The 54,681-nt window shown below is 61.2% G+C and carries 58 protein-coding genes and 1 tRNA gene (1 of these 59 running past the window's edge); 17 read left to right on the top strand and 42 right to left on the bottom strand.

Annotation, left to right across the window (positions count from 1 at the left end):
• The 6 genes from BLW66_RS03395 to BLW66_RS03370 form a co-directional block, all read left to right on the top strand.
• Positions 1–757, top strand: partial view of an SDR family NAD(P)-dependent oxidoreductase gene (locus BLW66_RS03395; RefSeq protein ID WP_089945009.1) — the 3' portion only. The gene continues 14 nt to the left of window position 1, outside the view; only the last 757 of its 771 coding nucleotides appear in the window; its start codon lies beyond the left edge, outside the window; its stop codon occupies positions 755–757.
• A 93-nt stretch (positions 758–850) separates the two neighbouring features.
• Positions 851–1,744, top strand: coding sequence for a fructose bisphosphate aldolase (locus BLW66_RS03390; protein WP_089945006.1), 894 nt, complete (start codon positions 851–853; stop codon positions 1,742–1,744).
• Positions 1,745–1,860: 116 nt separating this feature from the next.
• On the top strand, positions 1,861–2,166 hold the full coding sequence (locus BLW66_RS03385) for an FtsB family cell division protein (RefSeq protein WP_089945003.1): 306 nt from the start codon (positions 1,861–1,863) through the stop codon (positions 2,164–2,166).
• Positions 2,167–2,329: 163 nt separating this feature from the next.
• Positions 2,330–3,331: a pyruvate dehydrogenase (acetyl-transferring) E1 component subunit alpha gene (gene pdhA / locus BLW66_RS03380; RefSeq protein WP_089944999.1), complete on the top strand. Its 1,002-nt coding sequence runs from the start codon at positions 2,330–2,332 to the stop codon at positions 3,329–3,331.
• A gap of 3 nt (positions 3,332–3,334) precedes the next feature.
• Positions 3,335–4,708, top strand: coding sequence for a pyruvate dehydrogenase complex E1 component subunit beta (locus BLW66_RS03375; protein ID WP_089944996.1), 1,374 nt, complete (start codon positions 3,335–3,337; stop codon positions 4,706–4,708).
• 12 nt (positions 4,709–4,720) lie between these two features.
• Positions 4,721–6,016 carry a pyruvate dehydrogenase complex dihydrolipoamide acetyltransferase gene (locus BLW66_RS03370; RefSeq protein WP_089944993.1) on the top strand — a complete coding sequence of 432 codons (1,296 nt, stop codon included), beginning with the start codon at positions 4,721–4,723 and terminating at the stop codon, positions 6,014–6,016.
• A gap of 68 nt (positions 6,017–6,084) precedes the next feature.
• Here BLW66_RS03370 and cysE read toward each other — a convergent pair whose 3' ends face one another.
• From cysE to fabF, 20 genes are all read right to left on the bottom strand, one after another.
• The gene (gene cysE / locus BLW66_RS03365; protein WP_089944990.1) at positions 6,085–6,894 is read right to left on the bottom strand and encodes a serine O-acetyltransferase; all 810 of its coding nucleotides are present in this window, start codon (positions 6,892–6,894) and stop codon (positions 6,085–6,087) included.
• A gap of 104 nt (positions 6,895–6,998) precedes the next feature.
• Complete coding sequence (locus tag BLW66_RS03360) at positions 6,999–7,712, bottom strand: DUF2793 domain-containing protein (protein ID WP_170833378.1); 714 nt, start codon at positions 7,710–7,712, stop codon at positions 6,999–7,001.
• Positions 7,705–11,658: a baseplate multidomain protein megatron gene (locus BLW66_RS03355; protein WP_089944988.1), complete on the bottom strand. Its 3,954-nt coding sequence runs from the start codon at positions 11,656–11,658 to the stop codon at positions 7,705–7,707. Before BLW66_RS03355 ends, BLW66_RS03360 begins: the two co-directional genes overlap by 8 nt.
• Complete coding sequence (locus tag BLW66_RS03350) at positions 11,658–12,104, bottom strand: NlpC/P60 family protein (RefSeq protein WP_089944985.1); 447 nt, start codon at positions 12,102–12,104, stop codon at positions 11,658–11,660. The genes BLW66_RS03355 and BLW66_RS03350 overlap by 1 nt, the downstream gene beginning before the upstream one ends.
• A complete protein-coding gene (locus tag BLW66_RS03345) occupies positions 12,101–12,976 on the bottom strand; it encodes a DUF2163 domain-containing protein (RefSeq protein ID WP_089944982.1) in 876 nt (291 codons plus the stop codon). The genes BLW66_RS03350 and BLW66_RS03345 overlap by 4 nt, the downstream gene beginning before the upstream one ends.
• The gene (locus BLW66_RS03340) at positions 12,973–13,605 is read right to left on the bottom strand and encodes a DUF2460 domain-containing protein (RefSeq protein ID WP_089944979.1); all 633 of its coding nucleotides are present in this window, start codon (positions 13,603–13,605) and stop codon (positions 12,973–12,975) included. The genes BLW66_RS03345 and BLW66_RS03340 overlap by 4 nt, the downstream gene beginning before the upstream one ends.
• 19 nt (positions 13,606–13,624) lie before the next feature.
• Positions 13,625–14,287: a phage tail tape measure protein gene (locus BLW66_RS03335; RefSeq protein WP_089944976.1), complete on the bottom strand. Its 663-nt coding sequence runs from the start codon at positions 14,285–14,287 to the stop codon at positions 13,625–13,627.
• Entirely contained in the window at positions 14,287–14,478 is a 192-nt protein-coding gene (locus BLW66_RS03330) for a phage tail assembly chaperone (RefSeq protein WP_089944973.1), read from the bottom strand. The genes BLW66_RS03335 and BLW66_RS03330 overlap by 1 nt, the downstream gene beginning before the upstream one ends.
• Positions 14,475–14,792 carry a gene transfer agent family protein gene (locus BLW66_RS03325; protein ID WP_089944970.1) on the bottom strand — a complete coding sequence of 106 codons (318 nt, stop codon included), beginning with the start codon at positions 14,790–14,792 and terminating at the stop codon, positions 14,475–14,477. Before BLW66_RS03325 ends, BLW66_RS03330 begins: the two co-directional genes overlap by 4 nt.
• Complete coding sequence (locus BLW66_RS03320; RefSeq protein ID WP_089945665.1) at positions 14,792–15,226, bottom strand: phage major tail protein, TP901-1 family; 435 nt, start codon at positions 15,224–15,226, stop codon at positions 14,792–14,794. Before BLW66_RS03320 ends, BLW66_RS03325 begins: the two co-directional genes overlap by 1 nt.
• A gap of 125 nt (positions 15,227–15,351) precedes the next feature.
• A complete protein-coding gene (locus tag BLW66_RS03315; RefSeq protein WP_089944967.1) occupies positions 15,352–15,762 on the bottom strand; it encodes a DUF3168 domain-containing protein in 411 nt (136 codons plus the stop codon).
• On the bottom strand, positions 15,759–16,094 hold the full coding sequence (locus BLW66_RS03310) for a phage head closure protein (protein WP_089944964.1): 336 nt from the start codon (positions 16,092–16,094) through the stop codon (positions 15,759–15,761). Before BLW66_RS03310 ends, BLW66_RS03315 begins: the two co-directional genes overlap by 4 nt.
• Positions 16,091–16,687 carry a head-tail connector protein gene (locus BLW66_RS03305; RefSeq protein WP_089944961.1) on the bottom strand — a complete coding sequence of 199 codons (597 nt, stop codon included), beginning with the start codon at positions 16,685–16,687 and terminating at the stop codon, positions 16,091–16,093. Before BLW66_RS03305 ends, BLW66_RS03310 begins: the two co-directional genes overlap by 4 nt.
• Positions 16,688–16,767: 80 nt before the next feature.
• Positions 16,768–17,970 (bottom strand): phage major capsid protein, encoded by a 1,203-nt coding sequence (locus BLW66_RS03300; RefSeq protein ID WP_089944958.1) that lies wholly within the window; start codon positions 17,968–17,970, stop codon positions 16,768–16,770.
• Positions 17,971–18,004: 34 nt separating this feature from the next.
• Positions 18,005–18,565 (bottom strand): HK97 family phage prohead protease, encoded by a 561-nt coding sequence (locus BLW66_RS03295; protein ID WP_089945663.1) that lies wholly within the window; start codon positions 18,563–18,565, stop codon positions 18,005–18,007.
• A gap of 21 nt (positions 18,566–18,586) precedes the next feature.
• Entirely contained in the window at positions 18,587–18,847 is a 261-nt protein-coding gene (locus BLW66_RS03290) for a GTA head formation protein, RCAP_rcc01685 family (protein WP_089944956.1), read from the bottom strand.
• Positions 18,847–20,013 (bottom strand): phage portal protein, encoded by a 1,167-nt coding sequence (locus tag BLW66_RS03285; protein ID WP_089945662.1) that lies wholly within the window; start codon positions 20,011–20,013, stop codon positions 18,847–18,849. The genes BLW66_RS03290 and BLW66_RS03285 overlap by 1 nt, the downstream gene beginning before the upstream one ends.
• 157 nt (positions 20,014–20,170) lie before the next feature.
• A complete protein-coding gene (locus tag BLW66_RS03280; protein WP_089945660.1) occupies positions 20,171–21,499 on the bottom strand; it encodes a DNA-packaging protein in 1,329 nt (442 codons plus the stop codon).
• Positions 21,500–22,000: 501 nt separating this feature from the next.
• Complete coding sequence (gene mltG / locus BLW66_RS03275) at positions 22,001–23,158, bottom strand: endolytic transglycosylase MltG (protein WP_089944953.1); 1,158 nt, start codon at positions 23,156–23,158, stop codon at positions 22,001–22,003.
• A gap of 7 nt (positions 23,159–23,165) precedes the next feature.
• On the bottom strand, positions 23,166–24,419 hold the full coding sequence (gene fabF / locus BLW66_RS03270) for a beta-ketoacyl-ACP synthase II (RefSeq protein ID WP_089944951.1): 1,254 nt from the start codon (positions 24,417–24,419) through the stop codon (positions 23,166–23,168).
• Positions 24,420–24,524: 105 nt separating this feature from the next.
• Between fabF and BLW66_RS03265 the strand changes: the two genes are divergently transcribed.
• From BLW66_RS03265 to BLW66_RS03255, 3 genes are read left to right on the top strand one after another with little or no spacing between them, the layout of a single operon-like run.
• Positions 24,525–25,220, top strand: coding sequence for a glutathione S-transferase family protein (locus BLW66_RS03265; RefSeq protein WP_089944948.1), 696 nt, complete (start codon positions 24,525–24,527; stop codon positions 25,218–25,220).
• 42 nt (positions 25,221–25,262) lie between these two features.
• Entirely contained in the window at positions 25,263–25,460 is a 198-nt protein-coding gene (locus BLW66_RS03260) for a hypothetical protein (protein ID WP_170833376.1), read from the top strand.
• On the top strand, positions 25,432–26,217 hold the full coding sequence (locus BLW66_RS03255; protein ID WP_089944942.1) for a hypothetical protein: 786 nt from the start codon (positions 25,432–25,434) through the stop codon (positions 26,215–26,217). The genes BLW66_RS03260 and BLW66_RS03255 overlap by 29 nt, the downstream gene beginning before the upstream one ends.
• A 12-nt stretch (positions 26,218–26,229) precedes the next feature.
• Here BLW66_RS03255 and mnhG read toward each other — a convergent pair whose 3' ends face one another.
• The 9 genes from mnhG to fabD all read right to left on the bottom strand — a co-directional run bounded on the left by mnhG (position 26,230) and on the right by fabD (position 34,582).
• The gene (mnhG, locus tag BLW66_RS03250) at positions 26,230–26,619 is read right to left on the bottom strand and encodes a monovalent cation/H(+) antiporter subunit G (RefSeq protein ID WP_089944939.1); all 390 of its coding nucleotides are present in this window, start codon (positions 26,617–26,619) and stop codon (positions 26,230–26,232) included.
• On the bottom strand, positions 26,616–26,903 hold the full coding sequence (locus tag BLW66_RS03245; RefSeq protein WP_089944936.1) for a K+/H+ antiporter subunit F: 288 nt from the start codon (positions 26,901–26,903) through the stop codon (positions 26,616–26,618). The genes mnhG and BLW66_RS03245 overlap by 4 nt, the downstream gene beginning before the upstream one ends.
• Positions 26,900–27,400, bottom strand: a complete 501-nt coding sequence (locus tag BLW66_RS03240) for a Na+/H+ antiporter subunit E (RefSeq protein ID WP_089944933.1) — start codon at positions 27,398–27,400, stop codon at positions 26,900–26,902. Before BLW66_RS03240 ends, BLW66_RS03245 begins: the two co-directional genes overlap by 4 nt.
• Positions 27,401–27,402: 2 nt before the next feature.
• On the bottom strand, positions 27,403–28,950 hold the full coding sequence (locus BLW66_RS03235) for a monovalent cation/H+ antiporter subunit D (RefSeq protein WP_089944930.1): 1,548 nt from the start codon (positions 28,948–28,950) through the stop codon (positions 27,403–27,405).
• The gene (locus BLW66_RS03230) at positions 28,947–29,309 is read right to left on the bottom strand and encodes a Na+/H+ antiporter subunit C (RefSeq protein WP_089944927.1); all 363 of its coding nucleotides are present in this window, start codon (positions 29,307–29,309) and stop codon (positions 28,947–28,949) included. The genes BLW66_RS03235 and BLW66_RS03230 overlap by 4 nt, the downstream gene beginning before the upstream one ends.
• A gap of 1 nt (position 29,310) precedes the next feature.
• Positions 29,311–32,190 (bottom strand): monovalent cation/H+ antiporter subunit A, encoded by a 2,880-nt coding sequence (locus BLW66_RS03225; protein ID WP_089944924.1) that lies wholly within the window; start codon positions 32,188–32,190, stop codon positions 29,311–29,313.
• Between the two features lie 215 nt (positions 32,191–32,405).
• Positions 32,406–32,639 carry an acyl carrier protein gene (locus tag BLW66_RS03220; protein WP_089944922.1) on the bottom strand — a complete coding sequence of 78 codons (234 nt, stop codon included), beginning with the start codon at positions 32,637–32,639 and terminating at the stop codon, positions 32,406–32,408.
• Between the two features lie 219 nt (positions 32,640–32,858).
• Positions 32,859–33,596, bottom strand: a complete 738-nt coding sequence (fabG, locus tag BLW66_RS03215; RefSeq protein ID WP_089944920.1) for a 3-oxoacyl-[acyl-carrier-protein] reductase — start codon at positions 33,594–33,596, stop codon at positions 32,859–32,861.
• A 47-nt stretch (positions 33,597–33,643) separates the two neighbouring features.
• Positions 33,644–34,582: an ACP S-malonyltransferase gene (fabD, locus tag BLW66_RS03210; RefSeq protein ID WP_089944917.1), complete on the bottom strand. Its 939-nt coding sequence runs from the start codon at positions 34,580–34,582 to the stop codon at positions 33,644–33,646.
• Between the two features lie 169 nt (positions 34,583–34,751).
• Between fabD and BLW66_RS03205 the strand changes: the two genes are divergently transcribed.
• Positions 34,752–35,951, top strand: a complete 1,200-nt coding sequence (locus BLW66_RS03205; protein WP_089944914.1) for a cytochrome b/b6 domain-containing protein — start codon at positions 34,752–34,754, stop codon at positions 35,949–35,951.
• On the opposite strand, the gene otnK is transcribed toward BLW66_RS03205, so the two are convergent.
• The 3 genes from otnK to BLW66_RS03190 all read right to left on the bottom strand — a co-directional run bounded on the left by otnK (position 35,948) and on the right by BLW66_RS03190 (position 38,848).
• On the bottom strand, positions 35,948–37,204 hold the full coding sequence (gene otnK, locus BLW66_RS03200) for a 3-oxo-tetronate kinase (protein ID WP_089944910.1): 1,257 nt from the start codon (positions 37,202–37,204) through the stop codon (positions 35,948–35,950). The genes BLW66_RS03205 and otnK overlap by 4 nt on opposite strands.
• Positions 37,201–38,100: an L-threonate dehydrogenase gene (gene ltnD / locus BLW66_RS03195; RefSeq protein ID WP_089944907.1), complete on the bottom strand. Its 900-nt coding sequence runs from the start codon at positions 38,098–38,100 to the stop codon at positions 37,201–37,203. Before ltnD ends, otnK begins: the two co-directional genes overlap by 4 nt.
• Positions 38,101–38,278: 178 nt before the next feature.
• Positions 38,279–38,848 (bottom strand): YceI family protein, encoded by a 570-nt coding sequence (locus BLW66_RS03190; RefSeq protein ID WP_089944904.1) that lies wholly within the window; start codon positions 38,846–38,848, stop codon positions 38,279–38,281.
• 287 nt (positions 38,849–39,135) lie between these two features.
• Here BLW66_RS03190 and rpsF point away from each other — a divergent pair, with 287 nt between their 5' ends.
• Genes rpsF through rplI form a run of 3 tightly spaced genes read left to right on the top strand, consistent with a single transcriptional unit; the run spans position 39,136 to position 40,384 of the window.
• Positions 39,136–39,486: a 30S ribosomal protein S6 gene (gene rpsF, locus BLW66_RS03185; RefSeq protein WP_073139127.1), complete on the top strand. Its 351-nt coding sequence runs from the start codon at positions 39,136–39,138 to the stop codon at positions 39,484–39,486.
• 31 nt (positions 39,487–39,517) lie between these two features.
• Positions 39,518–39,745, top strand: a complete 228-nt coding sequence (rpsR, locus tag BLW66_RS03180; protein ID WP_073139131.1) for a 30S ribosomal protein S18 — start codon at positions 39,518–39,520, stop codon at positions 39,743–39,745.
• 12 nt (positions 39,746–39,757) lie between these two features.
• Positions 39,758–40,384: a 50S ribosomal protein L9 gene (gene rplI / locus BLW66_RS03175; RefSeq protein WP_089944901.1), complete on the top strand. Its 627-nt coding sequence runs from the start codon at positions 39,758–39,760 to the stop codon at positions 40,382–40,384.
• A 138-nt stretch (positions 40,385–40,522) separates the two neighbouring features.
• Here the strand turns inward: rplI and BLW66_RS03170 are convergent, their stop codons facing one another.
• The 3 genes from BLW66_RS03170 to BLW66_RS03160 all read right to left on the bottom strand — a co-directional run bounded on the left by BLW66_RS03170 (position 40,523) and on the right by BLW66_RS03160 (position 42,705).
• Complete coding sequence (locus BLW66_RS03170; protein WP_089944897.1) at positions 40,523–41,101, bottom strand: hypothetical protein; 579 nt, start codon at positions 41,099–41,101, stop codon at positions 40,523–40,525.
• Positions 41,102–41,263: 162 nt separating this feature from the next.
• A complete protein-coding gene (gene tig, locus BLW66_RS03165) occupies positions 41,264–42,601 on the bottom strand; it encodes a trigger factor (RefSeq protein WP_089944894.1) in 1,338 nt (445 codons plus the stop codon).
• 20 nt (positions 42,602–42,621) lie between these two features.
• Positions 42,622–42,705: transfer RNA gene (locus BLW66_RS03160), tRNA-Leu, on the bottom strand.
• Between the two features lie 255 nt (positions 42,706–42,960).
• Between BLW66_RS03160 and BLW66_RS03155 the strand changes: the two genes are divergently transcribed.
• On the top strand, positions 42,961–43,464 hold the full coding sequence (locus tag BLW66_RS03155) for a Hint domain-containing protein (RefSeq protein ID WP_089944891.1): 504 nt from the start codon (positions 42,961–42,963) through the stop codon (positions 43,462–43,464).
• 77 nt (positions 43,465–43,541) lie between these two features.
• On the opposite strand, the gene BLW66_RS18250 is transcribed toward BLW66_RS03155, so the two are convergent.
• Together BLW66_RS18250 and BLW66_RS18245 are read right to left on the bottom strand one after the other, a co-directional pair.
• Positions 43,542–44,399 carry an NAD(P)H-hydrate dehydratase gene (locus BLW66_RS18250; protein ID WP_342027812.1) on the bottom strand — a complete coding sequence of 286 codons (858 nt, stop codon included), beginning with the start codon at positions 44,397–44,399 and terminating at the stop codon, positions 43,542–43,544.
• The gene (locus BLW66_RS18245) at positions 44,396–45,091 is read right to left on the bottom strand and encodes an NAD(P)H-hydrate epimerase (protein ID WP_342027811.1); all 696 of its coding nucleotides are present in this window, start codon (positions 45,089–45,091) and stop codon (positions 44,396–44,398) included. The genes BLW66_RS18250 and BLW66_RS18245 overlap by 4 nt, the downstream gene beginning before the upstream one ends.
• Before the next feature lie 149 nt (positions 45,092–45,240).
• Between BLW66_RS18245 and BLW66_RS03145 the strand changes: the two genes are divergently transcribed.
• On the top strand, positions 45,241–45,579 hold the full coding sequence (locus BLW66_RS03145; RefSeq protein ID WP_089944888.1) for a P-II family nitrogen regulator: 339 nt from the start codon (positions 45,241–45,243) through the stop codon (positions 45,577–45,579).
• A 38-nt stretch (positions 45,580–45,617) separates the two neighbouring features.
• Entirely contained in the window at positions 45,618–47,024 is a 1,407-nt protein-coding gene (gene glnA, locus BLW66_RS03140; RefSeq protein WP_089944885.1) for a type I glutamate--ammonia ligase, read from the top strand.
• A 64-nt stretch (positions 47,025–47,088) separates the two neighbouring features.
• On the opposite strand, the gene BLW66_RS03135 is transcribed toward glnA, so the two are convergent.
• The 5 genes from BLW66_RS03135 to BLW66_RS03115 form a co-directional block, all read right to left on the bottom strand.
• Positions 47,089–48,072 (bottom strand): FliM/FliN family flagellar motor switch protein, encoded by a 984-nt coding sequence (locus BLW66_RS03135; RefSeq protein ID WP_139254515.1) that lies wholly within the window; start codon positions 48,070–48,072, stop codon positions 47,089–47,091.
• Between the two features lie 108 nt (positions 48,073–48,180).
• Positions 48,181–50,844: an ATP-binding protein gene (locus BLW66_RS03130; protein ID WP_089944876.1), complete on the bottom strand. Its 2,664-nt coding sequence runs from the start codon at positions 50,842–50,844 to the stop codon at positions 48,181–48,183.
• Positions 50,844–51,194, bottom strand: a complete 351-nt coding sequence (locus tag BLW66_RS03125) for a hypothetical protein (RefSeq protein WP_244508538.1) — start codon at positions 51,192–51,194, stop codon at positions 50,844–50,846. Before BLW66_RS03125 ends, BLW66_RS03130 begins: the two co-directional genes overlap by 1 nt.
• An 8-nt stretch (positions 51,195–51,202) precedes the next feature.
• On the bottom strand, positions 51,203–51,586 hold the full coding sequence (locus tag BLW66_RS03120) for a response regulator transcription factor (RefSeq protein ID WP_089944873.1): 384 nt from the start codon (positions 51,584–51,586) through the stop codon (positions 51,203–51,205).
• A 76-nt stretch (positions 51,587–51,662) separates the two neighbouring features.
• A complete protein-coding gene (locus BLW66_RS03115; RefSeq protein ID WP_089944871.1) occupies positions 51,663–52,952 on the bottom strand; it encodes a short-chain fatty acyl-CoA regulator family protein in 1,290 nt (429 codons plus the stop codon).
• Positions 52,953–53,205: 253 nt separating this feature from the next.
• Here BLW66_RS03115 and BLW66_RS03110 point away from each other — a divergent pair, with 253 nt between their 5' ends.
• Positions 53,206–54,564: a substrate-binding protein gene (locus tag BLW66_RS03110; RefSeq protein WP_089944869.1), complete on the top strand. Its 1,359-nt coding sequence runs from the start codon at positions 53,206–53,208 to the stop codon at positions 54,562–54,564.
• The last annotated feature ends 117 nt before the right edge of the window (positions 54,565–54,681 follow it).

The raw sequence follows: 54,681 nt of genomic DNA, 5'->3' as shown, positions 1-54,681 counted from the left end.
GATCACCGGAGCATCTGAGGGGATCGGCAAAGCCATCGCCCGACGCGCCGCCAAAGACGGGCGCGACCTGATCCTGAGCGCGCGCTCCGAAGACAAGCTGGAGGCTTTGGCGGCGGAGTTGCGTAGCTCAGGGCGCACCGTGCATGTCATCGTCGCCGATCTGAACACCAGCGACGGCGCGGCGCAGTTATGGGCGGAAGCCGTACAAATTGGCCAGATCGACGTTCTGGTGAACAACGCGGGGCTTGGCATCAACGGCCCGTTTGTCAAAACCGACACCACGCGAGAGGACACCAGCGTGCAGGTGAACATTGTCGCGCTAACCCAATTGATGAAATCAGCGGCGCAACATATGCACGCAAACGGCGCGGGCAAAATCCTGAACGTGGCCTCCACCGCCGCCTTCATGCCGGGGCCGCATATGGCGGTCTACCATGCCAGCAAATCCTATGTGCTGTCCCTGTCGGAAGCCGTCGCGCAAGAATTGGCAGGCGGCGATTTCACCGTTACCGCCCTCTGCCCCGGCGCCACCAAGACGGAATTCTTCAAGGATGCCGACATGCACGACGTGCGGCTTTTGAAGCTGGGCCTGATGATGAGCGCCGAAGATGTGGCGGACGCCGGCTGGTCCGGCATGATGCGCGGCAAGCGCGTCGTGGTGCCTGGATTGGCCAACAAGGTGTTTGCGGTCCTGCCCAGATTTGTCCCGCGCGGGCTTCTGACGTGGGTTGTGGCGCAGTTTTACGTCCGCTCCTGATTGCTTGCGCCATGTTAGCGCAAGCATTGTTGCAACCCAATTGCGGCTCCCATAGAGATTGCGCAACTTAGCGTATCCCTAGCGAGGCCTTTCATGTCGAACTCTGAACAACTTGAGCAAATCCGTAACGGCAAAGGCTTCATTGCGGCCTTGGACCAAAGCGGCGGCTCTACCCCGAAGGCCCTGCGTCTCTACGGTGTCGAAGAAGATGCCTATAGCAACGACGAAGAAATGTTCGACCAAATCCACCAGATGCGCACCCGCATCGTGAAGGCCCCTGCCTTCAACGGCGAAAAGGTCATCGGCGCGATCTTGTTCGAGAAAACAATGGATCGCGAGATGGACGGCGTCCCGTCGGGCAAGTTTATCTGGGAAGACAGCGGTGTTGTGCCTTTCCTGAAGATCGACAAGGGCTTGGAAGATGAGGCCAACGGCGTTCAGCTGATGAAGCACATCGACGGTCTGGACGCGCTGCTGAAACGTGGCGTTGAGAAAGGCATGTTCGGCACCAAGATGCGCTCCGTCATCTCTGCGGCGTCGGAAGCAGGCATTGCAGCGGTTGTCGCACAGCAATTCGACCTTGGCCGCCAGATCTTGGGCCACGGCCTGATGCCGATTATTGAGCCAGAGGTAACGATTTCCATCGCTGATAAGGCCGAGGCTGAAACCATCCTGCTGGCAGAGCTGACCAAGCAGTTGGACGCCCTGCCCGAGGGCAAAGACGTGATGCTGAAGCTGACGCTGCCAGAGGTCGCCAACATCTATAAGCCACTGGTCGACCACCCGCGCGTGCTGCGTGTCGTGGCGCTGTCGGGCGGCTATTCGCGCGACGAAGCGAACGCCCGCCTGTCGACGAACACCGGTATCATCGCCAGCTTCTCGCGCGCGCTGACCGAAGGACTTTCCGCCCAACAAAGCGACGCCGCGTTCAATGAGATGATCGCCGGCACAATCGACAGCATCTATCAGGCCTCTGTCGCCGGATAATCGACTGAATCCCCTATAAATATTGCCGTTTTAGCAATTTAGGGGATTCACAAATCGAATCACATGTGCGATTCATATGGGGTAGCGTCCACAAGAGACGCGCCCTGAGGCATGACATGACTAACGTTCGCTCCACATCTTTCGGCCTTACGCCGCTGCTGATCTTTTCAGTGCTGTTCCTGATGGGAGCGTATTTTGTGTTCGCCGCTGTGCAGGGCGACTACGGCATTTTCCGCCGCGTTCAGGTTGAGGCCGAAATCGAGGTATTGCGGGGCGAGCTAGACGTTCTGGAGGCCGAGGTTGCCAATCTGCGCAACATGACGCGCCGTCTGTCCGACGGGTATCTGGATCTGGATTTGCTCGACACGCAAGCCCGCGCCACGCTGGGACTGATGCGCTCCGACGAAATCCTGCTGCGCTAACCCTCGCGCATTCGCCTATAATTTAACACCCCTTCCCCCGTCTGCGGTGAAAATTCCCCTGCGGCACTTAAACAGGGGTGATCTTTCCCAAAAGCTCTGCTAAAAGATAGTTTAACGTTAAACTATACCTTTTTGCGCTAAGGTTTTTGGGAGGATTGCCAGTATGGCCGCCAAGAAAACAACCAAGAAAGCGAATGTCTCTAAGGAGGAGCTGCTGAGCTACTACCGTGACATGCTTTTGATCCGCCGCTTTGAAGAGAAGGCTGGCCAATTGTACGGCATGGGCCTGATCGGGGGCTTTTGCCACCTCTACATCGGGCAAGAGGCTGTTGTGGTTGGGCTGGAAGCAGCGACCAAAGAAGGCGACAAGCGCATTACCTCCTACCGCGACCACGGCCACATGCTGGCCTGCGGCATGGACCCCAACGGCGTTATGGCAGAGCTGACCGGCCGCGAAGGTGGCTACTCCAAGGGTAAGGGCGGCTCCATGCACATGTTCTCCAAGGAGAAGCATTTCTACGGCGGCCACGGCATCGTGGCAGCACAGGTGCCACTGGGCGCGGGTCTGGCGTTTTCCGACAAATACCGTGGCAATGACAACGTGACCTTCACCTACTTCGGTGACGGTGCGGCGAACCAGGGCCAAGTCTACGAAGCCTTCAACATGGCCGCCCTTTGGGATTTGCCGGTGATCTTCGTGATTGAGAACAACGAATACGCGATGGGGACGTCCATGGCGCGCTCCACCTCCTCCCCAGACATCTACACACGCGGCGCGGCCTTTGGCATCAAAGGCGAAGCGGTCGACGGCATGGATGTGCTGAAGGTTAAAGAAGCCTCTGAGAAAGCTGTGGCGCACTGCCGCGCGGGCAAAGGCCCCTACATTCTTGAGGTTAAAACCTACCGCTACCGTGGGCACTCCATGTCGGACCCCGCCAAATACCGGACCCGCGAAGAGGTCCAGAAAATGCGCGACGAGCGTGACTGCATCGAGCAGGTCCGTGACATGCTGCTGACTGGCAAACACGCGACTGACGACGACCTGAAAGCCATCGACAAAGAGATTAAGGCCATCGTCAACGAGTCCGCAGACTTTGCCAAAGAAAGCCCGGAGCCAAGCTTGGACGAGCTTTACACAGACATTTACATGGAAGCGGAGGCTTAAAACATGGCGACCGAAATTCTTATGCCCGCGCTCTCTCCAACCATGGAAGAAGGCACCCTTGCCAAATGGCTCGTTAAGGAAGGCGACACTGTCAACTCCGGCGACATCATGGCAGAGATCGAGACCGACAAAGCCACGATGGAATTTGAAGCCGTCGACGAAGGCGTTATCGGCAAAATCCTCGTTGCGGAAGGCACCGAAGGCGTCAAGGTAAACACCGCTATCGCGGTTTTGCTGGAAGACGGCGAAAGCGCCGATGACATCGCCTCGGCCTCCTCCGGCGACAGCGCCGACACCGAGGAAAAAGCCCCGATTGACGAGCCCATGTCCGCCAACCCTGCCGCCCCCGTTGAGATCGTTGCACCGGCAGAAATGGACATCCCCGAGGGGACGGAAATGAAATCCACCACCGTGCGCGAAGCCCTTCGCGACGCGATGGCCGAGGAAATGCGCCGCACGCCGGAAGTGTTCCTGATGGGTGAGGAAGTCGCCGAATATCAGGGCGCCTATAAGATCAGCCAAGGCTTGCTGGACGAATTCGGCTCCAAGCGCGTCATCGACACGCCAATCACCGAGCACGGCTTCGCCGGTATCGGTGTCGGCGCGGCCTTCGGCGGGTTGAACCCGATTGTCGAGTTCATGACCTTCAACTTCGCCATGCAGGCGATTGACCAGATCATCAACTCCGCCGCCAAGACGCTGTATATGTCCGGCGGCCAGATGGGGTGCCCGATTGTGTTCCGTGGCCCGAACGGTGCCGCCGCGCGCGTGGGTGCTCAGCACTCCCACGATTACGCCGCTTGGTACAGCCAGATCCCTGGCTTGAAGGTGGTCATGCCCTACTCCGCAGCCGACGCCAAAGGCCTGCTGAAAACCGCCATCCGCGATCCAAACCCTGTGATCTTCCTAGAGAACGAAATCCTCTACGGCCAATCCTTCGACGTGCCTGTGATGGACGATTACACCGTCCCGTTCGGCAAGGCGAAAATCTGGCGCGAGGGCACAGATGTCACCATCGTGAGCTTCGGCATCGGGATGAAGTACGCGCTGGAAGCCGCTGATAAACTTGCAGAAGATGGCATCAGCGCGGAGGTCCTTGACCTGCGCACGCTGCGCCCGATGGACACCGCCTCTATCATTGAGAGCGTCAAGAAAACCAACCGCTGCGTGACCGTAGAGGAAGGCTTCCCTGTCTGCTCCATCGGCAGCTACATCAGCTCTGTGTTGATGCAGGAAGCGTTCGACTACCTCGACGCACCGGTCATCAATTGCACTGGTAAGGACGTTCCCATGCCCTATGCCGCCAACCTAGAGAAGCTTGCGCTGACGACGACCAAAGAGGTCATCGACGCCGTCAAAGCTGTCACCTACCGTTAAGGAGCGCTGATCATGCCAATCGAAATTCTCATGCCTGCGCTGTCCCCGACCATGGAAGAGGGCACACTGGCCAAATGGCTGGTGAAGGAAGGCGACACCGTCAACTCCGGCGACGTGATGGCGGAAATTGAAACCGACAAGGCCACCATGGAATTTGAAGCCGTGGACGAGGGCGTCATCGGCAAAATCCTCGTTGAGGAAGGCACCGAAGGCGTCAAGGTAAACACCGCCATCGCGGTGCTGCTGGAGGACGGCGAAAGCGCGGATGACATCGGCGCAACCTCCGAAGCCCCGGCAGAGACACCAGCCGCAGCGCCCAAAGAGGCAAAGCAAGAGGTACCCGCCGCCTCAGCTGCTCCCAAAGCCCCTGCCCGTGCAGATGGTGACCGCGTGTTCGCATCCCCCTTGGCCCGCCGCATTGCTGCGGACAAAGGCATCGACCTCGCAGACTTGAAAGGCTCCGGCCCCAAAGGCCGCATCGTCAAAGCCGACGTTGAAGGCGCATCCGCCGCACCCAAAGCCGCACCTGCGGCTGCCGCAGCACCGTCGGCCCCAGCCGCCGCCGCACTGGCGTCCGGCCCAACCACCGACCAAGTCCGCAAGATGTACGAAGGCCGCGAGTTTGAGGAGCAACCACTCGACGGCATGCGCAAGACCATTGCGGCGCGCCTGACAGAGGCCAAGCAATCGGTGCCGCACTTCTACCTGCGCCGCGATATCCAACTGGATGCGCTGCTCAAGTTCCGTGCGACGCTCAACAAAACCTTGGAACCGCGCGGTGTTAAGCTGTCCGTTAACGACTTCATCATCAAAGCCTGCGCACTGGCGTTGCAGCAGGTTCCAGATGCGAACGCAGTCTGGGCAGGCGACCGCACGCTGAGCCTGAAGCCCTCCGACGTCGCCGTCGCCGTGGCGATTGAGGGCGGGTTGTTCACGCCCGTGCTGAAAGACGCCGACATGAAGTCGCTGTCCGCCTTGTCGACAGAAATGAAGGATCTGGCCGCCCGTGCCCGCGACCGCAAACTTGCGCCGCATGAATACCAAGGCGGCAGCTTCGCGATCTCCAACCTCGGGATGTTCGGCATCGACAACTTCGACGCGATCATCAACCCGCCCCATGCCGCCATTCTGGCCGTGGGCGCTGGTGCCAAGAAGCCGGTTGTGGGTGACGACGGAGAGCTGAAAGTGGCCACCGTGATGTCGACGACGCTCAGCGTCGATCACCGTGTGATTGACGGCGCACTTGGCGCCAACTTGCTCAACGCGATCAAGGACAACTTGGAAAACCCGATGGGCATGCTCGCCTGACTGCGGTGACATGACATGAAAAAGGCCGGATCACCTGATCCGGCCTTTTTCATTTTAATGGTTATATATCAGCTTCTTGTGCCAATCATCTGATCCATGGAGATCGACGGGTGCGTGCACCCCGCCTCCCCGACGATACGCGCTGGCACACCTGCCACGGTCTTCATCGGCGGCACCTCTTCCAGCACCACGGACCCCGCCGCAATGCGCGAGCAATGTCCGACGGTGATGTTGCCCAGAACTTTCGCGCCCGCGCCGATCAACACGCCGTTTTCAATCTTGGGATGACGGTCGTCGTGCTCTTTGCCGGTGCCGCCCAGCGTCACAGAATGCAGCATTGACACGTTGTCGCCAACGACCGCCGTCTCCCCGATCACGATAGAATGCGCGTGGTCGATCATGATGCCTTTGCCAATCCGCGCCGCCGGATGGATGTCGACTCCAAACGCTTCCGAGGTGCGCATCTGCACGAAGTAAGACATGTCCTTGCGGCCCTGTTTCCACAGCCAATGCCCGATACGGTAGGCTTGAATCGCTTGGAAGCCCTTGAAGAACAACACCGGCTGAATAAAGCGCTCGCAGGCTGGGTCACGGTCATAGACCGCAACGATATCGGCGCGCGCAGCCTCGCCCAACCACGGGTCAGCCGCATAGGCCTCATCCGCGATCTCGCGCAGGATTTGCTCCGACATCTCAGCCGACGCCAGCTTTTGCGAAAAGCGGTACGCCAAGGCCGAATCCAGCTTGCCGTGGTGCAAGAGAGAGCCGTGAATAAGCCCGCCCAAAAGCGGCTCATCCGCAATCGCCACACGTGCTTCATCGGTGATCTGTGACCAGACCGGATCGAGTTTTGCCAGCTTGGGGTCGGAATGTGCCATTCAGATGTCCTTAAAAATGTTGGGCGTAGTCTACACTAGATAGGCAAAATGTGGCAATTCCAAACCCCTGTCACGCGCAAAACTGTGATCAATCGGATCACCATCTACGATGTGCGCGGTATATCAAACCGTAAAAGGTGCACCGCCAAGCGAACCGTGCCACCAGAAAAGTCGCCGCCATTGGCGGTCAGCTTCAGCTGTGTGTTCTCGTAATAAGCCTGCGGTTGACCCGTCACCCCGCGCAACCACGAACCGGTTCCGACGCCGTAAAGCGTGCCATAGCGCGTGTCCGACGTCGCCACCCCCAATGACCAGTCACTCAAGGTGCCGGTCACCGCAGTCACCACCACCCCCGTGACCGCCAGCACCACGCTGCCTTTCGGGATAACAAACCCCGTGAGCACGCTTGCCCCCGCGCCTATGTCAAAGTCGAACTCCACCGTTTCAGCCCGCATACCCGCGCCGAACGGGCTGGAGGACAGCGGGTTTTCCTGCCACGCCACACCGTCAAACCTGATATCTAATGCCTCGTCGACGACGAATATCTTCCACCCCGCCAAAGGCGTCAGGAACTCCCAGCCACCGTTTAGATGAAACGCAAGCTGCTCATCCGCGCCGTCCCAATCGTTAACCCCGCCCAGCGGCACCAGGTAGCAGTCCCCCGCCTCCGGCAACGCGGGCGGCGTCATCAACGACCGGCTAATCACGCTCAACTGAAGCGCCGCGTCGATGCGCGCCAAAGCCTCATTCACCGTGACATGTTTTTGCGCCTGCGAAGCCGCAAGCAGAGGAAGGTTCAGAGTTGCCGTATCAGCCATTGATTTCAATCCTTGAAAATAGTCCCGGTCCAAAGCGCAAGGACACTTGCGCCACGTCGATTGTGTAGGCTCCGACCAGCCCGTCGGCGCCCTGCTCTGTCGCCCCATATGTCCAGCTTGCGCTGCTCAGCGTGGTTTCGCGGACGACACTGCCCGCTTGGCTCACGCGGACGACATAGCGCTCCACCTCCTCGCCCAGCGGTACGTCCTCCGACACCCAACTGTCCCCGTCGACGCGGGTCCGGCGCGTCCAACTCACGGCAATATCCGGTCCGAACTTGCGCGCCTTCAAATGCGCGGGCGCATAGGGGCGCAGCCCGATGCCTTGGAACGCTTCGACGTAGTAGCGGTAAGACGGGTCATCATAGGGTCGTAGCGATGGCCCGATGCGGTAGTGACGCGCCAAGCCACGTGCCGACAACGGCATCTTGATCTGCGACGGGCCGCCGTCCAGCATTACAAAGCGACTACCGGCAGGCCACACAGGCGGGATCAACCCGTCGCTTCCTGCCTGCCCCCTAAGCAGCTCCGACAGGTCATATGTGTCAGGGGCCACAAGCTCCGCCTTCGCAAATTGCACAATCTCCCACAGGTCGGACGACCCGTCCCCAATCGCGGCCACATTCGCCCCGTTCAAAACCGCCGCGCGGTCCACCGAACTCAGCGGCGCGCCAGCCAGTTTGACCCGCAACGGTGTGCCCCGTTGCCAAAGTCCGGCCTGCGCGCGCACCAGCGGCGTCGCAAGCACTCCCATGCGCGAAGGCGTCTCGACAACGGAGTTCAGCGTGTAGTCGCTGTCTTGCGCTGCGCTCATTACCGCCACCCCCCCCGGCCACGGGCGCGCCGTCGCGGCTAGGTAGGGCGCGTGCGGCACCTCCTCCCCCGTCAAAAGCGGCAGATCCATGAACTGCGCAGACACGGGGACCGGCACCGCGAACGGGCGCACCGCCCCCACGCTCTCAACCGCGTCGCTTGGCGTGTATATCTGGCGCTCCATCCGCACCGCCTCAATCCGCCGCGCCCCGCGGTCTTCCACACGGTCTACACGGTATAGCGTGCGGTCACCGCGCTCATTCGTAAGCTCCGCCAAATCCCCAGCGCGCAAGTCCCCGCGCGAGGGCGGAACTACGAAACTGACGGCGTCCCGCGCCACTCGTGCCTCGGACAGCCAACGCTCCGCGATTGTCGTGGCCTCGGCCTCCGTCAACGCCAGCGGCAATTCGTTCTGCGTCACATCAGATGCGCCGTCACGCGGGAAGCGCGCATCCGCGACGCGCGCCACGAACTCGCCCTCGGCTTCCACATAGCCAAGGCGCACCTCACCCACGACTTCGGCCTCCGGCGCGCGCACGTGCTCCAGCACCGCGTCCGATCCGTCAACAGCCAGCTCGTCCGCGCTTACCTTCACCTGCGCTGCGTCTTTGCGGGACTGGAACACAATCTTGCCACCACGTTCCACCGCGTCAAATCCCAGCGCCACCATCAAAGGCTGTAAGGCAGCGCGGGGCGTATCAAACTCCGTCACGCTAAACCCGCGCACCACCCCGTGCAGCGCCTCGACATCATAGTCCGCCAATCCGACGCTTTCGCAGATCTCTCCGACCACATGGGCCAGTGGCATCACCGATGTCCGCCCCGTCAGCCAATGTCCGGTGATGTGGTTCTGCCCGTCGCTCCACACAGACAGGTTGGTTGGAAAGTCCGGCCACGGGCGCGCATCCCACGCCCAAACAAAAGCCCGCGACATATCCACCATCGGGCCACCGTAGACGTGGCTGACCGGATTATTGTCCGTCGTCCCGAAGAAGCCGTAGTAGGCCCGTAGGTACTGCATCTGCACGTAGTCATCTCGTTTCCCGCTAGAGAAGTGCGGGATCGCGCTTTCGCTCGACTTCGGATCAAGGAACTTATTAGGCTCGTTCGGTCCCTTGTCGATTGCGGCGCAGCCCATTTCGGTAAACCAGATCGGTTTCGATTGCGGCTCCCACGCGGTGGACGCGGCCGAGCGCACACCCCCGATGCGGTTGTGATGCGCCTGCCCCCACCAGTTCCACAAGTCTTTGGTCCGGTACACCCAGGGCTCCCCATGTGCGCCGTCCTCAATGGGGGTTCGTATCTGCAACGCACGCTCCTCGGCGTCGCGGTAATACCAGTCGTAGCCCTCTCCCCCACGGATGTTGCGGCGCAGATATGCCAAGTCGTAGATCGCGCCCGCGTCAGCATCCAGATGCCCGTGTCCGTCCCGCCAATCGGCGATTGGCATGTAGTTGTCAATCCCGATGAAATCGACAGCCTCATCGGCCCACAAAGGGTCTAGATGATACAGCAGGTCGCCGGAGCCGTCTTGCGGCTGGTATCCCGCGTACTCCGACCAGTCCGCCGCATAGCCGATCTTTACCGCGTCGCCCATAACAACGCGTACCTCTGACGCCAGTATCCGCAACGCCTCCACAGCGGGGAAACCGCCGCTTTCGTCCCGTATCCGCGTCAGGCCACGCATCTCCGACCCCACGCAAAACGCTTCTACGCCCCCCGCCGCCGCGCACAGATGTGCGTAGTGCAGGATAAACCTGCGGTAGCTGTACTCAGCGGGTCCGCTATAGATCACGGCCCCGTCGACAACAGCGAAGTCCGACACCTGCGCGCTGCCCATGAAGGCCTCGACCTCCAAACGCGCCGCCGCCGTCCCATCCGTTGCGCCAGGCGTTCCCAGCGCCCGCTCCGACGTGATCCGTCCGCGCCACGGCAAGGCCGGCTGCCCAACCATGCCCGTATATGGGTCAGGAAGCGCATTCCCCCCCAGTTGGTCCATCAGTATGAACGGGTAAAACATCACCCCCTGATCCGCCGCTTTCAGCGCCGCAATCGCCTCCAGCACGGAGCCATCCGACGGCGTGCCGCCATAAACGGAAACACCGTCCTTCTGCGCCACCAATTCCGCTGTGCCGCGCGTCAGCCCCGACACCGACCATTCGGAGGGATCAGCCCCCACAACGGGCGCACTCCCGATAGGAAGCCCTGCCGCCGCTTGATGCTCCACCTTCGGGGCCACACGGCAATGTCCGGCACGCAGGTCGTCCCCGAACCAACTCACCACCAAGGATGTCCTGCGGCACTTAGGCAGCTCGCCCGTCAACGCATCCAGTGAGGACAGCAGGTCCGTCTTGCCCTCCGCGCTGTTCACATTTACCGCAGTTTGCGCGCCCAGCTCCCCCGTGCGGTACACAGGCGTCGTTGCCAAGGTGAACTCCCCCGATCCCGGCATCAGCGCGACGGCTTCCACCAAATCGGATACCAACGGCTCACTCACACCCTTTGCACGCGACTGGCGGATCACCTCAAAGGTGAGCTGCGGCACACGGTTGCCAAACTCGCTCAGGTCCAAGTCTTCAATCACCACATAGGCCAGCCCCCTATAGGCGGGTACATGGCCCACCCCCTCAATGGCGCTCATCACTGGGTCAGGTTGCTGGTCCTTGGTGCCACGGTAGACCCGCAGGTTCAGGTCGGACTTGCGGATGATCGTCCCATCCGCCCAGATGCGCCCGACACGGGCAATCTCCCCTTCGCACAAACCCACAGCGATTGAGATGCAGTAGCTATACTGCCGCGTCGTCGCCTTCGGTCCGCCCCCCTTACCGCCGCGCTGCTGGGTGACGGCCACCTTCTCCTTGAAGCGCGAGGTCCAGATCACGTTCCCCGCCACCCGCATGCGCCCGAAGGCACGCGGCACAACACCGCCCTCGTTTGCCCCCATGACACGCATTCGGTCCAAACGGCCGGTTTCTACGGTCTGCGATCCGGCCCCCATCAGGCGCTGGTCGATTGCACGCCCCACGGTCGCGCCAATGGCCCGTCCGATCACGACGGAGCTTATCCCAAATGCGCCGCCCCCCAAGGCACCGCCAACCGCGGCCCCCGCTGCGGATAAAAGTATCGTTGCCATCAGCTACCTGCTTTCGGAAATTCAAACCGCGCCACGACGCGCCGTGCCCAAGGCTCCGAGAACGGAGACTCCACTACCCCATGCCCCGAATAGGCATGGATAAACGTCGGGGCCGCACCCAGCGCAGCCGTGATGCCCAAATGCTTGGCCACCCCCTGCTCACGCATGCGGAACAGCACCACATCCCCCGGCGCGGCGTCCCCTGCCGCTTTGGGGATCAACCGCCGCCCTGCGGCAGCCCACAGGCGTTCTTCCCCCTGTGGCTCCGACCAATCGGAGGAATATGCGGGCACCGCCTCCGGCTCCTGCCCGATCACAGCCCGCCACACGCCGCGCAATAGCCCAAGGCAGTCCGCCCCCGCGCCTTTGCAACTGGCTTGGTGGCGATAAGGCGTCCCCAGCCACAGCCGCGCCTCCGCGACGACCTGTTCCCCCACCACGCTCATGCGTAACGGCTCCCGCCATCATTCGCGCCGTCCTCTTGGGGATAGGTCATCAGCCAGTCCTCCCCTGGAATATGTGGGAAGCCCTGAAAGTTCTCGATGTTCTGGTATTTCAAGCGGCAGGTCTCAATCCGCTTGTCGCAGCCCGCCTCGATCGTCACCACATCGCCCGTCTCCACGGGCATTCGCAGCTCTTCCCAAAGCTCGATCTCGCGCTTGCCGTCCACAACGCGGTCATTCTTGACCATCGCCACCAGCCCTTCGGCCTGCCCCGTGCGCACCTCTAGGCGTCCTCGCTCAAACCATCGGTCGTCAAACCCTGCGAGGGTCGTGAACCGGAACACGCGCGCGTCCTCCACCTGCTCAACCACCACTTCTGTGCGGTATCCCGCAGCACTCAGGTCAACGCAGCAGGCCGCGTCCCCTAGCACCGCCTGACACGGCTTCTGGTACACACGCCCCACAGGTGTGTTCAGCACCTCAGACAAACCGCGCAACTCCGCATGAAACGCGCCGTCAGCGCGCTTCAACTCCCCGATGCTGCCCTTGAATTGCACCTCGCGTGCGCTGACATCGCGCCAGTTTACCAGCCACGCGACCACCTCCGCTCCGTCAAAGCGCCCCGCGTTGATGTCCGCCTCGGTCACGGCATCCCCAGACAGCGCGCCCACGGCTTCGCTGTTGTCCACGGCCAGCCCCGTCACCTGCTGCAACGCGCTCGCCGTCAGACCGGTGTCCGCCTTGAACTCCACCCCGTCGAAACTCATCGCTTCATCATGGTCGGTAAAGCCAAACACACGCCCGTCGCGCCGCGTCACCGCCCAGCAACGGCACACTGTCGTCAAGCCACCCTTGAGGTGTTCCTGCAAGCTCATACCCGCACCTCCACCACAGGCACGCTCGGCACGTTGCCCGCCTGAAAGCTCGCCACGCTGGTCTGGATCGCATCCACCGCAAAGCGCACAGGCACGTCGAATTCATAGCCCGCCGTGATCTCCACGCCCTCGTCCGGTGCCTCCCCGAATGACACGACGCCGGTGTTCAGGTCGATCTCCCACTCCACGCCTTCCTGCAAAACGATCCCGTCGAAGCCAAGCAACACGGTCCCAAGCACCGGCTTCGCCACAGGTCGCGCATAGTCGTAGCCACCCGAGGCGTAGGTCTTGATCAGCTGCCAGTCGGTTTGCACGCCGTCGCCCCGCCCGATGATCTGGTCCTCAAACGTCACCTCGCCCGAGGCTTTGCACGACCGGAAATCCGCCCAATCCTTCCAGCGGAATCCGTAAAGCTGCCCTTGGCGCGCTTCGAAAAACGCCACCATCGCTTCCACGTCGTCCAAGGATCGCATCCCCACGCCCGCGTCGTAGCGCCTGCGCGAGTGCGCCCAAGGCGTGTTACGCTCCTCAAACCCGTTGGCGAGCGTCACGACCTCCGTGCGCCGCTCCGGCCCCCCGAGGGAGCCAAACGACAAGGATGCCGGAAACCGTACTTCATGAAAATTCATCGGAAGGTCCTTCAAGTTATCAACGGTTGCGCTGGCCACGGCTCAAGGCGCGGCCCATCTGCGCGGCAATCTGACTTTGGGAGCGTTGGAACCCCGCCACATCCGGCGTGGAGATATTCATCACCACCTGCACCGGCTGGCCGCCCCCACCGGCCCGCACGCCCAAGCTGCCGTCAGGCCCGCGCGCCAGCGGCATAATCGCCTCCGGTCCGGCCTCGCCCATCAACCCCATGCCGCCGCGCATGGCGAAATTCGTGGGCGCGCTGACCACGCCGCCTTTGGCAAATGGCATCACGCGGCCTTGGCTGAAGGTGCCCCCCTTCTCGAACGGCAATATCCCCGACACCAAGCCGTTCATGCCATTGGCAATCACCGCGCCCAACCCGTTCTGCACGGGCCGCATCGCGGTGTTATAGGCGGCGTTGATCATGCTCTCGGCCACAGTCTTCAACGCGTCCGACAGCTTCATGCCGTCAAAGGCCAGCCCGTCGAACGCCTTGCGCAACCCCCCGCCAATCGACAGCGACAAGGACGCCACCTCTTTGGAGGTGTAGAGCATCGTGGAGCGCATGGCCGCCAACTCGGTCTCAAAGGTGCTCACCACCACTTCAGCACCGCCCAAAGAGGTCTCTAACCCCTCGATGCGGCCCTCCAGCCCGTCAATTCCGTCCAAAACACCCATCACGGCGCTCCCTTCATATCGCTATACATGCGCTCCAGCTCCGCCAGTCGGGCGCGGTTCAAAGGCTTCTCCACCGCCTCCAAGCCCAGAACCACGACCAGTTCCGCAGGGGTCAGCGCCCAGAATTCCGCGGGCCGCAGCCCCCCCGCCACGCCAACACGCAGCAACGAAGGCCAGTCAAAGCCGCTCATGTGCCCTGTGTCGTGAACGCCCGCGCCAAAAGCTGCGCCGCCACTTTGGTGCATTCCAGCAAACCGCCCTCGATGTCAGCGGACACCAAATCCCCCGCCACGCCGCGCCAGCCGCCGCCGCGCAAGCCCGCCACGATCAAGGTCAGCACGTCGCGGGTGGAAAACCTGCCCGCTTCAAACCGCTCGATCAGGTCCAGCACGGTCTCGCCCGTCAGCTCTCCCTCCAACTCGGCCAACGCCCCTAGGGTCAGGCGCAGCTCCCGCGCCTTTCCGTCCAAGGTTAACCGGACTTCGCCCGCCCAAGGGTTCGCCATCACGGCACCACAGGTGCATCAAGGATCGGGGTGAAGCTCAGCGCCCCCGCCGACGCCAGCGACATCTCATATGTCGCCTCCCCCTCCAACGCCCCCGCATATTCGATGGAGCCAATCTGGAACGCGCCCTCCACGATTCCGAAGTCGGGGACAATCACTTGGAATTGCGGCACTTCCCCGTCAAAGAAAATCTGGCGCGCGCGCTCGTCTGTGCCTTCGTCGCGAAACACGCCGGAGCCCGAGATCGCGGCGCTCTTCACTCCCGCGCCCGCAAGCAGCTCGCGCCATCCCCCCGCGCTTTCCATGGAGGTCACATCCACCTGTTCCGCATTGAACGAAATCCGCGTGGCACGAAGCCCCGCGATGGTCTCGAACTGCCCGTCGCCGGTCAGATCCACTTTCAACAACAAGTCCTTGCCGCGTTGCACACCCATAACCATCTCCATCCATTTACCTTGAAGGACACCGCCCGCGTCTTCACGCGCAACGCCCCCCATCATTGCTTCAAAAATACCTAAAATCCGCCGCCAGCCTCAAAAGCTGGCGTCACAATCTGGCGTCACCCGTCATCCACACGCGCTCGGAACGTCAGATCAATCCGCCGCGCGCTGCCGTTCTCGGCCCGCGTGGCTTTCGCTTTCAAGAACCGGCACGACACCAACCGCCCCCGCTCCAATGCCAGCTCCGCGTCAATCAGCACATCGCAAACCAGCACGCCCGCGCGTTTCGCCGTGGTAAACCCCGCAGCGTCCGTCACCACCGAGATCACAAACTCATGGACAGCCCCGCCGCCCGATCCGTCAGATCCCGCCCGCACGGCCTCCGGCCCCAAGGTCACGTATAACTCTGGCAAGCTCCCCGCAGGCTCCGCGTCGAAGATCGCGCCCCCCACAAGGGCGCTAAGCGTCGCGTCTCCCGCCAACGCGCCGTAGACGCCCGCCTGTAGGGCCGCTGAAACCGCATAGGTCATCCCGTGACCTCCTCTATGGCAAAACAGGTCAGGTAGCGCGCGTCCACGTCGTATTCCGCAACGCCCACGATCCGGAACACCCGCGTGCCCTCGCGAAACCGTTGCTCCGGCTTCGGGCGCGCCTGCGCGCCCATGGGCGCACCGCGCACCACAATGCGGTAAGGCACCGCAGAGACCGTGACGCCAGCTCCGAACCGCTCACGGCCCGATCCCGCCTTGACCCGCGCCCACAACTCACCCAGCGGGGTCCAGGCCTCGACGTAGCCGCCCGCGCCGTCCGCCACGCGCACGGCGTGCTCCAAGGTCAGGCGTCTGTTCAGCTCCACACTCATGAGCGCGCCCCCAGAACACGGATGTTGCGGTAGCTCTCCAGCAGCGACACCACGCCAAACGGCATGGCCCGCACTGCGCCGTTCGTCTCGCTACGGTGCTCGTAGTAATGCGCGGCAAGCAGCAGCACCGCCTGCTGTAGATCCGCAGGGATGTCGTCCCAGCTGGGGCCGAATCCTGCCGTCATGCTCACCACTGCCTCCCCATCATGAGTGATCGCAGGAAGGGTCGCGCCTTTGGCGAACAGCCGCGGGCGGTGGGTGTCGCGCTCCAGCCCGTAAAGGGCCACAGCAACCTCGCTCACGCCGCCCTCGGCGTTGCGCAGTGCCACGCTGGTGATCGCCGTCACAGGGGCCACCGGCAGCGGTTGATGCCCCGCCTCCGCCCACCGCGACAAACGCCATTGCAACACGCGCTCGAACAGCACTTTGCCGGTACGCGCCTCAATGGCAGCAAGCGTGGCGCGCAGATACCCCGCCAGCAAGTCGTCTTGCAGGCTGTCATCGGCAAAGCCGGAGCCAAGTCGCAAATGCGCCTTGAACGCGGTCAAAGGCAGGGCCTCGGCGGGGGTGGTGGTCAGATCAACCAGCTCCATGATCCATCTCCAAACGGTCTGTTTCAGAATGTGACGAAGGGAAGTGCCGGGCACGGCCAATCCGCGCCCGGCCGGACCGTTTAAGACATCGCAAACTTCAGCAATTTGATCGCCGCAAAGTCCGACACGTCGCCGCCCACGCGCTTGGTGGCATAGAACAACACATGCGGTTTGGCCGAGAACGGGTCGCGCAGAATGCGCAAGTCAGGACGCTCCGCCACCGTGTACCCCTTGGAAAAGTCACCAAACGCGATCGCCGTCGCACCCGACGCGATGTCCGGCATGTCCTCGCCAATCAGCACCGGATAGCCCATCAGGCGCGCAGGCTCTCCCGCCGCCAAGCCGTCCGACCACAAAAAGCGCCCGTCCGCGTCCTTCATCTTGCGCACCGCGCCCGCCGTTTTGGAGTTCATCACAAACGCTGCGTTGGCGCGGTAGCGCGCGCCCAGTGAGTACACCAAATCCACGATGCTCTCCGCCGGTGTGCCAGAGGCGAAGTCGCCGTCCACACCCGTCGCGGTGTAGCCGATGCTGCCCCACGCCCAAAGCGCGTCGTCCACGGTGCCATGCGCCAGAAAGCCCTTGGGCTTGTCCACCCCGTCACCGTTGATAAACGCGCTGGCCTCAGCCGCCGCGAACTTGTCCGCAATGCGCCCTGCCAGCCAGCCCTCGACGTCAAACGCCGCGTCGTCGAGCAGGCGCTGGGATGCTTTGGGCAGCGCCGACAGCTCGTGCAACGGGATGCTGATGCGGTCGAACTGCGGCGTGTCCGTCTCCGCTGAGGCCGCTTCCGTGGCCCAGCCAAATCCCAGCTCCGTGTGGTCCACCAAAACGTCGTACGACGTGGCCTCCACGTTCACCACATTGGCAATGGCCCGCAAGGATGCGGCTGATTTCAGCACCGTCGCCACAGTGTCCGAGGTCTGCGGGTCCACCAGATAGCCACCGTCGGCAGCCACCGCCGTGGTCATGCCTTTGGCCTCGACCTCAAGGCCGCGCAAACCATCGTCATCACCACTTCGCAGATAGGCCTGAAAGGCCTTCTGATGAGGCACCTCGGCCTCAACAGCAGTCGACAATGCAGGGCGCGCCGTGCGGGCGAAATTCTTGCGATCCAGATGGGTCATACGGTCTTCCTGTGTTTGAAGTCGGGATTTAACGTCGGCCTGAAACTGGCCGAAATCATTCATGAAACCGGCCATCTCGTGGGCCAGATCAAAAGCCGGAGCCGTGCCATCAGGCGTGCGCCCTCCGGCCCGGGACTTTGTCTCGGGTTTGGTCATGTCATGTCCTGCATATTGCTACGTTTTCTGGTGCTCAGCCTGCGCTGAGCGTGTGACGCAGGGTGCGAAACACCCCCGCCAGATCTTGCGCCGATGTGGTCAGGGGACTGTCCGCCTTCGCCCCCACCCGCGCCTCTGAAAGCATCGGGAAGGTCACAAGCGACACCTCCCACAACTCCAGCTCTGCCAAGTGCCTCCGGCCTTTGGCATCCCGTTCGGCCTTCACCGTCCGGTATCCGATGGACAGCCCGTCAATCGCGCCCGCCTCGATCAAGGCCGCAGCCTCAAACCCTTGGCGCGTCTCTGTTAGCAGCCGCCCTTTCACGTATAATCCGCGCGCGTCCTCGCGCACCTCGTCCCAGACGCCGATGGGCTGGGCGGGGTCATGCTGCCACAGCAGTTTGACGCCCGTGCCGCTCGCCTTCAGCCGCGCCAAAGAGCCGCCATAAGCCCCCGCGCGCACCACGTCGCCGCCCTGATCCACTTCCCCGAACAGCGAGGCGTAGCCAGAAATAGTGGCATTCGCGCCCAGCTCCACCTGATCCCCGATCTGGCAAAACTTCCGCTCCAACTCTGGCCCGTAATAATTTGACATCATTCACCTATTCCAAAATAGTCACGGCAGAAAAACGCCGGTCACAGTTTCCTTAAGGACGGCGGCAGCCACCCCGAAAATCGTCAGCCAGACCCGCTTTTCCAGCCGCTCCAACCGCGCCTCGATCTGTCCTAGCCGGTAGTCCAGCGCGGTCCAGCGTTCCGCCTGCACCTGCTCCAGTGCTTCCAGCTTCAGCATCGGCGCCAGCTCCACCCCGCTTTGAAACGGCTCGTAAAGGTAGCGCGACCCGCCGCCCTTATGCGGGCGCTCTTTGCCCTCCATCAGTTGGGCTCCGCAGGCAGCCCCAGCAGCACACGCTTCTCGGCAGCACTCAGAAAGTCGGCGTTCGCCACCCGCTTCCACTGCGCCTCACGTTCCACCCCCAACGCGGGGATCTGGTCCAGATCGGCGCTCAGCGTCACCACTTCGCCCGACAGCTCCGCCAGCCAATGCGAGACCGCGCCCAGAACCTTGCCCGCCAGTGGCAGCACCGTCAGGCGGTAGAACGCGCGGTTGGCTTCCGCGTAATTGGCGTAGGTCGCATCTCCCGGTATCCCCAGCAGCATCGGCGGCACCCCGAAGGCCTGTGCAATCTCCCGCGCGGCGGCTTCCTTGGTTTTCTGGAACTCCATGTCCGACGGGCTGAACCCCATCGGCTTCCAGTCCAATCCGCCCTCCAGCAGCATCGGACGCCCCGCATTGCGCGCGCCTTGGTGGTGCGCCTCCATCTCGACCTGCAACCGCTCGAACTGGTCATTCGTCATCGCCTGCTGGCCGTCGCCGCCCTTATAAACGATTGCGCCAGAAGGCCGCGCCGCATTGTCCAGCAGCGCCTTGGACCAGCGCGACGCGCTGTTATGCACATCAATCGCCGTCGCCGCCGCCTGCAAAGGCGAAAAGCCGTAGTGGTCATCTTGCGGATGAAAGCTGCGGATATGGCAGATCGGCGCCAAATCCCCCGTCATGCTAAACCGATGCTTGCGCCCGCCCACGGCGTATTCATAGGCCGCTGGCCAACCGTCCGCCCCTGGCACCAAATTCATCCGCTCGGAGCGCAGCACATGCAGCTCCACCGGGACGCCGTCGCCTAGGCCTACCGCTTCCAGATAGCCGTTGCCTGACAACAAAAGCTGGCCATAAAGCGCTTCCAGCATCTCCGCCCGCCCCTGCGCTTGGTTGGGCCGCGACATCAACCCCAGCACCGGATGCGTGTCATAGCGTTGCGCGTCGTCTTGCAGGATCAGCGGCAAGGCCGCCGCCGCCTCCGCGATCATCTTCACTGACCGGAACCCCACAGGGTTCGCCGCAAAGCCGGAGCGCGTCAGTGACGGCGTGTCACGCGGGCTCCAGGCAATGCCGCGCCCGCCGTAAGCCAGCACCTTGCCCGTGGCCGAGGCTTTCGCCTCCGGCACCTGCGCCTGTCCACGCCGCAAAAAGTCAAACACCATCATCCGGCTCCCGTTCGTCCAAAAGAAAAGGCCCCCGTGGTGCAAATCCATGGGGGCCTCAATTGTCTGTCGTCCAAGGCCCACAGGCCTCTCATCGCGTCTTGGGGGCACATTAGCGCACAGCTCCTAAGACCGCATTACACCACCGTACGGTGCTCTAGAGCGTGCGTATCCGCGCCTTCGGCGCAGCCCGCCCCATCAGTTCTGTCAGCGCCCACACCAGCGCGTCCACACGGTCCGGAGAGCCTGAGCCGTGAAAGCCCGTCGTCGTCATCTGGCACATCTGGTCCTCCAGCGGCCCCAACGCGCCGTAATGCGCCACACGCCCCTGCTCGTACAAAGCCGCCACAGGCTCCGCCCGCGCCGCCTTCCCGCGTGATGCGTGGACAGAGCGGTACGGCACCAGCGGGTCCAACTGCCGGATCAACGTCTCCACCAAGTCGCCGCCTTGGTTCACTTCCGCCACGATCCGCTCCGCGCCGTGCCGCGCGTAGGCCGCCAACGCCGCATGCGCCCAGCCCGTGGGCGATGCCCCCTCAACGGTCGCGTCCTCGATCACCACGGCTTGCCAGTCCGCGCCACTGCGCACCAAGCCAGCCACCACGATCCCGCAAGCGTCCGACGCCTTGTTCGATGACACCGCAGGGTCCACCGCAACAACCACCCGCTCGAATTCGGGCAACGCGCTCAGCCGCACATCCTCCAGCATCGACGCGGTCCACAGCGCACCGTCCAGATCCTCCAGCAGAACGCCGTCCAACTCCTGACGACCCATCCGCGTGTTGCCAAACCGCGCTCGCACCTCCTCCAGAAACGACGCCGCCAAGTTCGCGCGGTTCGCCTCCGTCGGCGCATGGGTCACCACGGTGGTGCCCGCGTCCAGCACCTGCTTCAGCACCGCCACATTGCGCGGCGTTGTGGTGATCACCTGTTGCGGGCAGTCCCCCAAGCGCAGCGCGAATTGCAACTGGTCATAGGCCTCGCGCGCCTTCTTCCACTTGGCCAGCTCGTCAACCCACGCCGCATCAAACTGCGGCCCCCGCATATGCTCTGGCGACGACGCGCTATGCGCCTCGGCTACAGCACCGTTCGGCCACACCAGACGCCGCCGCGTGGCCTGCCATTCCGGACGCCTGTCAGGCGGAGAGCACGCCATGATCCCGCTATCGCCAAAAATCATCACGTCGCGCACTTGGTCAAAGGTCTCGCCCACCAGCGCCACACGCCGCGCGCGCCCCGCATCCAGCGGCATGTCACCCTCCACCATCATGCGGACCCATTCGGCACCGGCACGGGTCTTGCCCGCGCCACGCCCGCCCATGATCACCCACGACCGCCAGTCGCCCGCAGGCGGGTGCTGATGCGGATGCGCCCAGAAGTCGAACAGATACGGCAAGGCCGCCAAGTCATGCTCGCTCAACCCGTCAAGAAACGCCTCCTGAACCGCGCGCGGCTCGGATGCTATCAAGTCGGCGCCCGACCTCAAGTCGGGCCGCTCCAAGATCAAGGGCGAATTCTCCGGCGCGACCGGCACGCTTCGTGCGGTGTTCATCTAGTTTTCCTTCCGCGTCTTTACTCGTGTTCAACAAGGACAAAAGCTCTTTCTTGAGCTTGGTTTGTAACTCGGAAGGCATCGACTGATCACGGCGCACGCGCCGCCACTCCTGTCTGACCTCGGTGGTCAGATCATGGGCCATTATCGTCAGGTCTTCCAAGATTTGGTCTACTGTTTGCGTCTCCGATGGGTCCGGCGAACCGGGGTGATCGGGGGTCTCTGTCATGGGGCCTCCTGCCTCCCTCACGCACAGGGCGAAAAGGGTCAGTCTAGGGACTGAAAACGAAAAAAGCGGCCATGGGTCTGATGACCCGCGCCGCTTTCTCAATTCGTCAGTCTTGAGGGGTCTTATCCCCTATTGTGGCCCAAAAGTCAAGATAATGCGCAGATGCAAAACCTGCGAACGCTGTTTCTTAACAAATGGTTAGCGGATCAATTCTCCGCTTTTCTGGCCGCCTCGATCTTGCGCCATTCCGCCACGTTCTTGTTGTGCTCTTGGATCGTCACAGCAAATGCGTGCCCTCCCGTGCCGTCCGCCACAAAGAAGATATAGGGCGTCTCGTCGGGGTTCAGCGCCGCCTCAATCGCCAAACGGCCAGGGTTGGCAATCGGCGTCGGGGTCAGGCCCGGGATGGCGTAGGTGTTATAGGGCGTTTCGCGGTCCAACTCGGACCGGCGCAGGCCACGGCCCAACACGCCTTCCCCACGGGTAATCCCGTAGATCACGGCAGGGTCGGTTTGTAGCTTCATGCCTTGGCGCAGACGGTTGGTAAACACGCTGGCCACTTGACGCCGCTCCTCTGCAATGCCCGTCTCTTTCTCGATGATAGAGGCCAGAATAAGCGCTTCCTCAGGTGTCTTGAGCGGCACCGACGGGTCGCGCGCCTCCCAAGCTTCTGCCAAAATCTTCTCTTGCGCCGCCGTCATCCGTGCCACGACATCCGTGCGCAGGTCACCGGGTTTCACCTCGTAGCTGTCCGGCGCAAGGCTGCCCTCTGGGGGCGTTGCTTCGATCTCGCCTTCCAGCACGTCCAGCGCGCGCAGGCTGTCGGCGATCTGCCAACTGGTCGCGCCCTCTGCCACCGCCACGCGGTAACGCACATCGCGGTCGTCACGAGCCTCTACATACACTTGCGGGGCTTCATCCACGCCAGGCGTGAACTTGGCCGTCTCAACGTATGCGTTCGTCGCTGGGTCCAGCTCGCGCACCACTGCGCTGCGCGAGGTAACACCGATACGGTACACAACTTCCGTGCCGCAGGTGTTCTGCCCGCCACGGGTCACGATATCCACGATCTCCGCCATAGACGCGCCTGCAGGCACCAGAAAGCTACCCGCCTTCAGCTGTTGCGACTTGTCCGCGTAATCCGCACCAATGCGAAAGATGCGCCCGTTGCTCACCGCGCCCTTGGCTTCCAGATCACGCGAAACCAGCGCCATGGAGCCGCCCAAAGGCACGCGCAAACACATGGCGTCCTCCAGCGGTCCTTCGCTGCTGTATTGCGATTGCCCCCAACCCACGATTGCACCGGCACCCACCAGCAGCAATATAAACAGGGTCAGAAAATTCGAGGCGATAGACTTCCACATCGGCGGGTTACACTTTCCCCATGATCAAGCAGGCGTTGGTCCCGCCAAAGCCGAAGCTGTTGGACAAAACAACATTAACGTCGCGCTCTACTGCCTTGTTTGCACACAGATTGATGTCCGTATCCACGGCAGGATTATCAAGGTTAATCGTCGGCGGGCACACGTTGTCCCGCATCGCCAAGATGCAGAAAATAGCCTCAATCGCGCCCGCAGCGCCAAGCAGGTGCCCCGTCATCGACTTCGTCGACGACATAGCCGCGTTTTTGCAGGCATCGCCCAACAGGCGCTCCACCGCGCCCAGCTCAATGGTGTCGGCCATGGTCGATGTACCATGCGCGTTGATGTAGTCGATCTGCGACGGCTCAATGCCCGCACGTTTCACAGCCGCGCGCATCGCGCGCTCTGCGCCCTCGTGATCTGGGGGCGGTGCGGTAATGTGATGCGCGTCGCCCGACAGGCCGTAGCCCAGAACTTCGCCGTAAATCTTCGCGCCGCGCGCCTTGGCGTGCTCGTACTCTTCCAGCACAACAACGCCCGCACCCTCGCCCATCACAAAGCCGTCACGGTCCGTGTCCCATGGCCGTGAGGCCTTGGTCGGGTCATCCGCACAGCTTGTGGACAGCGCCTTACACGCGTTGAAGCCCGCAATTCCGATTTCGCAAATCGGGCTCTCCGCGCCGCCAGCGATCATCACATCCGCATCGTCCAAGGCAATCAACCGCGCCGCGTCGCCAATGGCGTGCGCGCCGGTGGAACATGCCGTCACAACCGCGTGGTTAGGCCCCTTGAAGCCGTAACGGATGGACACTTGGCCAGAGACCAAGTTCACCAAGGCGCCCGGAATAAAGAACGGCGACACGCGGCGTGGGCCGCGTTCCTTGATCAGCACAGCCGTGTCCGCAATCGACGACAGCCCGCCAATGCCGGAGCCGATCATAACGCCCGTGCGCTCTAGCTCGTGTTTGTCGTCCGGCGTCCAGCCCGCGTCTTCCACCGCTTGTTGCGCCGCTGCCATGCCGTAAAGGATGAAGTCATCTACTTTACGCTGCTCTTTCGGCTCCATGTAGGTGGCCGCGTTGAATTCGCCCTCGGCTTCCCCGCGGGGAACCTCGCAGGCGTAGCCGGTTCCCAGATGGGAGGCGTCAAATTTCTCAATGGTGCGCGCGCCGGATTTTCCCGCCAACGCATTCTTCCACGTGGTCTCCACGCCGTCGCCCAAAGGCGTCACCATTCCAAGACCGGTAATCACAACTCGACGCATACCCCACCCCTTTATTTTGTAGCACAAGGTTTATCCCCCGCGTCTTACACGCCCACGACCCATAGGGGCAAGGCATGAGCGTGGGAATTCACAACTGCGTATCACATGGAGTGGCGGCTTCCCGCCTTCAAGGGGCTGCGCTACACTGGGGAAATGTATGAAATTTACTCCGTCGACCATTCGCTCTACTGCGCAAAACTGCGCCTTGCCCTGCGCACTAAGGGCGTGGCGTGGCGCGATATCCCCCCGACCAGCGATTATCTGGCGCGGGTCCCCACGGGGAACCTGCCCGCGCTGGTTGACGGGGATCTGACCCTGACCGACAGCGAAGCTATCGCCGAATACCTGGAGGAAAAGCACCCAAGCCCCGCGATGCTGCCCACGGGCCTTATCCCCCGCGCCAAATGTCGAGAACTGTCGCGGTTTCACGACACGCGGTTGGAACCTGCGTTGCGCCTGCTCTTTTCCAACGTGGACCCCGCCACGCGCAGCGGTTCCGAGGTAGAGGAGGCCCACGCAGGGATTACCAAACGCCTCACCGCGCTGAGCGCCTTGCTGGACCAAAGCCCGCTGCCCCGTGACCGCCTATGGCTATGTGATTGCGGACTAATTGTCACTTTGGAGTGGCTGAACATCATGGAGCGGCACAGCGTTCTGCCCGCGTTGCATTGGTCGGGCACCGTGCGCAGCTACCGTGCGCAGATGGCCACCCTGCCCGATGTCACGCAAGAGCTCACCAGCTACCGCCCGCATATGTACGAATGGATGCAAAGCAAGGGGGCCGTGGAGAGGAAACCTTAATCTTTCTGCCCCAAAGAGGATCACAGCCAATGCCCAACATGTGTGACACTCTTTATGACCACCTTCGCTATCTCAGCATTCTTCACGCGCTTTAAGGCTGGGTTTCGCCTGTTGTGCCTTGGGTTTGCGCTGTTTTTCGCACCGAACGCCGCGCTGGCGCAATCGTCCTGTCAGGGCATGGAAACCATCTCGCGCCTGTTGCGCCGCGCCGATGGTCGCAGACCCTGCCAGCCAGTTTAACAGCATCACTGCGAAACGGTTGGACGCCTTGGTGCGCGGCAAGAATACCAAGACATTGGAACGTTTGCTGAATGAACGTTGGCGATCCTTGGAAATCACGCAGATTAACGGAACATTCGCCAAACTGCGCGAGGCGGCGCAAATCTCGGTCGACTACGGCAGCAACGCGGTTGTGCATTACGTGACCGACCAAAAGCTGCAAACGCGCGTCGCCGACGCCACACGCACGATGCACGAACTCTGCGGCACAGAACCCGACCCAGAGGCAGGCGACCCTGCCAAACCCAAATCAATGAGTGCGCTGATCACGCAGGCAGTTGCGCGCAAAACCGATGGTGACGCGACAATCCAAGGCGGGGTTCGCTTGACCAGCATCTACTCCATCCTCGCGGTGTTTACCCTGCTCGCCCTCGGCACGCCCTACACCGTCGCATGGGTCCGCTCGATGATGCTGAAGCAACACCCATGCCGTATTGACGCGGTGGTGCACGGCAAGGACGGCGATTACACCGGTCAGGTGGTGATGCTCAGCGTGCGCGGGTTCACCTTCCGCATCGCGGCCAAGCACACCCGAAAGTTTGCCGAAAATATCGAAAAAGGCGCATCCTGTCTGGTGCGCGTGGGCCGCGAGAGCATCCAAGTCCGGCTTAAAAACGCAGTGCGCACGGACACGCATGAAGCCAGTTTCGTGATGAAAACCGAAATACCGGAAGCGCGACTCGTCACGATTCTGGCCCAGCCACCCGCGCAAACCTGAACAGTGCTCGGGTTACGATTTAGTCGCGGCCTCCGCCTGCGGTTCCTGATCCGGCGTGCTTAGCGTCGACCATGTATCGTCACGCGGCGGCGGTGGCGGTGTCTGGCAGGTCCGTGTGTGGATATTCACCTTCGCAATGAAATGCGCGGAAATCGGCGCGGTCACAAACAGAAACGCCATGATCAACACCTCATGGACGGAGGTTTGCCCCAAGGTGAACGCATGGATCATCGCCGCCAGCAACAGCATCCCGATCCCGATCGTGCCCACCTTTGTAGGCGCATGCAGGCGGGTCATGGGATCGTTGAATTTCAACAATCCGATGACACCGACGATGATGAAGGCCGAGCCGATCAGCAGGCTAATCGCGGTGGCATATGTTCCGATAATCTCACCAGTCATTCGATGATGTCCCCCCGCAGCAAGAAGCGCGCCAGCGCCACGGTGGAGACGAACCCCAACATGGCGACAAGCAAGGCGACCTCAAAATAAATTTGAACGCCCAAGTAAATGCCCAACACAATGATCAGGCCCAAGGCGTTGATCACCATCGTGTCCAGCGCAAGTATGCGGTCTCCGGGGGTTGGCCCCAAAACCAACCGCACCATCGACAGCAATTGCCCAAGGGCAAGTGCCGCGAACGCGATGATCAATGCGACGTCCAGAAGTCCGGAAGCTAGCGTCATATGAAGATCTCCTTCAGGCGGTTCTGGTAGCGGGTCATGATGTCGTCGCGCACCGCGTCAGGATCGTCGGTGTGCAGCACATGAACCAGCAAGCTGTGCCCTTGGTCCGACAAATCCGCCGATACGGTGCCCGGCGTCAGCGTGATGGTTCCGGCAAGGACGGTGATCGCCTCCGGCTGGCGCAGCTCCAACGGGACCACGATCCACGCGGGTTTCAGCTTGGCGTTCGGCACACTCAGCACGATCCAAGCGACTTGGATGTTGGCCACCAGAATATCCCACAACACCATAAGGCTGTAGGTTACCATTTTGCCCAACCGGAAGCCTTTCGGCGTATCGGGCCACCAGATCGAGGTGCCCCACGGGATCACGATCCCGAGGATGATGCCAAATACGACCATCCCTGCCGAAATCTCGTTTTGAAGCAGGGTCCAGACCACCGCCAGAAGCAGCGTCAGCAGCGGGTGCGGCAAGAGCCAGTAGAAAGCGCGTGACATGATCAGTAGTCCCCCGTCGTCGATGGTGTGCTGAGCTTGCCCGGCGCGTCGAGCACCGTTGAGATATACGGCTCCGGCGCGAACAACTGCTCCGCCATGGTGACCGCATAGCCATGCATCTGCCCCGCGAAAGCGGTGTGGGCCACCAGCAGGGCCACCAAGCCGCCAACGGCCACGTACGACATCGTTGCAGGGCGTGGTTGCGGCGGGTCGCTGTCCAGCGGCGCGACGCTATGCGCCTTCCAGAACAGGATGCTGCCCGCCCGTGAGAACCCGATAATGCTGATCAGGCTGGACCCCAGAACAATCGCCCAGATCCAGACCACAAGGTCTGTGCCGTAGGCCGCGTCCAGCACCAGAAGCTTGCCCAAGAAACCAGACAGCGGCGGCAAGCCCGCCATCGCGATAGCGCCCACAAAGAACAACCCCGCCGTCAGCGCGGTGCCTGCGACCGGTGGTTGCGGCGTCAGGTCGAGATTGGCGCGCCCCGTGCGCACCAGATCGGAAATCAGGAACAATACGGCGCCCGCCAAGGTGGAATGCACGATGTAATAGAGCGCGGCCGCGATGCCCTCCGGCGTGAACAGCGCAATCGACACCAGCACCATCCCCATTGAGCCGATCACGGAGAACGCCACAAGCCTGTCCAGCCGCTTGGCGGCCAAAACGCCGATCATGCCGATGGCCAGTGACAGCAACGCCGCCGGCAGCAACCATACGTCGTGCAAGCCAGACGTGACCTCCAGCTGGGGTGGGAAGATCATCGTGTAGACGCGAATGATGGCGTAAGCCCCCACCTTCGTCATGATCGCAAAGAGCGCCGCCACCGGCGCGGGGGCCTCCGCATAGCTGGACGGCAGCCAGAAATGCAGCGGCACCAACGCCGCCTTGATGGAGAACACCAAGAGCAGCAACACCGCCGCCACACGGATACCCACCGTATCTTCCGGCCCGATCATCGCCACGCGGTTGGCCAGATCTGCCATATTCAGCGTGCCGGTTTCAGCATAGATGGAGCCGAGCGCGAACAGGAACAGCGTTGAGCCGATGAGGTTGTAAAGCACATATTGCACGCCCGCACGCAGCCGCGCATTGCCGCCCGCGTGGATCATCAGACCGTAAGACGCGATCAACAAGACCTCGAAGAACACGAACAGGTTGAACAAATCGCCCGTCAGAAACGCGCCCATGATCCCCATAAGCTGGAACTGGAACAGCGCATGAAAGTGCCGCCCGCGATTGTCCCAACCGGAACTGATGGCGTACAGCAGCACAAATAGCGCCAGTACTGCGGTGAGCAAAACCATCAGCGTGGACAGGCGGTCACCGACGAGAACGATACCGAAAGGTGCGGCCCAGTCGCTAAGTTGGTAGAGCACTATCGTGCCGCCCGACGCCTGCAGTGCCAAGCCCAAGGCGATGCCGATCAGCGCGAGGACACCAGCAACAGACAACGTCCGCTGGATGCCGATGTGATAGCGCGCGGCCAGCACAATGAAAGGCGCCAGCAGTGCGGGCAGCACGACGGGGGCAATAATCCAGTGGTTCATGATGTGCCCTCAACTTCGTCGTCTGCGGTGACCGGATCGTCCGCCGGATCATCTACGTGATCATCGTCGGAGCCTAGAAACGCGCCCAAGCCGATCATCACCACAACCGCCGTCATGCCGAACGAAATGACGATCGCCGTCAGCACCAACGCCTGCGGCAGCGGGTCGGTGTAGACGGTCGCGTCGCTCAGGATTGGGGGGGCGCCGACGGTCAGGCGGCCCGATGCGAACAGAAAAACGTTCACGGCGTAGGTCAGCAGCGACATGCCCAAGATCACCGGAAAGGTGTGCAAGCGCAACATGAGGTACAAGCCACCCGACGTCAGGACGCCGATGGCGGAGGCAACTAGAAATTCCATATCAGCTTTCCTCCGTCGCGGGTTTTGCGCCGATTTGCGCCGGATCGCCGCGCGACGGGTCAATATCCATAGGGTGCTCGTTATCGGCGATATGCGCACGCCGCGCGAGGCGCGAGAAGCTTTCAAGCGACAGCATCACCGCACCGACCACGGCCAAGAACACACCCAGATCAAACAACGCGGCGGTCGCCAGCTCAAACTTCTCGAAGGGCGGGATGCGCACATAGGTGAAATCCGACGTCAGGAACGGCTTGCCCACGAACCACGACCCGATGCCCGTCAGGCCTGCGATCAGAACACCGGCCCCGATCACCCCGTGATAGGGGTAGCGCAGGCGCGACGACGTCCACGCGAAGCCGCTGGCCATATATTGCATCACCACACCGATGGAGACGATAAGCCCCGCGATAAACCCGCCGCCGGGCTCGTTATGGCCGCGCCAGAAGATGTAGAAGCCGACCAAGATCACCACCGGCATAATCACGCGGGTCAGCACCACCATCATCATCGGGTGAACGTCCCCTGCCCGTGCCTGATCCGGCTGGCGGTTCAGCAAGCGCGCGCGCACAGGACCGCCAAGCAGTGCCTCGGTCAGCGCGTAGATCAACAGCGCAGCGATGCCCAAAACGATGATCTCGCCGTAGGTGTCAAAGCCCCTGAAATCTACAAGGATCACGTTGACCACATTGGTCCCGCCGCCGCCTTTGTAGGAACTCGCCAGATGGAACTCGGAGATCGGCGTGTCGACTGCATCGCGCAGCAGGTAGTAATACGCCAGCGCGAAGGTGGCCAAGCCGCCTGCGACCGCCACGCCCGTGTCGCGCACGCGGCGCAGCACGGTGCTCTCAATCGGGGTGCGGTTTGGCAGGAAGTTTAGCGCCAGCAACAGCAGGATGATCGTGACGACCTCCACGGTGAACTGCGTCATCGCCAAATCCGGCGCGCTGAAGAACACGAATCCCACAGAGACCATCAGACCGACGATGCCGATCAGGATCAGCGACAGCAGGCGGTTGCGGTGCATCAACACCATGCCGCCCGTCGCCGCGACCAGCATCAGCCACCCCGCGATGAACACCGGCCCCGCGGTTTGTACGCTGCGCGTCGCAGCCCCCACGGTTCCTGTGACCCACGCGTGGTAGCCCACCGCGATGATCGCGACGCTGGCGATGGCCGCATAGCGGGTGAACGCGCCGTTATGCAGGGGCAGGATGAGTTTTTGCGCCAGCGTGGCCACGCTCTCCAACATTGCGTCGAAGATGGTTTTCGCTTCGGGCCGTGGTGCCCTGTCCCACAAGCGCAGCGCTGGTGTGAAGATGGCCATAACCGCCAAGCCGCCGACCACCGCGATGATCGACATGAACAACGCGGGCACCAAACCGTGCCAAATTTTGAAATGGGCGCTTGGCACCTTTGCCGTATCGCCCAGCACGGAGGCGGTGACCAGTTTCACAAAAGGCTCTGCCAGAAACGGTGCGACGCCAATGGCGACGACCAGAACCACCAAGATGGCTGGCGGCATCCAAAGACCCGCGTTCGGGTCGTGCGGCTCTGCGGGGTAATCGTCGCGCACCGGCCCCAAGAACACATGCCCGATCAGGCGGAAACAATAGGCGGCGGACAGCAGCGAGCCGAAGGTCGCCAAAGCCGGCACCAACCAAGCGCTGCCGAAGAGCACAGTGTGGTTGGCCTCCTCCAGCATCATTTCCTTGGACAAGAAGCCGTTCAGCAACGGGATACCCGCCATGGACAGCGCCGCGAGGGAGGCGATCATGAAGGTCACCGGCATCAGTTTGCGCAGGCCCCCAAGGCGGCGGATGTCGCGGGTGTGCGCCGCGTGGTCAATGATGCCCGCCGACATGAACAAGGCCGCCTTGAACGTGGCGTGGTTCAGGATGTGGAACACCGCGGCCATCGCGCCGAAGGCTGTGCCGGTGCCCAAAAGCATGGTGATCAGGCCAAGGTGGCTCACCGTGGAGAAGGCCAGCAACGCCTTCAGGTCATGCTTGAACAGCGCGATCAGGGCGCCCAGCACCATCGTGACCAAGCCTGCGCTGGTGACGATCATGACCCACTCGGGCGTGCCCGACAGCACCGGCCACATCCGCGCCATGAGGAAAATACCCGCCTTCACCATCGTGGCGGAGTGCAGATAAGCCGACACCGGCGTCGGCGCGGCCATGGCGTGGGGCAGCCAGAAATGAAACGGGAACTGCGCGGATTTGGTGAAACATCCCAACAGAATCAACACCAGCGCGGGGACATAGAGCGGGTCCGCTTGGATCAAATCCCTGTTTTCCAAGATCACGCTGAGGTCGTAGCTGCCGACGATCTGGCCCAAGATCAGCATGCCACCGATCATCGCCAAGCCGCCCATGCCGGTGACCGTCAGCGCCATCCGTGCGCCTTGGCGCCCCTCCGGCAGGTGCTTCCAATAGCCGATAAGCAGGAACGACGACAGCGACGTGAGCTCCCAAAACACCAACAAAAGCAGAATATTATCACTCAGAACAATCCCCACCATCGCGCCTTGGAACAGCAACAGATAGGTGAAAAATTCGCCCATATTGTCGTCGCGGCTGAGGTATTGGCGCGCGTAGGCGATGATCAGCAGGCCGATGCCCAAGATCAGCAACGCGAAGAAAAAGCCCAGCCCGTCCAGCATCAGGGTGAAGTTCAGCCCCAAGGCGGGCATCCAGTCGACCCGTGCCGTCACGACCTCCCCTTCGAGGACCATCGGCAGGTTTGTCAGCAGGCCCACGAAGGCCGCCAGAGACACGGCAAATGTCACGCCAGCACAGGCGGACCGCCCTGCGGAATTCATCAAACCCGGTAGAAGTGCGCCAAGGAAAGGCAGTGCGACGATTATGAAAAGGGACACGAGAACTCCAGAAACGATCGGTGAGCTAAAGTGCACAAAATCGGGTAGGATTCGCAATAGCATGAACAAGATAATCGGCCCTGTTCAGGCCCTATCGTGCATCACTTTCACGTCCGTTCACCGACAAGCGGCTCCAAGCGTCCTAAGCCTGCCGCAGCGCACAAAAAAAATGGCGCCCGAAGGCGCCACTTTTAATTTCGTAAAAGCTTAAAAACTTAGGAAGCTTCGGTGATGAATTTTGTCGCGTCGCCGAAAGTCTGGATGGTTTCTGCAGCGTCGTCAGGGATTTCGATCCCGAACTCTTCTTCGAACGCCATTACCAGCTCAACGGTGTCGAGGCTGTCTGCGCCCAGATCGTCGATGAACGATGCGTTTTCAACAACTTTGTCTTCTTCAACACCAAGGTGCTCGACAACGATCTTTTTAACGCGGACTGCGATATCGCTCATGATGTATTCCTCGTAATTGCTCGGGACATCCCCGAATTGTGGCGGGCGAGTTCCCCCACCCAGTTGGTATTGACCATTTGGCCTGTTATCTCGCCGCGACTGCGGCAGCCGGAGGGTTGCCCCCAGCAATATCTGCGCCGCCTATAGCACACCAAATAGGGAACGCAAACGCTTATGCAACCCACCGGTGACCACAGAGAAGACGCCGCGCCGCAGCGCCTAGATCATCGCCATTCCGCCGTTCACATGCAGCGTTGTGCCTGTGGTATAACCCGCTTCGGCGCTTGCCAGATACAGTGCGGCCGCAGCAATTTCGCCTGCGTCGCCCATCCGACCGGCAGGAATTTGCCCGAGGATGCCGGACTTTTGGTCGTCCGTCAGCTTCTCTGTCATCGGTGTCGTGATAAAGCCCGGCGCGATGCAGTTCACCGTGATCCCGCGTGACGCGACCTCATAGGCCAGCGATTTGGACATGCCAACCATACCGGCCTTGGATGCGGCGTAGTTACCCTGCCCCGGGTTTCCCGTGGCCCCCACAACGCTTGAGATGTTGATGATCCGGCCCCAACGCGCCTTCATCATGCCGCGCAGAACGCCTTTGCACAGCTTGAAGGTTGAGGTCAGGTTAACGTCGATCACCGACTGCCACTCCTCATCCGACATGCGCATAAACAGGTTGTCGCGGGTGATTCCTGCGTTGTTCACCAGCACATCGACAGCGCCCATCGCCGCGACCGCCTGTTTTGGCAGCGCGTCGACGGCCTCGAAATCGCTCAGGTTGCAGGGCAACACATGCGCGCGCTCCCCCAGCTCCGCCGCCAAGGCTTCCAGTGGCTCCACACGGGTGCCGGACAGCGCCACGGTGGCGCCCTGTGCGTGCAGGCTTTTGGCGATCTCGCCGCCGATACCGCCGGACGCACCCGTAATGAGCGCCGATTTTCCGTCTAGGTTGAACATGTTACTGCCCCTTCTTAATGTGTATTAGCGTGCAAGCACGCCCCTATTTATGCGTTCAGCGCGTCCGCCGCGGCTTTCACGTCCGCCGCCGTGCCGATGGCACGCGTGGCGATGTCGCGGTTGATGCGTCGGATCATACCGGAGAGCGCCTTGCCAGCGCCGACCTCCCAAATCTCGGTCACGCCCTGCGCGCCCATGTAGCTGACACTTTCGCGCCACCGCACGGAGCCGGTCACCTGCTCCACCAGCAGGCTGCGGATCGTTGTCGGGTCGCTTTCCGCGTTGGCGCGGACGTTGGCAACCAACGGGACGGACGGGCGCTGAATTTCAACGCTATCCAAGGCAACGGCCATCGCTTCGGCGGCTGGCTCCATCAAGGCACAGTGGAACGGCGCGCTGACGGGCAACAGCACCGCACGCTTGGCACCGCGCTCTTTGGCGAGGTCCACCGCGCGCTCCACCGCTGCCTTATGGCCGGAGACCACAACTTGGCCGGGATCGTTGTCGTTCGCGGCTTGGCACACCTCGTCGCCCGCAGCCTCTGCCGCGACGGCTTGCACCGTTTCGAAATCAAGCCCGAGCAGCGCCGCCATTGCGCCCACACCTACTGGCACGGCCTCTTGCATGGCCAAGCCCCGCGCACGCAACAACCGCGCGGTGTCGGAGACGCTGATCGCACCGGCCGCAGCCAAGGCAGAGTATTCACCAAGCGAGTGCCCCGCCACGAAGGAAGCGGCGTCAACGCCGACACCTTCGGACTTCAGCGCGGCCATAACGGCCAGCGACGTCGCCATGAGCGCGGGCTGTGCGTTTTGCGTCAGGGTCAGCGTGTCTTGCTCCCCTTCCCAGATCAGCGTTGAGAGCTTTTCGCCCAAGGCGTCGTCCACCTCGTCAAATATGGCTTTGGCGTCTGGGTAGGTGTCGGCCAGATCGCGGCCCATCCCGATGGTCTGAGCCCCTTGGCCCGGAAATACAAATGCGCGCATTGGCTGCTCCCCTATATGCTTCAGGTGTTTTTTCCATGGTCTACCCGACCCGCCGCCCCCTCACAAGCGCCCCAACGCGTTCACGCACAAATCATGTGCATGCTTTTGGCTTTCCAGCGTAGGCGAACTGGGGTCTACCTAGACCACCATGTTTTTCAGGAGCAGCCAGATGCGCGGCAACACCACGGCGACCTATGGGTCCGTTACCAAAAGCTTTCACTGGCTGATTGCCTTGCTGGTGATCACCATGATCCCGCTGGGCATCTACGCCAACGACCTGCCCTACGACACCGGCGAGGCACTGTCCTACAAGGCGCAGATGTTTACCGTTCACAAGACGTTGGGGCTGGTGATTTTCTGGGTCGCCCTAGCCCGCATCGGCTGGGCGTTGAGCCAACCCAAACCCGCCTTGCTGAACGCCGACAAGCGGCTGGAGGCCACATTGGCCGAAATCGTGCATTGGACGCTGTATGCCGCCTTGGTGCTGGTGCCGTTAACGGGGTGGATACATCACGCCGCCACGACGGGCTTCGCGCCGATCTGGTGGCCGTTCGGGCAAGGCCTGCCTTTTGTGCCAAAGGACGACGGCGTGGCCCACACCTTCGCGTCGCTGCACATCGTGTTCGAGCGGGTTCTGGCTGTCTCCATCTTGCTGCATGTTGCGGGGGCACTGAAGCACCACTTCATCGACAAGGACGCCACCCTAAAGCGCATGACACCGGGCATCACCGTGCCGGATCACATCCCTGCGCAGCACCGCTCCGTCGCACCGATCTTGGGGGCCGTGGGGGCGTATCTTCTGGCCTTGGTCATTGGCCTGAGCTTGGGGCTATTCGCAACCCCCGAGGGGGCCGCGCCCGCAACGCCCCGCTTGGAGGCCGTACAAAGTGACTGGAGTGTGCAAGACGGCACATTGGCGATCACCGTGCGCCAGTTGGGCAGCGATGTCCAAGGCAGCTTTGCCGATTGGACCGCCGCCATCGACTTTTCCGAGGAGCCGGACGCAGACGGCCGCCACGGCAGTGTGGAGGTGCAGATCGCCGTTGGCTCCCTCAGCCTAGGCTCTGTCACGGCGCAGGCAATGGGCGCGGACTTCCTTGATGCGTCAGCGCATGACACCGCCGTGTTCAAGGCTGACATCTTGGCGGATCTGGACACATATATCGCGAAAGGCACGCTGACCTTAAAGGGCATCGCGTCGCCTGTGGAGCTGCCGTTCTCCCTAAATATCGACGGGGACACGGCGATCATGCAGGGGCAGACGCGGCTGAACCGGACCAGCTTCAACGTCGGAGAGAGCTATCCCGACGAAAGCTCCCTCGGGTTTGATGTCGCGGTGGAGGTCGCCTTGACGGCGACCCGCAACTAAAGCTTGGCGAGCGCGTCGTCAAAGAATGACACCGCGCCGAAGTTGCCGGATTTCAGCGTCAGCGCGATGTCGCAGCCTGCGCTTTGCGCAAAGCACCACGGCACACCCGGCGCAATTTCCGCGCCGATGGTCAGCTGTGTCACGCCAAGCGCCTTCGTCACCGCGCCTGATGTTTCCCCGCCGGCCACCACAAAACGGCGCGTGCCAAGATCGCGGGCCTTGACGGCCAAGGCTGCCAAGGCGTCCTCCACCACGGCGCCCGCCTTGGCGACGCCCAGCTTGTCTTGCGCGGCTTTCACCGCATCGGGCTCTGCGGTGGCATAGATGATCTTTGCGCGTGTTGCAGGTTGCTGTTCCAGCCACGCCAATGCAGCACTTGCGCCGTTTTGCGCCAGATCGAGCGGGTCCAGACGGTAGCCGTCTGCGTGTTCCAGATAGGCCGCAACTTGGGCGCGCGTCATGGCGGAACAACTGCCCGACAGCACGATAGCGCCCTCCTCTAAGGTCGGTGCGTCCAGTTTGGGGGCATCTGCGGCGAGCGTCCCGTCCTTCATGTAGAGCGCGGGCAAAGCCATCGCCACCGCGCTGCCGCCCGTCAGAAGCGTCATGTCGCGGCAGGCCTCGGCGATGACCGACAGGTCATCGTTTGACACGGCGTCCACAACCACATGCGCCACGCCGTCACGCTTTAGCGCGGCCAAGCGGGTTTTGAGGGCCGCGGCCCCTTTCTCCACCACCAAGCGGTTTGCCAGCCCCACGGGCTTCGTCACCTGCGGCGCAAGGAGCCGCATCAGGTTGCTGTCACGCATCGGGGTTAACGGATGGTCACGCATCGGGCTTTCCGCCAGCGGCTGCTCCTCCACGAAGAGGTTCCCCATGAAGATGGAGCGGCCATTCTCTGGGAACGCGGGGCAATAGATCGTCTGATCTGCGCCGAGCTTGGCCATCAATGCCTCTGCCACGGGGCCAATGTTGCCGTCCGCCGTGCTGTCAAAGGTTGAGCAATACTTCCAAAAGAAGCGCGCTGCGCCCGCAGCTTGCAGCCAGTCCAGCGCACGCAGGCATTCGGCAACGGCCTCCGCTACAGGCTCCGTGCGGCATTTCAGGGCGATCACCTCGAAGGCGGCGGGGTCTTCGGGCGGGCCGTCTGGCACCCCCATGTGCAAATTCACCTTCACGCCGGAGCGCGCAAGCAGGCCCGCCAAATCCGTGGCCCCCGTGAAGTCATCCGCGATGCAGCCCAGAACCGTCATGACATGCCCGGCAGTTTGATGTCGCCTTTACGTGCCAACAGCTTCGCCACCGCCGCGTCGTCCTCGCGGCCCATGCCAGCGGCGGAGGCTTCCTTGAACAGCGCCAAGGCGGTGTGGGATAACGGCACGGGGTGAGTATCAGCCTCCCCCGTGACGATGCCCAAATCCTTCACAAATATATCGACCGCCGAATGGGGCGTGTAATCACCCTGCACAATATGTGCGCCGCGGTTGCCGAACATCCAAGAGTTGCCAGCGCATTCCTGAATGACCTCATGCAGCATCTCCAGATCAAGGCCGATCTTCGCCCCCAGTGTCAGCGCCTCGGCTGCGGCGGCGATGTGAACGCCCGCCAGAAGTTGGTTAATCATCTTCACCTGCGAGCCTTTGCCCGCCGCGTCGCCCAAGCGGTAGACCTTGGTGGCGACGGCATCGAGACAGGGCGCGGCTTTGTCAAAGCCCGCTGCTGGGCCGGACGCCATAATCGTCATCTCCCCCGTCAGGGCCTTGGCCGATCCGCCGGACACTGGCGCGTCAATCGCCAGCATGCCTGCGTCCGTTATGCGTGCGGCCAAATCCGTGGCGCGCGATGGCTCCATCGTGACGCAGGTGACGAACACCGTTCCCTGCTTTGCAGTCGCCACAGCACCGTGCGCACCGAACAACACGTCCTCGGCTTGTTGGCCGTTGACGACGAAGACGAACACCACGTCGGCATTCGCGCTGGCCTCGCTTGGCGTGGCGCAACCAGTGCCGCCCTCAGAGGCAAAGGCCGCCGTGACATCCGCACGGATGTCGACACCGTAAGTTTGAATTCCCGCGCGCAGCAATGACACAGCCGCACCCCAGCCCATTGACCCCAGCCCGATAACGGCTGCGGTAGGTTGATTTGACATGAGGCCCTCCCAAGCGCAAAATCTCAATATTTCACTATAATTTCAAAATTTGTGCCTTTTTTCGATAATGCTGTCAATCGCGCTTCTCCGCACTCATCTGATAAATCCGCAAAAAAGCCCCGCCAGCAGGATGTGCCAGACGGGGCTTAACTTAGCGCGGTAAGATCGGAGTCGCGGTTTACTCGGCTTTTTTCGCCTCAATGGAGATTTTCACCTCGACTTCGTCGCTCACTGCGGGGGCGAAGGCGCCCAAGCCGAAGTCAGAGCGCAGAACGGTGGTTGTCGCGTCAAAACCTAACCACGGCTTGCCTTCCATCGGGTGCGTGTCGGATTTGTTCAGCTGCGCGTCCAGCACCACGGATTTGGTCACGTCGTTCATCGACAGATCGCCGGTGATCTTGGCGGTCGTGTCGCCTGTGACTTCAATGCCGGTGGAGGTGAAGGTGACCATATCCCCATCTTCCGCGCCAAAGAAGTCAGGCGACATGAAGTGACCGGTGCGCTGCTCCCAGCCGGTGAACATGCTGTTTACGGGCATGGAGACGGACACCGTGGAGGCGGCTGGATCTGCTTCATCAAAGGAAATCTCGCCTTCAAAGCCGGAGAACATGCCGTATGTGGTGGAGAACCCGAGGTGGCTGTAGCTGAACAGCACTTGGCTGTGGCTCGCGTCCAGCGTGTAAGTGTCAGCGGCAAATGCGGTGGTCGAGGTCAGCGCGAGCGCTGCGGCCAAGGCGATGGATTTCATATTTGATGTCCTTTCAAAGGGTGTTGTTTCTCACCTCTTAAGTTGGCGGATACGCCGTGAAAGGCAATCCGCTGCCCATCAACAGTTTGTGTGCGTAAATGCGGAGCGGTCGCAGGGTGCCAACAATCTGTAAAATAAGGCGCACAAGGCTTGCGCCCTGCCCGATCCCTGCTATACCGCGCGGACCTTCGTGAAACTATTTGAACCGCGATGCCACTCGTGGATGGGTGCGAAGGTCTTGATTGCCCGTCCTGTGAAGCACGCCTTAAAAGTAAGAGGAATTACACATGCCAATGTATGAGCACGTGTTTATCTCGCGCCAAGACCTGAGCAACACACAAGCTGAAGGTCTTATCGAGCACTTCTCCGCAGTCCTGTCGGACAATGGCGGCAAAGTTGTCGAGCACGAGTACTGGGGCCTGAAGACTATGGCCTACAAGATCAACAAAAACCGCAAGGGCCACTACGCCTTCGTCCGTTCAGATGCGCCAGCCGCAGCTGTTCAGGAGATGGAACGCCTGATGCGCCTGCATGACGACGTCATGCGCGTTTTGACCATCAAGGTTGATGCGCACGAAGAAGGTCCATCCGTCCAGATGCAGAAGCGCGACGAGCGTGAACGCCGCCCTCGTAACTAATTTTGTTGACCTGAAAATAAGGAGCTAAACCATGGCTGCTAAACCATTTTTCCGCCGTCGTAAGTCCGATCCGTTTGAAGGCGACAACGCGCCTAAGATCGACTATAAAGACACCCGCACACTGCAGCGCTACGTATCCGAGCGCGGCAAAATCGTACCTTCGCGTATCACAGCCGTTGGCGCCAAGAACCAGCGTGCGCTGGCCCGTGCCATCAAACGCGCACGTTTCTTGGCCCTGCTGCCCTACGCAGTGAAGTAAGGAGCAAAGCACATGCAAGTAATCCTTCTGGAACGCGTCGCGAAACTCGGCCAAATGGGCGAAATCGTAGACGTAAAGCCGGGCTTCGCCCGCAACTATCTCTTGCCACAAGGCAAGGCGATGAACTCCAACAAAGCCAACATGGCTGTCTTTGAAGCGCAAAAAGCGCAGCTCGAAGCAACCAACCTGGAGACCAAGAAAGAAGCCGAAGCAATGGCTGAAAAACTTGGTGGCCAGCAGTTCATCGTGATTCGCCAAGCTTCCGACGCTGGCGCTCTGTACGGCTCCGTCACCACCCGTGACGCAGCAGACAGCGCAACAGCTGAAGGCTTCACCGTTGACCGTGGTCAAATCGTGCTGGAACGCCCGATCAAATACCTCGGCGTTCACGACGTGACTGTACGTCTGCACCCTGAAGTCGAAACATCGTTCGCACTGAACGTTGCACGCTCGGTTGAAGAAGCAGAACTGCAAGCCTCCGGCAAGTCGATCCAAGAACTGGCCGCTGAAGCAGAAGCTGAAGCAGAGTTCGAAATCTCCGAACTGTTCGACGATATGGGCGCTGCGGCGGCTGACGACGAAGAATTGGCCGAGGCTGTTGAAGCCCCGGCCGCTGAGGAAGACGAAGACAAGGCTTAAGCCGTCCCGTCGACTAACAGATTTAAGGCCGCCCATAGATTTGGGCGGCCTTTTTCGTGGGCTGAGACACTGCGCGCACAAAAAAGCGGCCCCCCTGCCCAGCAAAGAGACCGCATGATCGTGTGATTTATCAGGTGATTATGCCACGCCCGCGTCTTGGCGCAAGCGGCGCAGCAAAGGCTCCAGATCCATCATATCGCCGCCAAACAGGTTGATGTGCTTCTGGCCTGCCGTCAGGGTGATTTTGCCATAGTCCCAGCGAGACAATGCACCGCGCAGCTCCGTCATCAAGTCGGCGTCGCTGAGCTCAATGCGGCTGATTTCTTCAAAACGAAATGTTCGGCGCGACTGCAACATGCCGTAGGGCGCGCGTGTCAAAACGTGCAAAACGCGATCTTTCACGTTTACCTGCACCTCGTCGCGGCTGCTGGCGAACGCGCCGTTCACAACCAAAGCGGCGGCGACAATATAGATAGCGGTGGACAGAATGGCCTTGGTCATCGACGGGTCACCGGGGAAGCTGGCGTCGGCTAGGGTCCAGACCATGCCGCCCGCGGCCATCATGCCAAAGCAAAGTGCGGCGGTCGCGGCGCGCGCGGCCATGATGCGCCAGCCTTCCATCTTCGCCTCGCGGATGCTGTACCCCGTTGCCGATCGTTTCACATCAACAGAAGGCTGCTGTTCCGGTGCGTCCAGTGTGAAATCCATCAGCGTCATTGTACATTCCCTCTTTGCTTTCTGTCCTCTGACCATGCGGGGCAATTGAGACCAAATTTCAGCAAAGTTAGGCAAATGCTGCGACGGGCCGCAGACGCTTTTGCGGCAACAAAAAAGGCCGCCCCTACGGGCGACCTTTAATATCTGTTTGTTTTCAGAAGCTTAGGAAGCTTCGTCTTCCAGTGCTTCTACAGCCTTCTCAAGATCGGCTTTCTTGATGCTTTTCTCTGTCACGTCAGCCAGCTCAAAAACGTAGTCGACGACTTTGTCTTCAAAGATTGGCGCACGCATTTGCTGCTGCATCTGCTGGTTTTGCTGCACGAACTCGAAGAACTGACGCTCTTGGCCCGGATACTGACGGGCTTGATTCATGATCGCTTGCGTCATCTCGGCGTCGGTCACCTCGATCTCGTTTTTGCGGCCCATCTCGGCGAGCAGCAGACCAAGGCGAACGCGGCGTTCGGCCAAGGATTTGTGCTCGTCTGTGGTTTCGATCTCTGGGTGATCGTGGCCTTCAACGTCAGGGTTTTCCTCGTGCCACAGCTGGTGCGCGATTTGGCCTGCTTCGGCTTCAACCAGCGATGGTGGCAGCTCGAATTTGACCAAAGTATCCAGCTCGTCCAGCAGCTTACGCTTTTGAACAGCGCGTGCAGCGCCGCTGAATTCAGCTTCAAGACGTTCTGCGATTTGAACTTTCAGCGCGGCAAGATCTTCTGCGCCGAACTGTTTTGCCAGCTCGTCGTTCACTTCAGCGGCTTTAGGCTCTTTAACAGCTTTGATTTTGCACTCGAACACGGCGGCTTTGCCAGCCAGATGCTCTGCTTGGTACTCGGCTGGGAAGTCGACTTTAACTTCTACGTCTTCGTCAACTTTTGCGCCGACCAGCTGCTCTTCAAAACCAGGGATGAAGGAGTTGGAGCCGAGAACCAGCGGGTAGTCCTCTGCTGCGCCGCCCTCGAAGGCTTCGCCGTCTACTTTACCAAGGAAGTCGATGGTGACTTGGTCGCCGTCTTTCGACTTGGAGCCCTTTTTGCGGTCTTCAAAGTTCTGCGCGTTTTCAGCCAAGTTGGCCAAAGCTTCGTCGATGTCTTTGTCTTCTGCTTTCACAACCAGCTTTTCCAGCTTGATCTTCTTCAGATCAACCTCAGGAATTTCTGGCAGTGTTTCGTAAGAAACGGAGACGTCTACGTCGTCGCCCGGCTTCCAGTTTTCATTGGTCATTTTGATTTCTGGCTGCATCGCAGGGCGATCGCCGGTTTCTTCAAAATGCTTGGACATTGCGCCGTCGATGCTTTCTTGCATCGCTTCGCCCATAACCTTGTCACCGAACTGCTTTTTCAGCAGCGCCATAGGCACCTTGCCTTTGCGAAAGCCCTTCATCTCGACTTCGGGCTGAGCCTCGAGAAGCTTTTCGTTCACTTTCTCTTCCATCTCAGCCGCAGTGACTACGATATTGTAGCCGCGCTTGAGGCCTTCGTTCAGGGTCTCGGTGACCTTCATATTAGTCGTCCTTTATATATTGGTGCGGGTGAGAGGACTCGAACCTCCACGCCTTGCGGCGCCAGAACCTAAATCTGGTGCGTCTACCATTCCGCCACACCCGCATAACTGTACTGGCTAAAGAGTCGCCTCCAAAGCCTGCTTGGCGCCCATGTAGCAAAGCCCGTCACAGGATGCGAGACGAAAATAAAACAATTCGACATCTAAAGGTAAGGGAACCCCTACCGCAGGGGGCAAAAGCCACAAATAGATACCGACAACGCCTTGGACTTGTCAGGGTCGTGTCCAGTTTCTGCCTCATTTCGACTTCACTCATTACACATCGGATGAAGTAACAATAAAATGATCGGAGTGCTCAAATGTCTGCCAACATGCACAAAACGTTCCACGGGGAAAACGACATCAAGTTGATCGGCCTTCTGGATGGATCACAAGTTTTGACACTGCGCGGCTACCTGCCCGTTTCCAGCCTTGAAGCTGGCGACCGCATCGTGACCCGCAACGGCACCCGCACCCTGCGCGAACTGCATGTAGAGCGCCACATGATGCGCCCGATCCGCGTAGGCCAAGGCACCTTGGGTTTCTCGCGCCCCAACACCGATATGATGGTTGCCCCTGATCAAGAGGTCATGGTTCGCGACTGGCGCGCAGAGATGCTGTTTGGCCGCGACATGGTTATCGTGAACATCAACAACATGGTCGATGGCAAACACATCACCGAAGATCCAGAGCTGGACCTGCACGACCTGTACCAGCTGCGCTTTGACAGCGAAGAAATTTTCTACGCTGACGGCGTTGAAGTTGTCTCCAGCTTCGTCGCAGAAAATGCTGTGACACCAACAGGCGCACTCGTCGCCGCTTAACCGCTACCAACCACTTGCTACACAAGACGATTGGCAGACGGGGCCTCGCGATTGCGGGGCCCTATTTCGTCGTAAAGCTAAACCCCTAAATCGCGATACAGATACGGAATTTGCTGCGGCAGGTCTTCCGCGATCAGGCCAGCGCCCAGCATTTTCGCCGCCATGGCGTGCAATTGCGCGCCCGTTTGCGCGGCCACATCCGGCGCAAACCCGCGCGCCAGCAACCCCGTGATCATCCCCGCCAGCACATCGCCCGCCCCAGCGGTCGCCAGCCACGCGGCTGACGGCTCCGCCCCCGTATCAAGCACCCAGACCTCTTCGCCGTTTGGGGCGGCCACGGTCGTTTGCGCGCCTTTATAGAGCACGACCGCGCCCGACAGGTCCGCCGCGCGTTGGGTCGCGTCTTTCTTTTCTTCTAGGGTGAAGGGGCTCCGGTCCTCGCCCAAGCCCGGAAATAGCCTACGGAACTCTCCCGCATGGGGGGTCAGCACGCAGGCTTCGTGCATCATGGTGAACAACTCGCGGTCCTGCGCCATGAGGCTGAGCGCGTCGGCGTCCAAGACCACCGCACGCTGCGCGGCAAGCACCGCGCGCAGGATGGCGCCCTGCGCCCGCTCCACCCCGAAGCCAGGCCCGATGCACAGCGCGTTGATCCGCTTGTCCTCCGCCAAGATCAACGACAGATCCAAGGCCTCCGACACCTCGCGCAGCATGATCCCCGTCAACTGCGCCGCGCATTCTGGCAACGCATCTTGCGGCGCGCCGAGTGTCACCACCCCTGCGCCCACACGCAACGCCGCCATCGCCGCCAGACGTGCGGCGCCTGTGCGGTACGCTGGTCCGGACAGGACCAAGGCAGAGCCATGGCTGTATTTGTGCTGGTCAGGGCGTTTGCGCAGCAGCTCAATCCGCTCCGGCGTCATTTCTAAGCTCATAGGCCGATATCCTTTACTTTAACAAAGCGCGCCAGTGCCGCTGGGGGCGGGATCACGCCAGCCCCTGCCTCCCGCAAATGGCACGGCTTATATGCGTGAAATGTGACCGTCAGATCAGCGCGCAACGCTGATCCACCGTCAGGTGGGCGCCCTGTCTCGCTGTCCACCCCAGACGGGACGTCTATCGCGACGCGCACGGGCTGCGCGGCCCGCGAAAGGTGCTTGAACACGTCGCGTAGCACAGGTGACGTAATCGGGCGCGACAGGCCGATCCCGAAGAGCGCATCCACAACCAAATCGCACTTGGAATAATCCGTGTCCAAGGCGTGTTCGATCTCCGACACGCTGCCGTTGAGCATCCACCTGTCGTAGTTGGTGCGCGCGTCGGGCGGCAGTGACCTTGTATCCCCGTATGCGAACACCTCGACGCCCCACCCCGCATCACGCAGCAAGCGCGCAACGACATAGCCATCCCCGCCATTGTTGCCCGGACCGCATAGAACCACCGCGCGGTGCGCGTCTTTTGCCATCGCGGGCCATTCCTCAAAAATGGCCTCAACAACGCCCTGACCGGCGCGCTCCATCAGTTCCAGTCCGGTGACGCGCCCCGATGCGATGGCCTCCTGCTCCAACGCGCGCATTTCGTCGCTAGTGATTGTCTTCGGAACACCTTCGCTGTCAGAAGTTTTCATTTCGCACACTTTCACGCCAGTTTGCCCAAAAATTAAGCACATCATGTTCGAGCTAGGCGGTTCCCTGCCCCAACGACAGTCTGCCGATTGTGCCGCCCAATTGAAAGTGGTCTGACCCAATCAAGACGAGCAAAGGGAGTCGGTCTGAGATGAAGAAGATTGAAGCGATTATCAAGCCGTTCAAATTGGACGAAGTGAAAGAAGCGCTGCAGGAGCTGGGCATTCAAGGCCTCTCCGTGACCGAGGTCAAAGGCTTTGGCCGCCAGAAGGGTCACACGGAACTGTACCGCGGCGCGGAATATGTCGTCGACTTCCTGCCGAAAGTTAAAATCGAGGTCGTGCTGGCCGATGACCAGCTTGATGGCGCGATTGAAGCGATCATCGAGGCCGCCAAAACCGACAAGATCGGTGACGGCAAGATCTTCGTCTCCACTGTGGAGCAAGCCATTCGCATTCGTACCGGCGAGTCCGGCGACGACGCGTTGTAATCATACACTATCTTAACTGACAGAAGAGGAACGGTCAGATGAGCAACAAAGATTTGTTGAAGACCATCAAGGACGAGGGTGTCGAGTACGTTGACATCCGTTTCACCGACCCACGCGGCAAGCTGCAGCACGTGACCATCGTTGCTGACCTCGTTGACGAGGACTTCCTGGAAGAGGGCTTCATGTTTGACGGCTCCTCCATCGCGGGCTGGAAAGCCATCGACGAGTCCGACATGAAGCTGATGCCAGACGCGAAATCCGCGTATATGGATCCCTTCTACGCCGAAAAAACTATCTGCGTGCACTGCACGGTTGTAGAGCCCGACACCATGGAGCCTTACGACCGCGACCCGCGCGGCACCGCCGAAAAGGCCGAGGCTTACCTGAAGACCACCGGCATCGGTGACGTGTCTTACTGGGGCCCTGAGGCTGAATTCTTCCTGTTCGACGACGTTCGCTTCTCGGTTGAGATGAACAAAGTGTCCTTCGAGGTCGACGCGCAAGACGCCTCTTGGAACTCCGACACCGAGTACGAGATGGGCAACATGGGCCACCGCCCGGGCATCAAGGGCGGCTACTTCCCTGTGAACCCAACCGACGCAGCCCAAGACCTGCGCGGCGAAATGCTCTCCACCATGAAGCGCATGGGCATGAAGGTCGACAAGCACCACCACGAAGTGGCGTCTTGCCAGCACGAGCTGGGCTTGATCTTCGGCTCCCTGACGCACCAAGCGGACGAGCTGCAGAAGTACAAATACGTGATCCACAACGTGGCCCACGCCTACGGCAAAACAGCGACATTCATGCCGAAGCCAATCGCTGGCGACAACGGCACCGGTATGCACGTGAACATGTCGATCTTCAAAGACGGCAAGCCACTGTTCGCAGGCGACAAATATGCTGACCTGTCGCAGGAAGCGCTGTACTTCATCGGCGGCATCCTGAAGCACGCCAAAGCGTTGAACGCGATTACCAACCCGTCTACCAACTCCTACAAGCGCCTGATCCCGGGCTTTGAGGCTCCGGTTCTGCGCGCCTACTCCGCACGCAACCGTTCGGGTTGTGTACGTATCCCATGGGCCGAGAACCCCAAAGCCAAGCGCGTTGAAGCCCGCTTCCCTGATCCGGCGGCGAACCCCTACCTGTGCTTCGCGGCCTTGCTGATGGCTGGCCTTGACGGCATCAAAAACAAGATCGATCCGGGCCCGTCTTCGGACAAAGACCTTTACGATCTGCCGCCAGAAGAGTTGGCGAACATCCCGACGGTTTGTGGCTCTTTGCGTGAAGCGCTGGACGCTTTGGAAGAAGATCACGAGTTCCTGCTGGCTGGCGACGTGTTCACCAAGTCGCAGATCGATGGCTATACGGAACTGAAGTGGGAAGAGGTTTACGCCTACGAGCACACACCGCACCCAATCGAGTACAAACTGTACTACAGCTGCTAAATTCTAGCGTTCTAGATATCGGAAAAGGCACCCCTTGTGGGTGCCTTTTTTGTTTGCGCGGCGCCTAGGTTTCAAGCGCGGCAGGTTCTGGGCTGACGCGATCCTCCCCCATGTCGGGCAGTGGTTCTGGCAAGGCCTCTTTCGGCAAGGCGGCGGGCGGCGGCACGTCCATCTCAACGGTCGGCGTCTGCGCGGGCGGCGGTGCGCCGTTCAGCCGGAAGGCGCGGTGCCCGCCGAGTTGGCCCAAGCGCCCCTTGCCCAGCGTCACGCCCCTCCGGTCGCACAGCTGCGCACGCCCTAAAATTCCGTCAGGCAACGGGATGATGGTGCCGTCATCAAAGCCCAACAAGGTCTTCACCGGCAGGCGCACAGACGGCAGATAGGCCCGTAGGTGCAATTCGCTGTCTTGCAATGCGGCCACCATATCGGGGTTCACCTGCTGGCGGACGGGTTTGGCCGGATCAATGGCAGCAGGGAACATCAAAACCGCTGTCCCTGTTTTCAGTCCCGGCCCCAAATCCAACGTCAGGGTTAGAACGTCGTATGACCTTTCCGACATCGCCAAGCTAAGCGCCGCGCGGTCGGTTTGCGGCGCACCGCAGTTGTAGCCAGCCAAGGCGCTCGCGTCGCGGCGATCAACGCTCACCTCCGCCAGCTTGCCCACCACCGCCTGCGCGAATCCGGTGCTGAGGGCGGCATCAATCGCGGTGACCGGACGCTCCACCCGTGGGGCGGCTGATATGCGGCCCAGCGTTTGCTGCTCAATCAGCGCGTCGATCAAAGTGCCGTCAAACACCAACAAGCCGCGTGTGCCATTTGGCCCGTCCAAAACATGCGGCACGGCAATGTCAGGGATGAGAGAGAGCGCCTTGGCCTGCGGGAAGGATTGCGCCTGCGCGTCACGCACCAACAGGTCGATCCCGTGGCCCAGTTTCGCAGGACCGCGAAACAGCCCGTCCGCAATGTCTTCCAGCAAGATGTGCCGTGCGCCGCGCGTTGGTTTGCACGGGCGCACCATAAACGCCAATGCCGTGTTTGGTCCTGTCACGATATCCGCCTACTTGTTCTCGACTTGTTCCGAGGCAGAATTGACCGCAACGTGCTGCGATTTGATTAACCGACAAACTTGAACTGAATTTTTCTACGCAACGCGCGCTCAAACGTTGGTTAACGGAATATGTACACGAAACGCAGCACCGCCCTGCCCTGGTACGTAATCCAGCGAGCCGCCAAGCCGGTGCACGATCTCCCGACTGATCGCGAGCCCCAAACCAGCACTGCCCGCCGACGCCTGATCGGTGAGGCGCACGAATTTTTCAAACACAACCGTCGCGTCGTCGGGCGATATCCCAAGCCCGTTGTCGACAAAGTCGATATCCACGTAGCCTTTGGATTGCGACACGTTGATCCGCAGCTTTGGCGCGTCTGACACGCAGTATTTCTGCGCGTTGGAGATCAGGTTGATGAACACTTGGCTGAGCCGGTCGGTGTCTGTTTTAAGGTAAATCCCTTCCCCCTCCGACTGGCGAACGACCTCTAGCCCGCCGTCGGCTAACCCCGCCGAAGCCACCGCGCGGTCCAGCAGGTCGCTGATGCGGGCGGTCTGGACATTGAGGACGACTTGCCCGTTCTCCAGCACGCTCAGGTCCAGCAAATCATCCAGAAGCCGCGTCAGGCGGATGCTTTCCTCGTGGATGATGCCCGCGTAGCGGCTGCGGGCCTGCGCGTCCAATCCGCCTTCCTTCAGGAACTCGGAGAAGGAGCGGATCGACGTCATCGGCGTGCGCAATTCATGGCTGACTTGGCTCAGGAAAGCGTCTTTCTGCACCGACAGCGCCGTCAGTTTAGCGTTGGCTTCGCGCAGCTTGCGGGCGATTTGCTCCAGCTCCCGCGACTGGGTTTCCAGCTTGCTGGAGTATTCCAGCATCTGCGCGCTTTCATCGGCGACGGCCAGTAAATCCCGCACTGTGATTGACGCCTGCCCGTTGATCTGGGCGATCATCGCGTGGGCCGTGGCACTGCCGACGGAGCCAGCTAACTCACGCTCCAGCAGGCTGATGAAATCCGGCGTCGGGTCGGGCAGATATCCGGCCTTGCCTTGCCGCGTGGCCTCCCGCTGGAACAGGGTCTGCGCCTCGCGCGCGCCCAAGAGCCGCTGCGCCATGACAAGCAGATCTTCCGCCTCCGCCTGCCCGCCAGCGGTGGACACCGCGCCGTCGCCGCGCTCGAACACATTGACGAAACTGGCGCCTTGCAGGCGCTCCATCGGGGTCGGGAAAGACACCAGCGACACCATCACGAAGGCCAGCGTATTCAGGGATATGGACCACAGGATCGAATGCACGAGGGGGTCCATGCCCTGCACGCCCAGCAACGCCTGCGGTCGCAAAGCTGCGATCCCCAGCGGGCCGCTGTCCAGCATGCCGGCAGGGAACACGCCGATTGCAGGCATGAACAAGGTGTAAATCCACAGCCCGAAGCCCACAACCAGCCCCGCGATGGCGCCGCGTCGCGTGCCGCCCCGCCAGAACAGCCCGCCCAAGAGCGCGGGCACGACCTGCGCCACCCCCGCGAAGCTGACCAAGCCGATGGCGGAAAGGGCCCCGGTGCCGCCCGTGGTCCGGTAGTAGGTGTAGCCAAGGCCAAGTACTGCAACAATCGACAGGCGGCGCGACAGCAGCACGACATGGCGCATGTCGCCGGACATGGACGCGCCGCCCGCACGGGTGTTCAGCCAGATGGGCACCACGATGTGGTTAGACACCATCGTCGCCAACGCGATGGAGGCGACGATCACCATAGATGTGGCGGAGGAAAACCCGCCCAGAAACGCCAAGAGCGCCAGCCCCTCTTGTCCCAGTTCCAACGGCAGAGTCAGCACAAAGAGATCGGGGTTCGCCCCGTCCGGCATGACCGCCAAGCCAACAACCGCGATGGGCAGCACGAACAGGCTCATGGCCATCAGATACGCCGGAAACGCCCAAGATGCGGTACGCAAATGCCGCTCGTCGGAGTTCTCCACGACCAGAACCTGGAACATACGCGGCAGGCAGATCACGGCGGCCATGGACAGGAATATCATTGACGTCCAACGACTTGGACTGGGTTGCCAACGCGCCACGGGGCTTGCCTCTATCACCCGCATAGTGTCGAGCACACCGCCCGACACGCCCCAGACCACGAAGATGCCCACCGCGACCAAGGCCACCAGCTTGACGATGGCCTCTAGCGCGATGGCGGTCACCACGCCGTGGTGACGCTCGTTCGCATCAAGGTTGCGGGTGCCAAAGAAGATGGTGAAGAGCGCGAGACCAACGGACAGCCAGAACGCGGTGGCGTTGAGGTCGGAGCCACCACTGACGCCGGTGGGGAAGTCCGCGAAGACGGCTACGGATAGGGTCACGGATTGCAACTGAAGCGCGATATAGGGCGTGGTGCCCGCGATGGATAACACCGTGACAATGACCGCCAGCGCAGGCGACTTACCGTAGCGGCTGGAAATCATGTCGGCGATGGAGGTGATGCGCTCCGCCTTGCCGATGCGCACCAGCTTGCGCAACAGCCACCACCACGCGAGGAACACCACCGTTGGGCCAAGGTAGATCGTCAGATACTCCAACCCCGACCGCGCAGCGTTGCCCACGGCACCGTAAAACGTCCACGCGGTGCAATAGACGCTCAACGACAGCGTGTAGGTCCAAGGGGAGCGCAGGAAGCGCGACGGGCCGCGCATCGCCCGACGGTCCGCGTAAAATGCGACGCTGAACAGTACCATTGTGTAGATGATGGCGACCGTGACGAGGACGTTAAAGCTGACCATCAAGGACGGTCCTCATCGCGGGCCTTTTGGGTCTCGCTCGCTGTGTCCGCCCCCGCCAAGCCCCGCGCGATGGTGGCGCAGGTCGCGATCAGGCAAACCCAGACGAAGAAGAAGTAGATCAGCCGCAGCGCCGTGGTGCCGGAGGCGTTTTCCGGCCCCGGCGTGCCCAGAACCAGTGCAGGTGCCACAAATAGAACCAGCCCCGCAATCGGCAGCAATTTAGCCGCGTCCCCCAGACGGCGACGTTGGTAGACGCGGCGCTCCAAAAACAAGGTGCGCGAGTTTGGGTTGGTGTGCATCAGACCGATGCGGCGGCGTCCCTGCCCTTTAGGTTGCTCTGGCTCCGGCATTTGGCGTCTTAGGACTTCACGGCCGACGCCGCGTAGAGTTCGCGCACCTTGCCCAGCATCTCCTCGTTGGAGAACGGTTTGGTCATGAAGTGGCTGACGCCGTAGCTTTCCGCCAGTTCGCGGTCTTTCGTTTGGCCTCGCGCGGTGAGCATCAGGATCGGCAGATCGCGGGTGCCGGACTGGTTGCGCAGGTCGCGCAGGATGTCAAAGCCGCTGCGCCCCGGCAACATGACGTCTAGGATTACCACATCCGGCGACACCCGCGCGACAGCCTCAACGGCGTCGGCTCCTTCTGCGTGAATGCGCACGGTCCAGCCGTCGCGCTCCAACAGAAAGCTGATCGCCTCAATGATGTTCGGCTCGTCCTCCACGAGCAAAACCGATTTTGACATGCGCCTCACACCTCCCCGAGTTTGGCCATAGTCCCCATTAGGACCGATTTTCGCCCGTTGTCAAAACGACGATGGGCTAGCCTTGGGTTAAAACCGTGGGCTCGCGCCGCGCGGGGCAGTCGCTACGGGCGCAAACGCGGCACGAGGTGCCGACCAATGAGGCGTCTGTCGCGGTCTGATCATCGCGCGCCACCAACAGCATGGCCGCGTGGTACATCGGCGGGCGCTCAAAGCTGAGCGGCCCCGTCGGATACGCCACCGCCATCGCCGTGAACTGTGCGCGGTCCTCGCTCTCGATCACCTGCCGGACGGGAAAGCCCGGCGTGCCGAGCGCGGTGTAGAGCGGCCAAAGCGGGCACCCTGCGCCAAACCACGGCAGCGCAAGACCGGAGGGTGACTTGCGCAGCAAAAGCGCGCCCGCCGCATCACAACAGACCAATCCGATATCGGGCACCGTGGCGCTGCGCGGCAGGCTCGCAAGCCGCCGGAACGCCGCATCAAGGGGCACGTTGAACGTGACGGCCAAGGCCGAGGGATCAAACTGCGCGCTATGCGCAGCCTCGCGAAACGCCTCTAGCGGCATCGCCGCAGCGTCTGCGCTATAGGTGGCGAAGTGCTGCAGGGCGAGCGCACGGGCCTCTGCGCTGTCCAGCTCTGGGAACGTGTCCAGAAGGACTTGCGGGTCACCGCCCTCCTCCAACTCCGCCAAATGATAGGCGCGTGTATCAAGGGCCGCGAACATTGCCTCTAGCGGCGTGGCGCGGCTGGTGTGGTTGCGCGACAGATGATCCAGATGCGCCGCCATCGACGCGGAGCTGTCGGCGAGCCTTCGGCTTTCGGTGTCGATGTTGGAATAGAACCGTGCCTGCCATTCTGCCCCCAGATCCGGCGTTGCGACCAAGATCGACGCGGTGGAGCGGATCGCGGACACAGTCGATAGCACTTCGTGCATTTTCTCGGACAGCACAGGGTCATGGGTCAAACGGTCGTTCAGGCCGCCCACCGTGCGTTCCAGTGCGCGCAGGCGGCGATGCTGGGCCGTGATCTTGGCCGCCCACCCCGGAAACCGCGCCACCAGATCGTCGATCTGATCCAACTCGACCTGCGTATCGCTGTCAGATGCGGCGGCGTCTTGCAGTTCCGTCACGACGGCACGTTCCGCCCCCTGGCTTAGGGTGGAAGGGTCGATGCCCAGCACTTCCGAGAGGGCCAACAGGGTTTTGCCGCCGATTCTGCGGCGATTGTGTTCGATCAAATTCAAGTAGCTGGCAGATATGCCGATCTCGCGAGCCAAATCGGCCTGCTTAAGCCCCCGCATCAAGCGGTGTTCGCGTATCCGAGAGCCTGTCAGGGCAGATTTTGGCATATGCTATCCTTTGCGCTGCGCCTGTGATGCATCTGTTTTCGCAAACGAATCCAGCGGCTTTCCGCAGTGCGGTGAAAAATAGTTTACAATTTCTGCGTAAGCAATGTCCATTTGTTTACAAATTTTCAAAGCAAACCCAATGGCTTGTTGCGCGATTTACCCCCTCGCCCTGATACTAAAGATGGCCTGAGAACCATTCAGACCGCGGCTTCCCCTGAGGAGGAGGGGCCAAAATCAACTAGGGAGGATTTTAATGTCCAATTCAAACTTCACACGTCGCGGCTTGCTCAAGACGTCTGCAATGGCGGGCGGCGCACTGGCGGCGCCTACACTTTTTGATGGCTCTGTCTGGGCCGACGGCCACTCCGGCTACCTGAACGCGCCAACCGGCTCCACGGTCACGCTGGGCTTCAACGTTCCACAGTCCGGCCCATACGCTGACGAAGGCGCGGACGAGCTGCGCGCCTATGAGCTAGCGGTCGAGCACCTGAACGGTGGCGGCGACGGTGGCATGATGAACACATTCTCGTCCAAAGCCCTACAAGGCAACGGCATCTTGGGCAAAAAGGTCGAGTTCGTTACAGGCGACACGCAAACTAAATCTGACGCGGCGCGCGCATCGGCGAAGTCGATGATCGAAAAAGACGGCGCAATCATGATCACCGGCGGCTCGTCCTCTGGTGTGGCTGTTGCTGTGCAAGGTCTGTGCCAAGAAGCTGGCGTGATCTTCATGGCGGGTCTGACCCACTCCAACGACACAACCGGTAAAGACAAGAAGGCCAACGGCTTCCGCCACTTCTTCAACGGTTATATGTCTGCGGCTGCGCTGGCACCTGTTCTGGAGGCACGCTACGGCTCCGACCGGACCGCGTATCACCTGACAGCTGACTACACATGGGGCTGGACGCAGCAGGAATCCATCCAAGCTGCGACTGAAGCTATGGGTTGGAAGACCGCGAACAACGTACTGACACCGCTGGCGACGACCGACTTCTCGTCCTATGTGGCTCCGGTTCTGAACTCCGGCGCTGACGTTTTGGTTCTGAACCACTACGGCGGCAACATGGTGAACTCGCTGACTTCGGCGGTTCAGTTCGGCCTGCGTGAAAAGCAAGTGAACGGCAAAGACTTCGAGATCGTCGTGCCACTCTACTCCCGTCTGATGGCGAAGGGTGCGGGCGAAAACGTGAAGGGCATCTTTGGCTCCACGAACTGGCACTGGTCGCTGACCGACGAAGGCTCCAAAGCATTCGTTAAATCCTTCGGTGAAAAGTACGGCTTCCCACCAAGCCAGGCTGCGCACACCTGCTACGTGCAAACCATGCTGTACGCGGATGCGGCGGAACGCGCTGGCACGTTCAACCCATGCGGCATCGTCGAAGCGCTCGAAGGCTTCAAGTTCGATGGTCTGGGCAACGGCGAGACAGAGTACCGTGCGGAAGATCACCAGTGCTTCAAAGACGTGCTGGTTGTGAAGGGTAAAGACAACCCGACATCCGAGTTCGACCTTCTGGAAATCGTGGAAATCACCCCACGTGCGCAGGTTGAATACGCGGTCGACCACGCAATGTTTGCGGGCGGCGAGCTGGGTAAATGTAACCCGGGCGCCTAAGCCGAAGCTAACATGTAACACGCCGGGGCCTGCTTTTCCCAAAGGAAGCGGGCCCCGGCACCCACTGCCCCCTTTGCCGCATACGCGGCACAGGTTTCGGTAAGATCACCCCAACAG

The sequence above is a fragment of the Litoreibacter albidus genome (genome assembly GCF_900107015.1).
Lineage (GTDB): Bacteria > Pseudomonadota > Alphaproteobacteria > Rhodobacterales > Rhodobacteraceae > Litoreibacter > Litoreibacter albidus.
This window is presented reverse-complemented; position numbering and strand designations above follow the sequence as displayed.

Excerpts from the sequence above, each read along its gene's own strand:
- BLW66_RS03115 (WP_089944871.1), bottom strand. The coding sequence starts at position 52,952 with ATGCCAAAATCTGCCCTGACAGGCTCTCGGATACGCGAACACCGCTTG.
- BLW66_RS03255 (WP_089944942.1), top strand. The coding sequence starts at position 25,432 with ATGGTCGCAGACCCTGCCAGCCAGTTTAACAGCATCACTGCGAAACGG.
- fabF (WP_089944951.1), bottom strand. The coding sequence starts at position 24,419 with ATGCGTCGAGTTGTGATTACCGGTCTTGGAATGGTGACGCCTTTGGGC.
- BLW66_RS03320 (WP_089945665.1), bottom strand. The coding sequence starts at position 15,226 with ATGGGTGTGCAACGCGGCAAGGACTTGTTGTTGAAAGTGGATCTGACC.
- BLW66_RS03235 (WP_089944930.1), bottom strand. The coding sequence starts at position 28,950 with ATGAACCACTGGATTATTGCCCCCGTCGTGCTGCCCGCACTGCTGGCG.
- tig (WP_089944894.1), bottom strand. The coding sequence starts at position 42,601 with ATGAAGGTCACCGAGACCCTGAACGAAGGCCTCAAGCGCGGCTACAAT.
- BLW66_RS03355 (WP_089944988.1), bottom strand. The coding sequence starts at position 11,658 with ATGGCAACGATACTTTTATCCGCAGCGGGGGCCGCGGTTGGCGGTGCC.
- BLW66_RS03155 (WP_089944891.1), top strand. The coding sequence starts at position 42,961 with ATGTCTGCCAACATGCACAAAACGTTCCACGGGGAAAACGACATCAAG.
- BLW66_RS03240 (WP_089944933.1), bottom strand. The coding sequence starts at position 27,400 with ATGTCACGCGCTTTCTACTGGCTCTTGCCGCACCCGCTGCTGACGCTG.
- BLW66_RS03145 (WP_089944888.1), top strand. The coding sequence starts at position 45,241 with ATGAAGAAGATTGAAGCGATTATCAAGCCGTTCAAATTGGACGAAGTG.
- rpsF (WP_073139127.1), top strand. The coding sequence starts at position 39,136 with ATGCCAATGTATGAGCACGTGTTTATCTCGCGCCAAGACCTGAGCAAC.
- glnA (WP_089944885.1), top strand. The coding sequence starts at position 45,618 with ATGAGCAACAAAGATTTGTTGAAGACCATCAAGGACGAGGGTGTCGAG.
- fabG (WP_089944920.1), bottom strand. The coding sequence starts at position 33,596 with ATGTTCAACCTAGACGGAAAATCGGCGCTCATTACGGGTGCGTCCGGC.
- mltG (WP_089944953.1), bottom strand. The coding sequence starts at position 23,158 with ATGTGGAAGTCTATCGCCTCGAATTTTCTGACCCTGTTTATATTGCTG.
- BLW66_RS03205 (WP_089944914.1), top strand. The coding sequence starts at position 34,752 with ATGCGCGGCAACACCACGGCGACCTATGGGTCCGTTACCAAAAGCTTT.
- BLW66_RS03190 (WP_089944904.1), bottom strand. The coding sequence starts at position 38,848 with ATGAAATCCATCGCCTTGGCCGCAGCGCTCGCGCTGACCTCGACCACC.
- BLW66_RS03345 (WP_089944982.1), bottom strand. The coding sequence starts at position 12,976 with ATGAGCTTGCAGGAACACCTCAAGGGTGGCTTGACGACAGTGTGCCGT.
- cysE (WP_089944990.1), bottom strand. The coding sequence starts at position 6,894 with ATGGCACATTCCGACCCCAAGCTGGCAAAACTCGATCCGGTCTGGTCA.
- BLW66_RS03130 (WP_089944876.1), bottom strand. The coding sequence starts at position 50,844 with ATGGTCAGCTTTAACGTCCTCGTCACGGTCGCCATCATCTACACAATG.
- BLW66_RS03325 (WP_089944970.1), bottom strand. The coding sequence starts at position 14,792 with ATGGCGAACCCTTGGGCGGGCGAAGTCCGGTTAACCTTGGACGGAAAG.
- BLW66_RS03230 (WP_089944927.1), bottom strand. The coding sequence starts at position 29,309 with ATGGAATTTCTAGTTGCCTCCGCCATCGGCGTCCTGACGTCGGGTGGC.
- BLW66_RS03125 (WP_244508538.1), bottom strand. The coding sequence starts at position 51,194 with ATGCCGGAGCCAGAGCAACCTAAAGGGCAGGGACGCCGCCGCATCGGT.
- BLW66_RS03120 (WP_089944873.1), bottom strand. The coding sequence starts at position 51,586 with ATGTCAAAATCGGTTTTGCTCGTGGAGGACGAGCCGAACATCATTGAG.
- BLW66_RS03110 (WP_089944869.1), top strand. The coding sequence starts at position 53,206 with ATGTCCAATTCAAACTTCACACGTCGCGGCTTGCTCAAGACGTCTGCA.
- BLW66_RS03220 (WP_089944922.1), bottom strand. The coding sequence starts at position 32,639 with ATGAGCGATATCGCAGTCCGCGTTAAAAAGATCGTTGTCGAGCACCTT.
- otnK (WP_089944910.1), bottom strand. The coding sequence starts at position 37,204 with ATGACGGTTCTGGGCTGCATCGCGGATGACTTCACGGGGGCCACGGAT.
- BLW66_RS03285 (WP_089945662.1), bottom strand. The coding sequence starts at position 20,013 with ATGGTGTTTGACTTTTTGCGGCGTGGACAGGCGCAGGTGCCGGAGGCG.
- rpsR (WP_073139131.1), top strand. The coding sequence starts at position 39,518 with ATGGCTGCTAAACCATTTTTCCGCCGTCGTAAGTCCGATCCGTTTGAA.
- BLW66_RS03350 (WP_089944985.1), bottom strand. The coding sequence starts at position 12,104 with ATGAGCGTGGTGGGGGAACAGGTCGTCGCGGAGGCGCGGCTGTGGCTG.
- BLW66_RS03330 (WP_089944973.1), bottom strand. The coding sequence starts at position 14,478 with ATGAGCGGCTTTGACTGGCCTTCGTTGCTGCGTGTTGGCGTGGCGGGG.
- BLW66_RS03305 (WP_089944961.1), bottom strand. The coding sequence starts at position 16,687 with ATGGAGCTGGTTGATCTGACCACCACCCCCGCCGAGGCCCTGCCTTTG.
- BLW66_RS03300 (WP_089944958.1), bottom strand. The coding sequence starts at position 17,970 with ATGACCAAACCCGAGACAAAGTCCCGGGCCGGAGGGCGCACGCCTGAT.
- ltnD (WP_089944907.1), bottom strand. The coding sequence starts at position 38,100 with ATGTCAAATCAACCTACCGCAGCCGTTATCGGGCTGGGGTCAATGGGC.
- mnhG (WP_089944939.1), bottom strand. The coding sequence starts at position 26,619 with ATGACTGGTGAGATTATCGGAACATATGCCACCGCGATTAGCCTGCTG.
- BLW66_RS03390 (WP_089945006.1), top strand. The coding sequence starts at position 851 with ATGTCGAACTCTGAACAACTTGAGCAAATCCGTAACGGCAAAGGCTTC.
- BLW66_RS03340 (WP_089944979.1), bottom strand. The coding sequence starts at position 13,605 with ATGAATTTTCATGAAGTACGGTTTCCGGCATCCTTGTCGTTTGGCTCC.
- BLW66_RS03385 (WP_089945003.1), top strand. The coding sequence starts at position 1,861 with ATGACTAACGTTCGCTCCACATCTTTCGGCCTTACGCCGCTGCTGATC.
- BLW66_RS03370 (WP_089944993.1), top strand. The coding sequence starts at position 4,721 with ATGCCAATCGAAATTCTCATGCCTGCGCTGTCCCCGACCATGGAAGAG.
- BLW66_RS03295 (WP_089945663.1), bottom strand. The coding sequence starts at position 18,565 with ATGTCAAATTATTACGGGCCAGAGTTGGAGCGGAAGTTTTGCCAGATC.
- BLW66_RS03245 (WP_089944936.1), bottom strand. The coding sequence starts at position 26,903 with ATGACGCTAGCTTCCGGACTTCTGGACGTCGCATTGATCATCGCGTTC.
- rplI (WP_089944901.1), top strand. The coding sequence starts at position 39,758 with ATGCAAGTAATCCTTCTGGAACGCGTCGCGAAACTCGGCCAAATGGGC.
- BLW66_RS03265 (WP_089944948.1), top strand. The coding sequence starts at position 24,525 with ATGGAGTGGCGGCTTCCCGCCTTCAAGGGGCTGCGCTACACTGGGGAA.
- BLW66_RS03335 (WP_089944976.1), bottom strand. The coding sequence starts at position 14,287 with ATGGGTGTTTTGGACGGAATTGACGGGCTGGAGGGCCGCATCGAGGGG.
- BLW66_RS03310 (WP_089944964.1), bottom strand. The coding sequence starts at position 16,094 with ATGAGTGTGGAGCTGAACAGACGCCTGACCTTGGAGCACGCCGTGCGC.
- fabD (WP_089944917.1), bottom strand. The coding sequence starts at position 34,582 with ATGCGCGCATTTGTATTTCCGGGCCAAGGGGCTCAGACCATCGGGATG.
- BLW66_RS18245 (WP_342027811.1), bottom strand. The coding sequence starts at position 45,091 with ATGAAAACTTCTGACAGCGAAGGTGTTCCGAAGACAATCACTAGCGAC.
- BLW66_RS03315 (WP_089944967.1), bottom strand. The coding sequence starts at position 15,762 with ATGACCTATGCGGTTTCAGCGGCCCTACAGGCGGGCGTCTACGGCGCG.
- BLW66_RS03375 (WP_089944996.1), top strand. The coding sequence starts at position 3,335 with ATGGCGACCGAAATTCTTATGCCCGCGCTCTCTCCAACCATGGAAGAA.
- BLW66_RS18250 (WP_342027812.1), bottom strand. The coding sequence starts at position 44,399 with ATGAGCTTAGAAATGACGCCGGAGCGGATTGAGCTGCTGCGCAAACGC.
- BLW66_RS03170 (WP_089944897.1), bottom strand. The coding sequence starts at position 41,101 with ATGACGCTGATGGATTTCACACTGGACGCACCGGAACAGCAGCCTTCT.
- BLW66_RS03290 (WP_089944956.1), bottom strand. The coding sequence starts at position 18,847 with ATGGAGGGCAAAGAGCGCCCGCATAAGGGCGGCGGGTCGCGCTACCTT.
- BLW66_RS03360 (WP_170833378.1), bottom strand. The coding sequence starts at position 7,712 with ATGGCTGATACGGCAACTCTGAACCTTCCTCTGCTTGCGGCTTCGCAG.
- pdhA (WP_089944999.1), top strand. The coding sequence starts at position 2,330 with ATGGCCGCCAAGAAAACAACCAAGAAAGCGAATGTCTCTAAGGAGGAG.